Source organism: Methylobacter sp. (assembly GCF_030680395.1).
Classification (GTDB): Bacteria; Pseudomonadota; Gammaproteobacteria; order Methylococcales; family Methylomonadaceae; genus Methylobacter_A.
This window is the reverse complement of the sequence record NZ_JAUXVR010000003.1, coordinates 1-50348: the sequence shown is the minus strand read 5'-3', so window position 1 is coordinate 50348 and position 50348 is coordinate 1. Positions and strand designations below refer to the sequence as shown.

The 50348-nt window shown below is 46.7% G+C and carries 48 protein-coding genes and 2 pseudogenes; 18 read left to right on the top strand and 32 right to left on the bottom strand.

Annotation, left to right across the window (positions count from 1 at the left end):
- Nucleotides 1-1125: IS4 family transposase (locus tag Q8L79_RS00490; protein ID WP_305267065.1), on the top strand; the 1125-nt coding region annotated here is incomplete at its 5' end.
- A 174-nt stretch (nt 1126-1299) separates the two neighbouring features.
- Here Q8L79_RS00490 and Q8L79_RS00485 read toward each other — a convergent pair.
- The 10 genes and pseudogenes from Q8L79_RS00485 to Q8L79_RS00440 form a co-directional block, all read right to left on the bottom strand.
- Entirely contained in the window at nt 1300-1524 is a 225-nt protein-coding gene (locus Q8L79_RS00485) for a hypothetical protein (protein ID WP_305267064.1), read from the bottom strand.
- Nucleotides 1525-1610: 86 nt separating this feature from the next.
- Nucleotides 1611-1808, bottom strand: a pseudogene (locus Q8L79_RS00480) (IS3 family transposase); the annotation flags it as partial.
- A 71-nt stretch (nt 1809-1879) separates the two neighbouring features.
- Nucleotides 1880-2002: pseudogene (locus tag Q8L79_RS00475) on the bottom strand (ATP-binding protein); the annotation flags it as partial.
- Nucleotides 1975-2250, bottom strand: coding sequence for an IS3 family transposase (locus Q8L79_RS00470; protein ID WP_305267066.1), 276 nt, complete (start codon nt 2248-2250; stop codon nt 1975-1977). The gene Q8L79_RS00470 and the pseudogene Q8L79_RS00475, both read right to left, overlap by 28 nt.
- 59 nt (nt 2251-2309) lie before the next feature.
- Complete coding sequence (locus tag Q8L79_RS00465) at nt 2310-2612, bottom strand: transposase (protein WP_305267063.1); 303 nt, start codon at nt 2610-2612, stop codon at nt 2310-2312.
- A gap of 304 nt (nt 2613-2916) precedes the next feature.
- Nucleotides 2917-3333: a hypothetical protein gene (locus Q8L79_RS00460; protein WP_305267062.1), complete on the bottom strand. Its 417-nt coding sequence runs from the start codon at nt 3331-3333 to the stop codon at nt 2917-2919.
- A gap of 100 nt (nt 3334-3433) precedes the next feature.
- A complete protein-coding gene (locus Q8L79_RS00455) occupies nt 3434-3730 on the bottom strand; it encodes an excalibur calcium-binding domain-containing protein (protein WP_305267061.1) in 297 nt (98 codons plus the stop codon).
- A gap of 138 nt (nt 3731-3868) precedes the next feature.
- The gene (locus tag Q8L79_RS00450) at nt 3869-4549 is read right to left on the bottom strand and encodes a hypothetical protein (RefSeq protein ID WP_305267059.1); all 681 of its coding nucleotides are present in this window, start codon (nt 4547-4549) and stop codon (nt 3869-3871) included.
- Between the two features lie 89 nt (nt 4550-4638).
- Nucleotides 4639-5025, bottom strand: a complete 387-nt coding sequence (locus Q8L79_RS00445; protein ID WP_305267057.1) for a hypothetical protein — start codon at nt 5023-5025, stop codon at nt 4639-4641.
- A gap of 125 nt (nt 5026-5150) precedes the next feature.
- On the bottom strand, nt 5151-5420 hold the full coding sequence (locus Q8L79_RS00440; protein WP_305267055.1) for a DUF1488 domain-containing protein: 270 nt from the start codon (nt 5418-5420) through the stop codon (nt 5151-5153).
- A gap of 1101 nt (nt 5421-6521) precedes the next feature.
- On the opposite strand from Q8L79_RS00440, the gene Q8L79_RS00435 reads away from it, so the two are divergent.
- A complete protein-coding gene (locus tag Q8L79_RS00435; RefSeq protein ID WP_305267053.1) occupies nt 6522-7496 on the top strand; it encodes an integron integrase in 975 nt (324 codons plus the stop codon).
- A 50-nt stretch (nt 7497-7546) separates the two neighbouring features.
- Here the strand turns inward: Q8L79_RS00435 and Q8L79_RS00430 are convergent, their stop codons facing one another.
- From Q8L79_RS00430 to Q8L79_RS00375, 12 genes are all read right to left on the bottom strand, one after another.
- Entirely contained in the window at nt 7547-7771 is a 225-nt protein-coding gene (locus Q8L79_RS00430) for a FeoC-like transcriptional regulator (protein WP_305267051.1), read from the bottom strand.
- Entirely contained in the window at nt 7758-10130 is a 2373-nt protein-coding gene (gene feoB, locus Q8L79_RS00425) for a Fe(2+) transporter permease subunit FeoB (RefSeq protein WP_305267049.1), read from the bottom strand. Before feoB ends, Q8L79_RS00430 begins: the two co-directional genes overlap by 14 nt.
- On the bottom strand, nt 10130-10363 hold the full coding sequence (locus tag Q8L79_RS00420) for a FeoA family protein (protein WP_027150383.1): 234 nt from the start codon (nt 10361-10363) through the stop codon (nt 10130-10132). Before Q8L79_RS00420 ends, feoB begins: the two co-directional genes overlap by 1 nt.
- Before the next feature lie 418 nt (nt 10364-10781).
- Nucleotides 10782-11162, bottom strand: a complete 381-nt coding sequence (locus tag Q8L79_RS00415; RefSeq protein ID WP_305267047.1) for a hypothetical protein — start codon at nt 11160-11162, stop codon at nt 10782-10784.
- A 2-nt stretch (nt 11163-11164) separates the two neighbouring features.
- Nucleotides 11165-13705: a cytochrome c oxidase subunit I gene (gene ctaD / locus Q8L79_RS00410; protein WP_305267046.1), complete on the bottom strand. Its 2541-nt coding sequence runs from the start codon at nt 13703-13705 to the stop codon at nt 11165-11167.
- The gene (locus Q8L79_RS00405) at nt 13705-14760 is read right to left on the bottom strand and encodes a sodium:calcium antiporter (protein ID WP_305267045.1); all 1056 of its coding nucleotides are present in this window, start codon (nt 14758-14760) and stop codon (nt 13705-13707) included. The genes ctaD and Q8L79_RS00405 overlap by 1 nt, the downstream gene beginning before the upstream one ends.
- Nucleotides 14761-14765: 5 nt before the next feature.
- The gene (locus tag Q8L79_RS00400) at nt 14766-15749 is read right to left on the bottom strand and encodes a c-type cytochrome (protein WP_305267044.1); all 984 of its coding nucleotides are present in this window, start codon (nt 15747-15749) and stop codon (nt 14766-14768) included.
- The gene (locus Q8L79_RS00395; RefSeq protein WP_305267042.1) at nt 15746-16897 is read right to left on the bottom strand and encodes a c-type cytochrome; all 1152 of its coding nucleotides are present in this window, start codon (nt 16895-16897) and stop codon (nt 15746-15748) included. Before Q8L79_RS00395 ends, Q8L79_RS00400 begins: the two co-directional genes overlap by 4 nt.
- The gene (locus Q8L79_RS00390) at nt 16882-17544 is read right to left on the bottom strand and encodes a cytochrome c oxidase assembly protein (RefSeq protein ID WP_305267040.1); all 663 of its coding nucleotides are present in this window, start codon (nt 17542-17544) and stop codon (nt 16882-16884) included. Before Q8L79_RS00390 ends, Q8L79_RS00395 begins: the two co-directional genes overlap by 16 nt.
- Before the next feature lie 645 nt (nt 17545-18189).
- Nucleotides 18190-18690: an MgtC/SapB family protein gene (locus Q8L79_RS00385; protein WP_305267038.1), complete on the bottom strand. Its 501-nt coding sequence runs from the start codon at nt 18688-18690 to the stop codon at nt 18190-18192.
- A gap of 302 nt (nt 18691-18992) precedes the next feature.
- Complete coding sequence (locus Q8L79_RS00380) at nt 18993-19307, bottom strand: H-NS histone family protein (RefSeq protein ID WP_305267036.1); 315 nt, start codon at nt 19305-19307, stop codon at nt 18993-18995.
- Between the two features lie 83 nt (nt 19308-19390).
- Nucleotides 19391-20155 (bottom strand): DUF2914 domain-containing protein, encoded by a 765-nt coding sequence (locus tag Q8L79_RS00375; protein WP_305267034.1) that lies wholly within the window; start codon nt 20153-20155, stop codon nt 19391-19393.
- A gap of 155 nt (nt 20156-20310) precedes the next feature.
- On the opposite strand from Q8L79_RS00375, the gene Q8L79_RS00370 reads away from it, so the two are divergent.
- The 8 genes from Q8L79_RS00370 to Q8L79_RS00335 all read left to right on the top strand — a co-directional run bounded on the left by Q8L79_RS00370 (nt 20311) and on the right by Q8L79_RS00335 (nt 29881).
- A complete protein-coding gene (locus Q8L79_RS00370) occupies nt 20311-23139 on the top strand; it encodes a 2-oxoglutarate dehydrogenase E1 component (RefSeq protein WP_305267032.1) in 2829 nt (942 codons plus the stop codon).
- Between the two features lies 1 nt (nt 23140).
- Nucleotides 23141-24397 (top strand): 2-oxoglutarate dehydrogenase complex dihydrolipoyllysine-residue succinyltransferase, encoded by a 1257-nt coding sequence (odhB, locus tag Q8L79_RS00365; protein ID WP_305267030.1) that lies wholly within the window; start codon nt 23141-23143, stop codon nt 24395-24397.
- A 4-nt stretch (nt 24398-24401) separates the two neighbouring features.
- The gene (gene lpdA / locus Q8L79_RS00360) at nt 24402-25859 is read left to right on the top strand and encodes a dihydrolipoyl dehydrogenase (protein ID WP_305267029.1); all 1458 of its coding nucleotides are present in this window, start codon (nt 24402-24404) and stop codon (nt 25857-25859) included.
- A gap of 423 nt (nt 25860-26282) precedes the next feature.
- Nucleotides 26283-27227, top strand: coding sequence for a 30S ribosomal protein S6--L-glutamate ligase (gene rimK / locus Q8L79_RS00355; protein ID WP_305267028.1), 945 nt, complete (start codon nt 26283-26285; stop codon nt 27225-27227).
- A gap of 60 nt (nt 27228-27287) precedes the next feature.
- Nucleotides 27288-27458: a rubredoxin gene (locus Q8L79_RS00350; protein ID WP_305267026.1), complete on the top strand. Its 171-nt coding sequence runs from the start codon at nt 27288-27290 to the stop codon at nt 27456-27458.
- 30 nt (nt 27459-27488) lie between these two features.
- On the top strand, nt 27489-28223 hold the full coding sequence (locus Q8L79_RS00345) for a hypothetical protein (RefSeq protein WP_305267024.1): 735 nt from the start codon (nt 27489-27491) through the stop codon (nt 28221-28223).
- A gap of 53 nt (nt 28224-28276) precedes the next feature.
- Complete coding sequence (locus tag Q8L79_RS00340) at nt 28277-29452, top strand: NnrS family protein (RefSeq protein ID WP_305267022.1); 1176 nt, start codon at nt 28277-28279, stop codon at nt 29450-29452.
- Nucleotides 29453-29881, top strand: a complete 429-nt coding sequence (locus Q8L79_RS00335; RefSeq protein ID WP_305267020.1) for a DUF2721 domain-containing protein — start codon at nt 29453-29455, stop codon at nt 29879-29881.
- A 5-nt stretch (nt 29882-29886) separates the two neighbouring features.
- Here Q8L79_RS00335 and lpxK read toward each other — a convergent pair whose 3' ends face one another.
- The 6 genes from lpxK to prmB all read right to left on the bottom strand — a co-directional run bounded on the left by lpxK (nt 29887) and on the right by prmB (nt 35333).
- Complete coding sequence (gene lpxK / locus Q8L79_RS00330; protein WP_305267018.1) at nt 29887-30891, bottom strand: tetraacyldisaccharide 4'-kinase; 1005 nt, start codon at nt 30889-30891, stop codon at nt 29887-29889.
- Nucleotides 30892-30893: 2 nt separating this feature from the next.
- The gene (locus Q8L79_RS00325; RefSeq protein ID WP_305267017.1) at nt 30894-31325 is read right to left on the bottom strand and encodes a biopolymer transporter ExbD; all 432 of its coding nucleotides are present in this window, start codon (nt 31323-31325) and stop codon (nt 30894-30896) included.
- The gene (locus tag Q8L79_RS00320) at nt 31325-31939 is read right to left on the bottom strand and encodes a MotA/TolQ/ExbB proton channel family protein (RefSeq protein ID WP_305267015.1); all 615 of its coding nucleotides are present in this window, start codon (nt 31937-31939) and stop codon (nt 31325-31327) included. The genes Q8L79_RS00325 and Q8L79_RS00320 overlap by 1 nt, the downstream gene beginning before the upstream one ends.
- Nucleotides 31940-31989: 50 nt before the next feature.
- Nucleotides 31990-33165, bottom strand: a complete 1176-nt coding sequence (locus Q8L79_RS00315; protein ID WP_305267014.1) for an MFS transporter — start codon at nt 33163-33165, stop codon at nt 31990-31992.
- Between the two features lie 144 nt (nt 33166-33309).
- Nucleotides 33310-34398 carry a chorismate synthase gene (gene aroC / locus Q8L79_RS00310; protein ID WP_305267012.1) on the bottom strand — a complete coding sequence of 363 codons (1089 nt, stop codon included), beginning with the start codon at nt 34396-34398 and terminating at the stop codon, nt 33310-33312.
- Between the two features lie 2 nt (nt 34399-34400).
- Nucleotides 34401-35333 (bottom strand): 50S ribosomal protein L3 N(5)-glutamine methyltransferase, encoded by a 933-nt coding sequence (gene prmB / locus Q8L79_RS00305; protein WP_305267009.1) that lies wholly within the window; start codon nt 35331-35333, stop codon nt 34401-34403.
- A 96-nt stretch (nt 35334-35429) separates the two neighbouring features.
- Between prmB and Q8L79_RS00300 the strand changes: the two genes are divergently transcribed.
- Nucleotides 35430-36311, top strand: a complete 882-nt coding sequence (locus tag Q8L79_RS00300) for an HDOD domain-containing protein (protein ID WP_305267008.1) — start codon at nt 35430-35432, stop codon at nt 36309-36311.
- A gap of 11 nt (nt 36312-36322) precedes the next feature.
- On the top strand, nt 36323-38071 hold the full coding sequence (locus tag Q8L79_RS00295) for a flagellar hook-length control protein FliK (protein ID WP_305267006.1): 1749 nt from the start codon (nt 36323-36325) through the stop codon (nt 38069-38071).
- 213 nt (nt 38072-38284) lie between these two features.
- Here Q8L79_RS00295 and Q8L79_RS00290 read toward each other — a convergent pair whose 3' ends face one another.
- The 3 genes from Q8L79_RS00290 to Q8L79_RS00280 form a co-directional block, all read right to left on the bottom strand.
- Nucleotides 38285-38575: an STAS-like domain-containing protein gene (locus Q8L79_RS00290; protein ID WP_305267005.1), complete on the bottom strand. Its 291-nt coding sequence runs from the start codon at nt 38573-38575 to the stop codon at nt 38285-38287.
- Nucleotides 38569-39558 carry a hypothetical protein gene (locus Q8L79_RS00285; RefSeq protein WP_305267004.1) on the bottom strand — a complete coding sequence of 330 codons (990 nt, stop codon included), beginning with the start codon at nt 39556-39558 and terminating at the stop codon, nt 38569-38571. Before Q8L79_RS00285 ends, Q8L79_RS00290 begins: the two co-directional genes overlap by 7 nt.
- Nucleotides 39559-39743: 185 nt before the next feature.
- Entirely contained in the window at nt 39744-41324 is a 1581-nt protein-coding gene (locus Q8L79_RS00280) for a peptide chain release factor 3 (protein ID WP_370869841.1), read from the bottom strand.
- A gap of 562 nt (nt 41325-41886) precedes the next feature.
- On the opposite strand from Q8L79_RS00280, the gene Q8L79_RS00275 reads away from it, so the two are divergent.
- Nucleotides 41887-42168 carry a PilZ domain-containing protein gene (locus Q8L79_RS00275; RefSeq protein ID WP_305267001.1) on the top strand — a complete coding sequence of 94 codons (282 nt, stop codon included), beginning with the start codon at nt 41887-41889 and terminating at the stop codon, nt 42166-42168.
- A gap of 55 nt (nt 42169-42223) precedes the next feature.
- On the opposite strand, the gene Q8L79_RS00270 is transcribed toward Q8L79_RS00275, so the two are convergent.
- A complete protein-coding gene (locus Q8L79_RS00270) occupies nt 42224-43165 on the bottom strand; it encodes a malate dehydrogenase (RefSeq protein ID WP_305266999.1) in 942 nt (313 codons plus the stop codon).
- Between the two features lie 533 nt (nt 43166-43698).
- Between Q8L79_RS00270 and Q8L79_RS00265 the strand changes: the two genes are divergently transcribed.
- From Q8L79_RS00265 to Q8L79_RS00245, 5 genes are all read left to right on the top strand, one after another.
- Nucleotides 43699-44538 (top strand): winged helix family transcriptional regulator, encoded by an 840-nt coding sequence (locus Q8L79_RS00265; RefSeq protein ID WP_305266998.1) that lies wholly within the window; start codon nt 43699-43701, stop codon nt 44536-44538.
- A 72-nt stretch (nt 44539-44610) separates the two neighbouring features.
- Nucleotides 44611-45552 (top strand): histone deacetylase family protein, encoded by a 942-nt coding sequence (locus Q8L79_RS00260; protein WP_305266997.1) that lies wholly within the window; start codon nt 44611-44613, stop codon nt 45550-45552.
- Nucleotides 45553-45948: 396 nt separating this feature from the next.
- Nucleotides 45949-47592: an HD family phosphohydrolase gene (locus Q8L79_RS00255; RefSeq protein ID WP_305266995.1), complete on the top strand. Its 1644-nt coding sequence runs from the start codon at nt 45949-45951 to the stop codon at nt 47590-47592.
- A 215-nt stretch (nt 47593-47807) separates the two neighbouring features.
- A complete protein-coding gene (locus Q8L79_RS00250) occupies nt 47808-49973 on the top strand; it encodes a CHASE2 domain-containing protein (protein WP_305266993.1) in 2166 nt (721 codons plus the stop codon).
- Nucleotides 49974-50072: 99 nt separating this feature from the next.
- On the top strand, nt 50073-50348 hold a 276-nt coding region (locus Q8L79_RS00245; protein WP_305266992.1), incomplete at its 3' end, for a hypothetical protein.

Genomic DNA, 50348 nt, shown 5'->3' with positions numbered 1-50348 from the left:
TTAATGATTGCGGTCGGAGCCGGCTTGACCGGCGCATCCGTGTCGATTACGACACTGGGTCGGGCGATTTCCGGGCCTACGTTTATCAAACATAAAATCAAGCGCTTGGATCGCTTAGTTGGGAATCGTCACCTAAAATCTGACCGCATCGCTTTATATGGCGCCATGGCCCGGTTTTTGTTGAAATCTCTTCCTTTGCCCCTGATTATTATTGACTGGTCGCCGTTAACTGACGATCAAAGCCAACAGCTCCTTCGCGCCTCGCTCCCCGTAGGTGGGCGTGCTATTACTTTGTATGAGGAAGTCCATCCTTGTAACAAATTAGGTAACTGTCACATACAACATCAATTTCTGGCGCACTTAAAACAACTATTCCCGCCATACGTCACGCCTATTGTGGTAGCCGACTCCGGGTTTCGCACGCCTTTTTTTCGCGAGGTGGAACACTTGCACTGGCATTGGCTGGGACGGATTCGCAATCGGGATTTCATCGCTTTTACAGAGCGTTCCGATGACGGGTTTGCAGCTAAGTTACTCTACGCTAAAGCCACCCGCAAACCCAAGTTGCTTGGCTTGGCACATTGGGTGCGCCGCAATCCGTTGTCAGGACAACTGGTAACTTTTTTCCGTACAGCCCAAGGCCGCAAGCACCTGACAGTTCAAAAGCAACCAGCCAAATCCAAGCACAGCCGTCAGCAGGCCAAACGTGAGAAAGAGCCGTGGTTACTGGTTGTATCTCCGTCCTTGGAGGCCTACTCGGCGATCCGAATTGTGGACTATTACCGAACTCGAATGCAAATCGAGGAAGGCTTTCGCGATACCAAGAGCCATCATTACGGATTGGATTTAACACGCGAAAGCAGGATTCAAGCCGAACGCAGGGCTAATCTTTTGCTGATCGCAGCGCTTATCATCTTTGCACTTTGGCTGGTTGGCCTCAGCCTAAAGGGCACCGCTACTGAACGACAGATCAAGGTTAATAGCGGTACAAAACGTTCGCCGTTTTCGCTAATTTTTTTCGGAAAAATCGCCTGTCGTTATGTTGTGTTTGAATTGCCCGATGATTATCTAAAACTGGCGCAGGTGCTGTTAGTCGGCTATTTTGAAAAATTGGAGAAAGGATAAATCGTGGGGATACCTCAGAATCTGACCCCATTGATTATGGTAGTTGCAATGAGCATTAGAACTGCTCCGATGAGTTGAAGCATAACGACCCCCTATTTTGGCGAGGCATAACGTAAAGTTGAGGGGCGCCGCGCTTTTGCGGCGTCCCGCTCGAACGCAGGGTTAGCCACGTGCTCACTTCGCAACCTGATTATGGAAGTTGTAAAGAAAGTCTGTTTCACCGCTGTAGTACCTGAGCGACGCATTGAGGTCACTGAAGATTCCAAAATATTTACGACCGTCAATTTTTGTGCAGTAAATGTTCACGCGCTTGGTCTTACCGATTTCCGCGCTCACACCGCCGGAATACTCTGCTCTTTTTGTTGCATCATCACCGCTGTACGGACCATTAATATCCACGCCATAAGTTCTTAGCAGAAAGTCAGTTGGTATTTAGAGCTGAAGCCATCCCCGATTGATGTGTCAACACTTTTCCGGACACAAAGTTAGGCAGACTTTAGCTGCATTTCGTAGTCCACTGGCGACAAATAGTTATTGGCTGAATGAAGTCGTTCACGGTTATAAAACACCTCGATATATTCAAATATATCCTGTTTAGCCTCAGCTCTAGTTTGATAGCACTGATGATGAACCTGTTCTGTTTTCAGGGTATGAAAGAAGCTTTCTGAGACGGCATTATCCCAGCTGTCCGGCGTCAACTATCCTGTCCGGGTGACGACAATTACCTTGGCCGGTTTTAGTGAAAAATTTTTGATTATTGTTTTAAGTTCTGTTTTTTTCGATAACTGTCTCCTTCTAATTCAATAATGGTTGCATGATGAATAATGCGATCTATAGCCGCAACGGTCATCATGGTGTCTGGAAAGATCTGATCCCAGTACCCCCTGCGTCAGAATAGTTGTCGCCGAACACCAAACCCGCGACTTCCATTAACCGGCCAATACGACGACGACTGACCTGCCGATCCCGCTTGATTAAGGCTTCCTTGAGCCGACGCGTTCCATAGTTTTTTCGACTCTTTTTGAACAGGGTCTTAATAACCTCAACCAGCTCGGCATCGTCTTTTTCAATGGCTGTCTGAGGACGCTCTAGCCAAGCATAGTAAGCGCTACGAGAAAGACTCATGAACCGACACATCGATTTAACCGAAAATTGGCTCTCATGTTGTTTGATCCAGGCGTACTTCACCGTTGCTCCTTGGCAAAGTACGCCGCTGCTTTTTTTAACAGATCACGTTCCTCTATTAACCGGGCGTTTTCCTTCTTTAGCCGCTTCAATTCTTCATATAGATGCTCATCGGTTCGCACGACTTTGTTGGGCTCCTTTGGCTGACTATATTTGTTGATCCAGGTATGTAGCGTATTGGGATTAACACCTAAGTCCCTGGCTGTCTGGGTGATAGGCTGATTTGAACCTATCGCCAGTTTCACGGAGGATTCTCTAAATTCGGCGCTATATATTTTTATTTTTTGTTTTTCTTGATCCATTTTTGACACTCTCTCTAATTTCAGATTATTTTAGATTGTGTGTCCGGTTTAGTGTAGCCACTTTAGTTCTGAGCTGGCAACATACTCTGTTGTTTCCGATGTATCAGACAGTAGTTCTTGTTGGTGGTGGGTTCGGTATTTTTGGTTGCCATACCAGCCGAACCCTAAAACAAGGAGTATTACAATAATTCTATTCATGCGCAGCTCTGGTTGATATTGGCTCTAACGTAGAGCTAACCGGGCGCGGCCCGGAAAGCTGAATAAACAAAACCTCACTGTAACCGCGCTCCGGTTGAGCGCCATGTTAGAGCACATATTTTCCGCCCAAGTCTGCAATGAGAGAATAGATACTCTGACGGAGACTTGGTAAGAAGCTTTGATCGATATTGAACCCTCCCGACAGGACTGTAGGTATGCCATCGGGTCTTTCGCTTTCGAGCGCATAGGTGCCGACAATACCGCCGAGTGACTGCATTGCCAAGTTAATCTGGATATCTGGCTCAGCACTAGCAAGGACTGCGGTGCTTGATTTCCCTACCGACTCGTACATGGCACCAATCTCGTTTGCGAAACGCTCAAGATCACCCAATTGAAGCCAAGCTTCAAAGTCACCACTAAAGCCATTGGTTCCGACCAGCACTTGGACGCGGACCCAATCTTCATCGTCCACCATTCGTCTTGGACGTAGTTCAATCTGCAGGCCTTGGGCATGGAGTTTCATGTGCTCTAACTGTAGAGCTAACCGGGCGCGGCACGGAAAGCTGAAAAACAAAACCGCATTATAGCCGCGCTCCGGTTGAGCGCCATGTTAGAGCTGGCCATTATTGACACCATTGCCGCTCGCAAGGAATACCATCGTTGTTACCGTCCATTTTAGTGCCAAGACAGTTGTTTATAAAAAATGTTGCTTCCTCGCACGAAGTCATTTGAGAACAATGGGTTCTACCATCACACTTGAACTGAGAACTGTTTGATGGGACATCAGGTTCTGAACTGGCAACATACTCCGTTGTTGTTTCCGATGTATCAGATAGCAGTTCCTGTTGGTGGGTTCGGTATTTTTGGTTGCCATACCAGCCCAACCCTAAAACAACAAGTATTACAATAATTCTATTCATGCGCCGCTCTGGTTGATATTAGCTCTAACGCTACGGTAAGGGGCGCGCCGCTCACTGGGCTCTAGCGAAGCCACCGAACCTTGATAAAAAACGAACTTCAAAACCGCCAACGGGCGGCGCGTCCCTTTGACCGAACTGTTAGGCTAAATTAAAGCCTTTTTTACACGCTGCTATCACTGCTTCGTAATGTACTTGGTGTTTAATAGAAATTTGTGCTGGATGATAAGTATCAATAAAAACAATAGAGTCGTGTTTTGTATAATGGGCATGTTCAATATCTTTCTTTATGTTTTCATCAGTTATACCTAAGTCAGCGTTTAATAAGTACATATTAAATCCACAACAAATAATGACATGTGGTTTGAATACTCTGATTTGCTCAAGTATTAGATGCTTTGATTTTTTGTACGCATCAGCAATCATAGACCCATTAGCTCGGGCTCCCCCTGGAATTTTCTTCAAATTGATATACGCAATAGATTCAAGTACACGGTTTTCAATTTTGTCCACTTTCGGAAGTGACTCCCATTCGGTAAAACCATTCAACATTCCATACGACACACGCAACGGTAAAGAGAAAGTTCTTTTCCATTGGCGATAACCTTTAAAATTACCATTAGATAAGAATTCTCGGAGATCCCAACCCCCTTCATCTTTTTCATCGTTAGGCTCTTTCAAAATCCATAACACCCTATATGGGGCTGATATGTAAGTTTTGAGATTTACAATTCCATCACGAACTGGCTTGTTTCCTAAGGCATCCGGTTGCATATCAGTAAAAAGTTTTTCTATTTCTAATATGTCTACTTCGTTAATCATGGTTTGAATTCTCTTAATGGATGTGGATAGTGCAATACATTACTTAAAGATAACCGAGCGCCCCCCCCGTGTGATTACAATATCTACCCTTAGTTATTTTCATCAAATAAGTTATCCAGTTCATTTTTTGATGTGGCGTAGTGAAAATCACTTTTCCACAAGGCCATGCTCTGTTCAAATTCGAAGAATTTTGAAATTAACAACCGATTTTCGATAGCCATTAGACTTTTATCGAGATACACCAGTGGCCTATTTTCCTTCTTCAAGAATAGCACTCTACCTCTCGGAATTTCCTGATATTCAACACCAGCGAGACACGGAAATTCCCGCAACCACTGACGATTTATGTCCCAGACATCAACATGATTTTCATGGCTGTCAATGATTCCTGGAACGCCCTCTATTCCAGCCTCTACACTCCCAGCTTTACCGATGACAGTGCGGTTGTGTACCCAAAAAACGCCAATTTTTGCCATGTGGATTCAATTTTAGAGTGCAATAGATGGAACAGCCTAACGTAGAGCTAACCGGGCGCGGCACGGGAAGCTAAAAAACAAAACCGCAATATTACCGCGCTCCGGTTGAGCGCCATGTTATGTGGCTATACATCCTGTGACCGGATTAGGTACTCACCGTGAGCATCAACCTGTCCTTTGTTAATGAGCTTTCTAGCGACATCCTCTATAACGAATTGGTTGTCAGAAAATGCTTGATCGACTGTTTTCGATTGGTCTGCTCCGTAGTGGTCTTCGAGTGCTTCTCTTGAGATGTGGCATGGAGTTTTCTTTCCATCTACTGTGGCCTCGAACGACATACTGTCTTGTTCCGGGTTCCACGTATATTTTCCGGTAAAGTTGATTGTTTTCGGCATCTTTATATTCCTCTTGTGTAAATAATCTGACAGGCACATAACGTAGAAATAAAGGGGCGCGGTGCTTTGGATGAAGATTAAGCATAGATTATGTCCGCGTTCCCGTTGATTGTTATGTTAGACACTTTTTAACGACTAACGCGAAATAATATGGCGTTAGAAATCGAATTAATTAGGACTGGGCAACATGTTGCCATGCTGCCCAGGACTTAAATCAGGTGAGTGGCATTACCGAAAACCAAAGAATCAGGATTTGCGCAATCTTGATTAATTTGTCAACAGTAATTTTCACCTTTAGCGTTAGCTCTATCATTGGGTTTGTACCAAATTTAGAGCGAATGCCGAGTACCCAGCACTCGCAAATAATGGAGTGTTGGTTGGTGGCTACGAGGTCTTTTCATGGTTTACGTCCAAGAACGACTTGCCCCTCTTGACCACCTTCCACAGAGTAGCTAGCTCTGCGAGGTTTCCCGTACGGCACTCCGGCCAGAGTGTTTTGTTTGTGGCGATGAACCCACATTCATCTAGCCGCACGGATTACCAATTCTTTGTGTCTAACGTAGAGCTAACCGGGCGCGGCCCGGAAAGCTGAAAAAAACAAAACCGCATTATAACCGCGCTCCGGTTGAGCGCCGGGTTAGGGAGATGGGCGGACATTGTTACAAGCGGCGGCGTTGTAGTTGTATGACATTAGATTGCATACGTCTTGGATATACGTAGATTTCGTTTGGTATGCACCCCAGATGGTGTCGCCCTGATACAGAACCACAAAGATCAATAGGCAATAGAAACCCACGCGGAGCAATTTCCATTGTGATGATAGAAACGCTGCTTTCTGCCACCACCACCAAGATAGCCCCAGCAGTAACAGGTGTGCCGCTAATTGTAGCCAATCGGAGAGCGTCAGTTGTTTGAGAATAAGCGAGTACAAGATTTCTCCTTGGAATGAGGTGATGGATGGTGGAGCAATGTAATCTCCCTAACGTTAAGTAGACACCTTTTTAGGTGTATATTAAATTTAAATTGCCGGTGTATAATGCCGCTTCGGCAATCCGTTAGGCTGGATTCTATAGTAATTACATTATTGATAGCAACCTTTTTATGCCAAATACAAATACACCTCCTAAACTGCTTGACCAAGTGCGTGACCGCATTCGGGTCAAGCACTACAGCATCCGTACAGAAACGCAATATGTGCAATGGGTCAAACGGTTTATTTTGTTTCATAACAAACGTCATCCCCAAGAAATGGGGGCTGAGCAGGTGGAGGCGTTTTTAACGCATTTGGCGGTGGATGGACAGGTATCGGCTTCGACGCAGAATCAAGCTTTATCGGCGCTACTGTTTTTGTATAAGGAGGTGTTGGCGATAGATTTGCCGTGGCTGAACAATGTGGTGCGGGCTAAGCAACCACAGCGCTTGCCGGTAGTGCTTACGCGCTCTGAGGTGCAGGAGGTGCTGGCGCGGATTAAAGGTATGTATGGGCTGATGGCGAATATGCTGTACGGAACAGGGATGCGCTTGATGGAATGCGTGCGCTTGCGGGTTAAGGATGTGGATTTTGAACGGGGCGAGATTTTAATCCGTGACGGCAAGGGCGGTAAGGACAGGGTAACGATGTTGCCGTCTTCGGTGGTGACAGGATTGCAATCGCATTTGGAACAGCGGCGGACATTGTTTGATGACGACAAACGTATCGGTAAGACGGATGTTTTTTTGCCGGACGCGTTGGCGCGAAAATATCCGAATGCGGCAACAGAATGGTGCTGGCAGTATATTTTTCCTTCCCGCAGCTATTCGGTCGACCCACGCAGCGGCGCGGATCGCCGCCATCATATTGACGAGAAATTATTGCAAAGGGCGATGAAAAAAGCGGTGCAAGCTGCGGGGATTGCTAAACCGGCCACACCGCATACCTTGCGGCATTCATTTGCGACACATCTGCTGGAAGCGGGTTATGACATCCGCATGGTGCAGGAATTGTTGGGGCATAGCGATGTCTCCACAACAATGATTTATACCCATGTATTGAATAAAGGCGGCAGGGGCGTGTTGAGCCCATTGGATCAACTATAGACTCGGCGTTTTGGTAACCGTTAAGCGAATATAGAGTATTTCATGTGGTTTTACTCATCAACCCATTCATAAATCTCAGTCAAAGCCGTATCGCACTTGCAGCAACTGGTGCCGCAAGAAGCCGTCATAGGCAGTTTACGCACCTTGCCTTTGCTGATCCATTTGTCCAGCATGCCCCGCAAGGCATCGGCATCCATGTCGAAATGAATAATTAAATCCGCTAAGGCAATGCGGTGTTGTTCCTTTAAATAAGTTCTCAAATCAGACAGGATCACTTAAAGACTCCCTGCTTTGTTTTACGGCGGTTGCATCGGCATTTTTGCCGAGTAACCACAGTCCGAACAATACGGCCAAAAACGCAAAGATTAGTCCGGTTATCCAAACCAAAGAATAGTCGGGATGCCGGCTATAGGTCATCGATTGATAAAAAATCGTTGCGGTCATGTAGGCAATGCCGGTTGTCCAGAACACCACAAACAGTGTCCAGTTCATGTTGGTTTCCCGGTAGATTGCAGCGGTTGCCGCAACGCAGGGAGCGTACAGCAAAATAAACAACAAATAGGCGAAAGCCCCGGCTTTGCCGTCAAAACTTTGCTGCATGGCGGCAAAGGTACCGGCATTGACTTCCTGCTCGCTGGCTGCCGCGGTCACATCATCGACGGTGCCGATATTCAGGCCCAATGGGTCTAACAAATTGTCTGCAACGTCTTGCAGGTTTTTAGGCACGGTTAAACAGGCGTCAATTAAAGCCTGTTCAAGATTGAACGGCGCTTTTTCGACGCTTGCGTCTGTCACCGCAAGCTGGCTGTATAAGGCATCCAGCGTTCCGACCACCGCTTCTTTGGCTAAAACGCCGGTAAAAATACCTACCGTTGCAGGCCAGTTGTCTTTTTCTATGCCCATCGGTTTAAACGCCGGTGTCAGGCCGCGGCCAATCTCGCTTAATACCGATTTATTGCTGTTTTCCTGTCCAAAGGTGCCATCCGTACCCAGTGCATTAAGAAAGTTCAGCACTAATACCATCGGCACGATGACTTTACCTGCATTGAACAAGAACGACTTGAGCCGGTCCCAAGTTCTGATAAAAACGCCGCGCACGGTCGGCATGTGATAGGCGGGCAGTTCCATAATAAAGGGGGCCGATTCGCCTTTAAACAGGGTATGGCGCATGATCAAGCCGGTCAATACTGCGATTGCAATGCCCAATAAATACAAACCGAACACCAGATTCTGGCCGCCGACCGGAAAAAATGCGGCGGCAAATAAGGCGTAAACCGGCAATCTGGCGCCGCAGGACATGAACGGATTCATCAGATTGGTCAATATCCTGTCGCGCTGACTTTCCAGTGTGCGCGTCGCCATAATCGCCGGAACATTGCAGCCGAAACCGACGATCATCGGCACGAAGGATTTGCCCGGCAAACCGATCATGCGCATGAACCTGTCCATCACGAAAGCCGCCCTGGACATGTAGCCGGAGTCTTCCAACGCCGACAGGAACATAAACAAAAAGCCGACAATAGGAATAAAGGTCGCGACGACCTGAATGCCGCCGCCTACGCCATTGGTGATTAATACAATCAGCCATTGCGGCCAATTCAGGTCAGTAAGCATTAAACTTAGGCCATCGATCAATAAAGCGCCCACGGATTGATCGAAAAAATCGACGAAAGCGCTACCGATATTGATGGTAAACATGAACATCGCATACATGACTAACAGGAAAATCGGGATGCCCAAAAAGCGATTCAATACGATGTTGTCTATTTTGTCGGTCGTATGGCGACCCACTTCGGTTAGTTTGCAGACGGCGCCATTGGTTAATTCGTTGACGAATCCATAGCGGGCATCTGCCGCAAGAATGTCTATTTCATCATCCGTTTCCGCTTCTACCCTGCGCTGTAATTGGGCAGCTGTCTGTAGGGGCGAATTAATTCGCCCTTGGGCGACTGAAGTCTCGCCTACAAATTGTTTGGCCAGCGTATCGTCTTCAAGCAAGCGAACGGCCAGCCAGCGCAGGTCGCAATGATGTTGTTGTGCGGTCTCAAGCAATAACGGTGAAATGTCATTAATGGCTTGCTCCAGCGCGGGGGTATAGCTGATTTTTACTGAAGGTATCGGCTTGGTGATAGCGGCACTGTTAATTGCGGCCTTTAATGTGCCGAGACCGCCCTTGACTGAGGCGGTAATCGGGATAACCGGACAGCCTAAAAACTGCTCAAGAAAAGCAACATCAATTTTGATGCCGCGTTGCTTGACGGCATCCATCATATTGAGCACTAAAATCATTGGCACCCGCATCTCGATCAGTTGCGAGGTCAGATACAAATTTCGTTCCAAATTAGAAGCATCGACAATGTTAATAATTAAATCGGCCTGCTTGGAGGCGACATAATCACGGGCGACTTTTTCGTCCAGGGAAACCTGATCATCCGCAGCTTCTAAAGAATAGGTGCCGGGTAGATCGACTAATTCGATCAGTTTATGATCGAAGCCGTATTCACCGGTTTTTTTCTCGACCGTAACGCCGGGCCAATTACCGACATGCTGTCTGGCGCCGGTCAGCGCATTAAATAATGTCGTCTTGCCACAATTTGGATTACCAACAACGCCAACCGTAAAATCAGTTTTCATCAGAGTTTCTCTATCAACAATATTGCCGCTTCATCCTTACGCAGGGTTAATGAAAATCCACGCAGTTTAATTTCAACCGGGTCTCCCATCGGTGCAAAACGGGTAACGCTAAACTCGGTCCCAGGCGTCAAGCCCATAGCCAGCAAGCGTTTGCGATAAGCCTTACCCGACTGTTCAAAGCCGACTATCTTTCCTAAATCACCCACAGCCAAGTTTTTTAAGCTTATCGTCATAAATTAACCATTGAAATAAAGTGCATTAAAAATCAACCGCTCCAAAAGTTATCAACAATCATTCTCATTAAGATAACTATATCATAATAATACGTGATTCCCGTATTTTTAAATGGGTGTTTTTATAGGCGGGAAAAAAGAGCGGCGCGTAAGGCAATTGCACCTTGTTTTTAAACTTAAAGGCGCCGGGGAGAGGAATATTGCACTAATGGCAATTAAATTTTTTATGAATACGCCGTGTAACACGGCGGTTTAAAAAATGTTAACGCGGGATGAGTAAAAACCGAAAATGGGGAATAAGCTTCGTTTGATTGTTGCTTGATCTACGAAAAAACGATATTGGCAAGAAAATGTGCAGGGTATCAGGCCTGCGCACCCAAGATTTCAGATAAAATCAGCGCGAATCTCTTCCAGTGCTTTATACGACTGAAGCGCATGCAGGCAGAAAAAACAAAGCGATCCCCGACCATAAAACGCCGAAAAAAGATAATAACGCCAGCAAGCGCATAATTCCCGAGAAAAACTCTTTCGTGCTTTCCTGCCTGACCTGCTTTCTATCCAGACGTTGCAAAATATCGGGCTTGAGGATTAACAACAATAACGCCAGCAGCGCCACAACGGTTATAACAATAACAGAGATCTCTACCCAAAAGTCGGCGCGGTTTCCGAGCGTGACGCAGGCAATATGTTGAACCCCGTACACAACGGCAAAATGCAATACCCAAATAAAAGGACCGGCTAGAGAGAGCAGCGCTATGCCTATAAACTTTTCAGAAAATACTTGCTTTGATGTCGTCATAATTAAATCATTCTCGGGAAGCCGTGAATTATCAAAAGACCGGCAAGTGCTTGAATCACTGTGTAATAAGCCAGCAAATTGGTATTTTCCAAGCTGGCAAAACGTACTTGGTCGAGCTTGCCGGTAAAATGCCGCGCGATCACAAACAGCGACATAATCAGCACGGCAAAAACCAGCTCGCCGTCTAAAACACCGGCCATATAGACTAATGCACCATAGCTTGATTCTGTAGGGCGAAGGCCCGTTTGCCACTGGCACCAAAGCTCCAGGTACACTGCAAACACGCTCAATAGCGCGCCGAGCAATACCAATAGCGGTGTCAATAAACTTTTTTCACCCGGTTCAGGGAGCGTTCCCTTTGCCACAGCAAAAAATGCAGCGCTGGCAATAAACAACAATCCACTAACAACAGGCCACTGCAAGCTGGGCAAATCAGCAGCATCGGCGGGCCAGACTCCGGGCGACACTGTCCAGGTGTAAAGATAAGAAAACAAATAAGCGAAATAAAGCGAACCTGCAACGAGCATCAGGATAACCATTGCCCACCAGCCGTGACCGACCGGGCCGGTGACATAAACCGGAAGCTTAAGCCCTGCCCCAATATCGATCGGGCCTTTGGCAGGACCTTTATCCAGTTCCCACGCCCAGACCAGGAAGCAGACAATAGCCAGTACGCCGCAAACAAGCGCCGGCACAACCACCTTGATAGTCAGCAAAAGAAAACAGGCGGCGATAAAGACGGCGGCGAAAAAATGCATCCAGCCAGGCCCCAGCATTTGAATGACATATTGCGGCTTGGCTTCAATGGCGGAGGTGACAATAGTCTCGCGTCCGCCGGTAGGCGCATTGGGCAAATAATGTTCACCCGCCTCGACCTGCTCAGACAGATTGGGCTGATCCCATAGTGGTTCGCGGCTGGTTACATAGGGAATGGAGCGGGTGGAGTACACATCCGTAGGCAGCCATTCAAGGGTTCCTGCTTTCCAGGGGTTGCTCATGCCGTGCTGCCCAACCCGAAAATTGCGCATCAGGTCTATGATAAAAACCAGAACTCCGGCGCCGATGATATAAGCGCCCACCGTTGATACAAAATTATAAGGCCCCCATCCCGACGCCTCCGAATACGTCCATACACGGCGCGGCATACCGATTAGACCGGTAATATGCATGTGAAAAAAAGTCACATTAAAACCGATAAATATCAGCCAGAAAGACCATTTTCCGAGCCGCTCGGACAGCATTCGCGTACTGACCATGGGGGCCCAATAATAAAAGGTGGCGAACAGCGGAAAAACCATGCCGCCGACCAATACATAATGCAGATGGGCAACGATAAAGTAGGTATCGTGTGCCTGCCAGTCGAACGGCACCATCGCGACCATTACGCCGGTCAGCCCGCCGACCGTAAAAATAAACAGCATGCCCAGCACGAACAACGAAGGTGTGTTCAACTGAAACCGGCCTTTGGCCGAGGCGATGGTAGCGATCCAGGCAAAAACCTGGATACCGGACGGCACGGCTACGGCCATGCTCGTCGCAGAAAAAAAGGCCAGACTGAGGGAGGGAATGCCGGTAGCGAACATATGGTGCACCCACAAGCCGAAACTGAAAAAGCCGGTGGCAATCAGCGCGACGACAATCAGTTTGTAACCTACCAGCGGTGTGCGCGCCATGGTTGGCACGATCATCGAGACCAGCCCGGCCGCAGGCAGGAAGATAATATACACTTCCGGATGGCCGAAAAACCAGAACAAATGTTGCCATAATAAGGGATCGCCACCGCCTGCGGCAGTAAAAAACGGCCAGCCGAAAGAGCGTTCGATCTCCAAATACATCGTTGCCAGAATCACCGCCGGAAACGCCACCACAATCATGCCTGCGAAAACCAACATGGACCAACCGAAAATAGGCAGCTTATCCAGCGACATCCCCGGCGGCCGGGTCCGTAAAATGCCGACAATAATCTCAATCGCCCCGGCGATGGCCGATATTTCAATAAAGCCTATGCCTAAAAGCCAGAAATCGGCGTTATCGCCTGGAGAATATTCTGTCAATGTTAGAGGTGGATACATAAACCAGCCGCCTTTGGGCGCCAGGTCATAAAAGATAGTACTGAAAAATACCCCCCCGCCAATGATGTACGCCCAGATAGCAAACGCGCTCAATCGCGGAAAAGGCAAATCCCTGGCAGCCAACATTTGCGGCAGCAGTAACACTCCCAAAGCCTCCATGGCCGGCACCGCGAACAGGAACATCATGGTGGTGCCGTGTACCGTAAAAAGCTGGTTGTATAAATCCTGGCTGACCAGATGATTCTCCGGTACGGCAAGTTGCGTACGCATCACTAAAGCGACCAAACCGGCGAGAACAAAAAAAACAAAGGCGGCGCCAAGATAAAGCAAGCCCACCGTTGTGTTGTTGACCGCTGTGAACCACCGCCATCCCGTCGGTTGCGCCCAAATGCGCAGCAGTTGTTCCTCTTCACCTTCGGGCCTCGGTAAAGAATTAGGTAGAGCGGCTTCTTGTTCGGTTATTTTTTTCACTAACTCCCCCTCATCGAATAAAGCAAAATCATGCCGCCTGTATAAACGATAAGAACCGCCGCTGAGTCCACGCCCATACGCCAAATTGTCCGGTCGGCGCGTTCTATCAGCCCCATTAAAAAAAATCCGGTGACGGCTAAACCCAGCAGCGTACCGATTGCGGAAAAATCGCCGATGTTAGATAACACCGGTTCTCCGGGAGCTATCATGTCAACGCCGAATATCAGTGCCACGTTGAAAGGATTGGTGCCCAAAATCCCGGATATGGCCATGGTATAGAGGCCTCGGCGTACACTGGCAAACACCATACTCGCTTCCGGCAACGATGTTGCGGCTGACATCAAGGCAAATCCGACAAATGACTCCCCTAATCTGCTTTGCCGGGCAATGGCATCTCCGACAGTCGCCAAGGTATAACCCGCAAACAGGATGACCAGAGCACTGATGACTATTTTCGAGATCAGCCAAACCGAACTGTCGCCTTCAAGAGACCGCGCGTTCTTTCCTCTCTCGCTACTGCCAAACTCCATATCGTCGGGATTGTTGATAACCCACGGTAGGCGCTGCTCGGCTTTACTGATTTTGATAAAACTGTATGCGGAAGCCGCGAATATTCCCCACGACCAAACCCCGGCACCTAAAAAAGGAACGTCGCCGACGATAATCGCCATGGCGACAAAAGTTAACAGGCAAATATTAAAGGCTCCTTGCAGCATGACTATAGGATTAGGAACCACTGAAGTCAAAGCCCGTTCGCCGAAAAAAAAGTCGGCGACAGCCAGTACCGCCACCTGCATTGCAATACCGCCGAGCATATTGTTGACGGCCAGCGGAGCATGATTGGCGTGAGCCGCAGTAAAACTGGTCGCAATTTCCGGTAGTGAAGTAAGTCCTGCGAGCAGCAACAACCCGAGCAGCGCATGACTAAAATTAAAGCGCTCAGCCAGTTCATCGGCGTAGACAGTGATTTTGGTGCCTGCGATCCAAACAGCACAAGCCGCCGCTGCAAAGATCAACAGGTTAACAGCCAGACTACTTCCATCAATATTAAGCATCGCGCTTACTCCAGGCTGTTCAGGTAAACCGATAAGGACTGAAGCTCGCTTTCAGAAAAAATATCGAAAGGCGGCATCAAATTTTCCGGTTTAATTGTTTGGTGCTGACTAATCCATTTGGCAAAGCCTTCCGTCGTGTTCGGCAAAATACCGGCGCCGAGCGACAGCCTGCTGCCGGCATGAGTCAAATCCGGCCCTATCCTTCCATCCGCCTGAGTGCCGCGAACCGTATGACAGCCGCCGCATCCGCTGGATAAAAACAGCTGTTCGCCTTGATTATCAATCGCTGGTTTCGCGTTCGCCCGCTCCTTGGCGAGCCAGGCGTCATAATCGGAAGGCGTCATCGCCACGGTATAAAATGACATCAGCGCATGGGCGCCGCCGCAATATTCCGCGCATTGCCCAGTCACAATGCCGGGCTTATCGGCCATAAAATGCAGGGTATTGATCCGCCCCGGAATCATGTCGACCTTGCCCGCATAAGCGGGTATCCAGAAGCTGTGAATCACATCCGCCGTCGATAACTCGATTTTAATAGGGCGTCCTGTAGGAATTCGCAGCTCATTGGCGCTTTCCGTAGTCTGTCCATCGTCGTGCCGATAGATAATCCGCCACCACCATTGCTCGCCTACCACCGAAATATGCACCGGATTTTCGGCCTGCACCAACGTTCCCCCGGCTTTCAAAACCAAAAAACCGTAAATCAGCAGTGCGGTTAAGGTAACTACCGGAAAAACAATCCCGCCCAGAATAATGCTTTTTTTACCGGTGAGTTTGTGACGCCAATTGGCAGGACCGGCTATTGAAATCAACGTCAATACGCATATTAAAGCTGTTATCAAAGCGGCTCCAATAAACATGATCCAGATCAGCAGTGTAATGCGCGATGAAACCGGCCCCAGACCGGAAAATGCCGATTGCCCGCCATCACAGCCCGCTATAACCAGCAAAGCCACAGCGCAAAACATTTTTTTGATGGCATGGCTCATTGTCGCAAGCCCTCCCCTGCTTTGTGCCCAACTTGTTCCGCCGATGGCTGACTCGCGAAGAATACCGCTGCGGCTTCTGCCTGTTGCTCGGTCAAACGTTTTGCAATGGTGGTCATAATCGCGCCGTGCGGCGTTTTTGTGCGGCCGCCTCTCTGCAAAAGCTGCAATTGCTGCCTGAGGTACTGCTCAGATTGACCGTCCAGACGAGGATAATCCGGACGTTTATTAGCGCCATGACACGACAGGCAAGCCGGAATCTTGCGCGATCGGTCGCCCTGTTCAGCCAGTTGGCGACCCGGCTCAAGTTTTGGCGTAGATGGATTCCGGGCGGGGTTGCCAAGAGAAACCGTAAGGGATGCGTAATAGTCCGCCAACAGATTAATATGTTCATCATCGAGTTCGGCGGCAATAGGTTCCATAAAACCGCTTTGTCGCAGATCGCTGTGATATTCCCGTAATGCCCTTTTTAGATAAGCTTTGTTCTGGCCGCCAATGCGGGGCACATAGGGGCTCATCGGCGGTGCATCGTCGGTATCATGGCAGCGGTTACACGCGGTGAGGTTAATCTTGGTCTTACCCTCACTGACAATCTCTCTAATTGAATAGTTTTGAGCTTCGCTATGGCCTCTCGCATACTGCCGATAATCCCCTGCCTCCATTAACGGCAGCACTTCCAAAAAGGCAACCACCGCCCAAACTTCATCATCACGATCCTGACCGCTCCAAGCCGGCATGCCAGTGAATTGAATACCATGACGCACAATCCAAAACAGTTGTTCGCGCGTCCACATTGGCGCATGAGTCTTCAGGTCTGGAGGCGGCGGCAGCATCTGATCATAAACGGGATTCAACGCTTGCCCCGGCGTCCTGTGACAGGTGGCACACCCTCCTTGAAAGTGTGCAGCCCCAAGCGGCACCAACTCGGCAAGATCAAGCACCGGCGCGTCAATAGTCATACTGTTGACAATGACCGAACGCCGCTTGCCCAGTGCAAAAAACCAATCCAGCCAATCCGGGTGCCCTGCGCTCGCCGCCACGCTGTAAATGCCGGAATATGCAATGGTTAGAACAAGCACAATCCCCGCGACAAAAAGCCCGAAAGCCCAAGGCAGAAGTTTACGCAAACGGCTTCTTACCGGCTCTGCCATGAGCTGTTTTCCGGTGCAACATCATTTTGCGAATCACACAGCGTCTGAAACCATCGGGAAATCAGCACAACTGCGGCGAGCACATAAGTAATGGGACAAACAGTAACCATCAGCAGTCCGGCCAACTGCTGGTCGGCGAGCTCAATAGTCATGGGCATATTAACGGCCGTCATGCCGTAAAGCACACGCGGCGCAAATATCAGTAATACGGCAATTAAACAAAACAGCTTGCCGGTCAACAACAGGGCAATGACCGCCCGCCATAAATATTCGCCGGTCTGATTAAATATTATGAGCCAAAACCATAAGGCGGAGAAAAGTAGGGTTACCTGCATCAGCAAGGCACCGGCATGCCCTTCCATCGCCAGGCCGATACCTGGCGGCGAATGCCATGCAAACAACAGAGCCGCTTGCAGGATGATAGCCGCGAACAGTGTTGAAACGCTAGCGGGTTTGGCGGACGAATAACGCAACTTTAGAAGCAAACTTGCTAAAACAGGTGCTGCGACGGTCATCAGCGCGATATGTATAATCATATGCCGCGAAAAAACACCTGCAATCTCGACATAGCAAAACGCCAACAATGCCAGCACGGCCAAGGCCGCCAATTCCATAAAGGCAAGTGATCTTAATAGATTAGTTTGCATTTGCAGTTTCTCCTGGCCGCACCCCAAGTGACATCTGCGGCAAAAGACTCTTGCCCATGCCGTGAGCACTCGAAAATATGTGACGTATATACAAGGTTGAATAGAGAATATGTCCGGCAGTTCCTTGCTGTCTGTACGGTATCGCACTGAACCTTAAACTCATCATGATGTAAAAAGCTTCGTTCTATCCCAAGGGCGTCGCTGGTATGGAAAGAAACCGTATCCGGGATGCAAGCGATCGTCAAAAACGTCAGTAAGTGTTGATTGATGGAAAGCTATAAGTAGTCAGTGCGCGATGAGCCCCGACAAAATCTCTGGACGCATTTTCTTGCCATGGGCGTGGGTCTTGGCTGATGAGTCGTTCGCCCACGGGGGATTATCAAAATCAGGCGATGGTATTTAACCATTATGATAAGCGGCGTTCCGGATGCTCGACGGCGAAAGCCTCGGCGCGGATTGGGAGAGTGCCATGGCAGGCAGGTGGCTGATCTTCAAACATACCCTGGAGCAAGATCGAAAACTACTGCGGGATAGAACCGCTACCAGGTTTAAGTCGAAGACTCCAGTAATTGCTTCACAAGTCCAGGGATTTGTTTGGCACTATACGACGCTTATAAGCGCTGGCTTATCCAATACCATTGGACTTCAGACGTCATTACTCGGGTCTTTGTCTTTGGCCTTTTGTTTTTTCTCGCGCTGATATTCAATTTGGCCAATGACCGCGAGAATGATCCATGTCAATACGACGCTCAATGCCGCCGTTCCCCAGCGCCCCATCCCTACAGCCACGCCGACAGCTGCGGTCAGCCAGATGCCTGCCGCTGTCGTTAGTCCTGTAATCTCACGTTCTTCACTCAACTTGAGAATGGCGCCGCCTCCGATAAAGCCGATGCCGGTAGCAAGCCCTTGAATCACGCGCGACAAATCGCTCGAAGACATCCCGAATTCTAAGGAAGTAACCACGAAGAGGGCCGAACCCAAAGCAACCAGCATATGCGTTCGCAATCCCGCAGGCTTGCCCAGGCGCTCACGCTGGATTCCTATTACTGCGCCTAACAGCGCAGCAGCTATCAACCGGATGGCTCCACGAACCATCTGCGGCGTGTCCGGTAGTCCGACGATGAGTTCTTTTAGAAAGTCATCCATTGTTAATCCTTTATTGTTCGATAAGGACTCAGTTTATTTCAGCACTTTAACGTGAAGCAAGGCTGCCGAACGTCGCAAACTGTTTCCTGCGAATCAATCGGTCATGACATCCTTAATTTGGCAATTGAACAGGCTGTTCAAATCATGAAAGCCCACCCTGAATCAGTTTATGATTCTATATGAGATCAAGCGTCAGATAATTTTTAACGACGGTTTACACGGAAATTTTTACGCCCTTGATGAAACGCATCGAGCCGGAGCTCTGCGGTTCATCGTGCGTATTGTTGGATAGATCGTAAGCCTTATACTTCAAACTCGGAGCGCTCATGTCCGGCGCTCAACAATTCCTGCATCCATTTTGGCGCCACTCCGCGACCTGTCCATGTTTTATTATGGTCATCAGGATGACGATATTTGATAGCAACTTTTGCGCCCTTACGAACAGACTTTTTCTCAGGCTCATGAATTTCCACAATGACATCAATAGAGGCTGCCAATTCTTTAATCTGCGCTATAACTTCTTTGCGTTTATTAGCCTGTTTATTTTTTAATGCTTTTTCTGCATTCTCAATAACAGCTTGCAATTCATGTTCAGAAAGATTTTGATATTCGGTCATTTTAATTCCTTAAGATTAGAAAACGTTATATTAACTATATCATTAATTTAATTATAAATATATTAGATATATAGCGTATAAAGTTATTCAACCTTAAAAAACTTTTCATTTAATAATTGGCCGTGCTCATCAATCAGTCTTACCGACCATTTACCATTTTCAGAGACAGTCAATAACTTGCGGCTTGATGTGCGCCAGGTATCGCCCGATATAATCAACTCCTGCTTGGAAACAATCACATCATTTTTCAGCCATTCGTGATAGACCTTGCTACCCTTCATTGATTTTAATTCAGTAAAATAATAGATCCAGGCCGGCTTTTTTCTGCTAACGTTTACAGCTCGGGCTATTTCTCCTACAGGTTCTTTATTATTAATATCGTAAGTTAACACTGCTCTTGTTACATGATGATTAACCTTTGAATACCCGATATCCTTAATAACTTTTTCAGTGGACTGCTTTTTTACAGCTGTCTTAACCGTAATGTCGGAAGCGGGTTTATTTTTCTTAGTGGCTTCTTTTGTCGGCTTAATTGGCAGGTTAGTTTTTGTAACCGCCTGCTTGGAACTATCCGGTTTTTTTATCTCGATTTCCTTAATTTCAACCTGCGGTGTTACCTTTTTTTCTATAGTATCAGCTACCACTACAGCAGTATTATCTGAATCGTTTTTTTGCGGATCATTATTAATAACATAAAATAACGCCGCTAAAATAAAAACCAGCACGCCGGCGGCAAGCAATATCCTTTTAACATTCCATTCTGTTATCATTTTTGGTTCAAATTTCTCTGTCGCTTTTCCAGATACCGGGTATTTAACTTTAATTACAATATTTCTGTTGTCTGTCATAAAATTATATCGACCATATTTTTAGATGAAAATAATTGATTGTCTTTCTTGGCTCAGCATCGCATATTTTAGTCAGCGAATGCGTTAAACCTTGGTAACATACTACTTAAGAGTTCAGACAAAGACAAAATCCTTACAGAATAAATTGGACATTCATGATGAGTAAGCTGCTTAAACTTTTTCAAGATTCTTCTTCTCTCTATGGTAGCAACGCCGGCTTTGTTGAGAACTTATATGAACGGTTTCTCGAGGACCCTGACTCGGTTGAATCCAGCTGGCAAAAAAGATTCAACGAAATTCACAACGGCGCTGATTTTGAGACACCCCACAGCCCTGTCGTAGAACGCTTTGCGCAGCTTGCGCTTAAATCTCAAGGTAGATTAGCCAAATTACAAGGATTTACCGAAGAAAGCGTCAAAAAGCAATCGGCAGTTGCCCGGCTTATTAATCATTACCGGGTCCGCGGCCATCAGATTGCAGCCAATAACCCATTGGGCAGAACCTTGCCGCCGCCTCCCGATATGGATCCCGCTTATTACGGTCTCTCCGAGCCTGATATGGATACCTTGTTCGATACCGGTGCGCTTTATGGTGGCGATCGACTGCCTTTACGCGACATTATTGCCAATCTGCAAGAAATTTACTGCGGCAGCATCGGCTCTGAATACATGCACATAGTCGATACCCATATCAGGCGCTGGATAATAAACCGTTTGGAAAGCTCTAAAGCCAACTTGGAGCTGGAACCTGAAAAAAAACTCTGGACGCTTAAGCTATTGACTGCGGCGGAAGGCATAGAAAGCCATTTACATAATCGGTTTGTCGGTCAAAAACGTTTTTCTCTGGAAGGCGGCGAATCGCTGATCCCGATTCTGGATGAATTAACTCAAGGATTTGGCGAAAAAGGCGTTAATGAGATTGTGATCGGCATGGCTCACCGAGGCCGGTTAAATGTGCTGGTCAATATTTTAGGCAAAAGCCCGGCCAGCCTGTTTAATGAGTTTGCCGGTACATCGCCGCTTTCGCCGGGTGTCGGTACCGGCGATGTGAAATATCACATGGGCTTTTCGTCCGACATCAGTACGCCCGGCGGTCCGGTGCATATAACGCTGGCATTCAACCCGTCGCATCTGGAGATCATCAACCCGGTTGTCGAAGGTTCGGTTAAAGCCCGTCAGGACCGAGCAGGAATAAACGGCAAAAATACGGTAATCCCCATTTTAATCCACGGCGATGCGGCCTTTTCCGGACAAGGCATCGTCATGGAAACCTTGAACATGTCGCAAACCCGCGCTTTTTATACCGGCGGAACCGTCCATATCGTCATCAACAATCAAATCGGTTTTACCACCAGTAACCCGCTGGACGCGCGCTCCACGCTTTATTGCACCGATGTGGCCAGCATGATCCAGGCGCCGGTTTTTCATGTCAACGGCGATGATCCTGACGCCGTTATCTTTGTAACCAAACTGGCAATGGACTACCGGATGACTTTTAATAAAGATGTAGTCATCGACCTTATTTGCTATCGCAGGCTTGGACATAATGAAGCCGATGAGCCTTCGACGACCCAACCCTTGATGTATAAAAAAATCCGCAAACTTAAGTCTACGCGGAAACTTTACGCCGAAAAACTGATTAAAACCGGGCTTATCACTGTTGAACAAGCGACAGAGTTGGAACAAAATTACCAAAAACTGCTGGAAGCCGGTGAAGTTGTTTCCAGACCGATCCTGTCCGATGGTCCCTATCCGTACACCAATCAATGGAACAAATTTCTGGGCAGCGACTGGAAAGCACCCTGCAACACCTCGGTTTCCATGGATCGTCTGCGCTTTTGCAGCGATAGAATGCAGCGGCTGCCGACCGGTTTTGAAATGCACCCCAGAGTCGCCAAAGTCATGGATAACCGCCGTAAAATGGCGGCCGGAGCAATGCCGCTGGACTGGGGTTTTGCCGAAAACATGGCCTACGCGACGCTATTGATGGAAAAGCATAATGTTCGCTTGACCGGGCAGGATGTCGGTCGCGGCACCTTTGTACATCGCCATGCTGTTTTGCATAATCAACTCCATAATAAAACCTATACGCCGCTTAAACACCTGGACAAAGATCAGGGCAATACGCAGATTTTCGACTCCCTGCTGTCCGAAGCAGGCGTGTTAGGTTTTGAATACGGCTACAGCACGACGATGCCGAACACTCTGGTTATCTGGGAAGCGCAATTCGGCGACTTTGCCAATGGCGCGCAAGTGGTTATCGACCAATTTATCAGTTCCGGCGAAACCAAATGGGGGCGCATGTGCAATCTGGTGATGCTGTTGCCGCACGGCTTTGAAGGCCAAGGGCCGGAACACTCCTCCGCCCGATTGGAACGCTATCTGCAACTGTGCGCCGAACATAATATACAGGTTTGCAGTCCGACTACGCCGGCGCAAATATTTCATTTGTTGCGCCGCCAAATGCTGCGTTCGTATCGGAAACCGTTGATAGTTATGAGTCCCAAGAGTTTGCTGCGCCATAAGCTTGCGATTTCCACACTGGAAGATTTAACCGACGGTCAATTCCTGCCCGTCATCGGCGAGCAGGACGACATCAATCCCAAAAAAGTGACCCGCCTGGTCATGTGTGCAGGCAAAGTCTATTACGATCTGCTGGAAGCACGGCGCCAGGATGACCTTAAGCACGTCGCTATTGCCCGCATAGAACAGCTCTACCCTTTTCCCGATGAATTATTTAAAGCGGAAGTCGGCAGATACCCGCAGCTTAAAGAGTTCATCTGGTGTCAGGAAGAACCCCAAAATCAAGGTGCCTGGTATCAATCCCGACATCACTTTTCCGACAACATCGGTTCCCGGATCAGCATGACCTATGCCGGTCGAGAAGCATCGGCAGCGCCTGCTGTCGGCAATTTCCGTGTCCATATAGAACAACAAAAAGCAGTCGTTCAATCGGCCCTTTACGGCAAACTTTCAGGAAAATAACATGAGCATTGAAATCATCGTTCCCAACCTACCCGAATCCGTTTCAGATGCAACGCTGATCACTTGGCATAAGCAGCCCGGCGACACTGTTATTAAAAACGAAAACCTCGTCGATCTTGAAACAGACAAAGTTGTACTGGAAGTTCCTGCGCCGGAATCCGGCATCCTTGGCAAAATCCTCAAGGAAGACGGTTCCATTGTTGTCGGTGGAGATGTACTGGCTTTGCTGGAACCTCAAGCCGTAGAAGAAGGCCCAAAAACAGCGGCGACCAGCCCTGAACCTGAGGATGAGGAAGAATCGGGTATTCCGCTAAGCCCATCGGTACGCCGGTTAATTGCTGAAAATACGCTGGACCCTTCCGTTATCAAAGGTTCCGGAAAAGACGGCCGCCTGACTAAAACCGATGTGCTTGACTACCTGCATAAAAAAACCCTGCAAGAAGCTCAGCTGATAGTTCCGGCCGCCAAAGCCGAGCCGGAAGCCCCCAAAGAAGCTGAAAAAACCGTTGCGCCTTATGCGCCAAAGGTAGAAGCCGAAAGCAGGGGGATTTCAAATCTACGGCCGGAACAGCGCGTCCCGATGACCCGGCTAAGAGCCAAAGTTGCCGAACGCCTGTTACAGGCGCAGCAAAATGCGGCGATGCTGACTACCTTTAATGAGGTCAACATGCAAAACGTGATTGATCTTCGCAACCAATACAAAGAACGCTTTGAAAAAAAGCACCACGTCAAACTGGGCTTTATGTCGTTCTTTGTTAAGGCTTCTATTGAGGCTTTAAAGCGCTTTCCGGCCATTAACGCCTCGATAGACGATAACGACATTATCTATCACGGCTACTATGACATCGGCATCGCGGTCAGCACCGAGCGCGGCCTGATCGTGCCGGTATTGCGCGATGCCGATCAACTCGATTTTGCCGGCATCGAACAAAGCATCGTCGATTTCGGCGCAAAGACCCGATCCGGCACCTTGACTTATGATGACTTAAAAGGCGGTACGTTTACTATTACCAACGGCGGCATTTTCGGTTCGATGTTGTCCACACCGATACTCAATCCGCCGCAGTGCGCTATCTTGGGCATGCATGCCATTAAAGAGCGGCCTGTGGTTGAAAACGGACAGATTGTTATCAGGCCGATCATGTATCTGGCTTTATCGTATGATCATCGATTGGTTGACGGTCGCGAGGCCGTGCAATTTTTAGTCACTATCAAAGAATGCCTGGAAGCGCCCGCTCACCTATTGCTTAACATATAAGACTATGTCAAAAAAACAAGCAAAATCGTTTGACGTAATCGTTATCGGTGCAGGACCTGCCGGTTATTCCAGCGCTATCAGATGCGCCGAGCTAGGCTTAAGAACCGCCTGTGTCGATAACTGGCATGATGAAAAAGGCCGGAGCAATCTGGGAGGCACTTATCTCAACGCCGGTTGTGTTGCGTCCATCGCCCTGCTGGAATCAGCGAAAATTTATCAATCGATCACCCACAACCTGAAAGAACACGGCATCCAGGTCGAAGGTGTCTCTGTGGATATCGCGCAGATGATGCAGCGTAAAAACAATATTATTGACGCACTCAGCCGGCAAATCGCCGACTCATTTGCTCATTACAAAATCGACTGCATTCGGGCAGAGGCCAAGCTGCTCAATGAACGGCTGGTGGAAATCACGCCGACCGATCATTCCGCTGTATCGATAATCGAAGCCAAACATATTATCCTGGCCGCCGGCTCCTCCCCAATCGATTTACCCTGCGCACCGATTGATAATGAATTTATTATTGATTCTACTATGGCTTTGAATCTTAATGCGGTACCCAAGAGATTAGCTATTATCGGTGCGGGCATTATAGGACTTGAACTAGCAGGCATTTGGAACAGACTCGGCGCTGAAACCATTCTGCTGGAAGCGCAGGAATCGTTTTTAAGCATGGCCGACCAGCAAATTGCACGCGAGGCCTATCGTATCTACACTGAACAGGGACTGGAACTGCGCCTGGGTGCGCGGGTTATTTCTGCCAAAAAAGGCAGTAAAAAAGCCAGTCTTGAGCGTAGCCGAAAGGTCACCGTAGAATATCAGGATAGCGAAGGCACTCATGCCCTGCGTGTCGATAAGCTGATTGTTGCATCCGGTCGAAAACCCAATACTGAAAATCTGGCTGCCGCTGAAGCCAATTTACTGCTCGATGAAAACGGTTATGTCCACGTTGATGAGAACTGCCGCACCACCCTGCCCGGCGTTTATGCAATAGGCGACCTGACCTTGCTTGGCCCCATGATTGCCCATAAAGGCATAGAAGAAGGCCTGTTTGTTGCCGAACAAGTCGCGGGGCTTCACCATCCTGTCAATTACGACCTCCTGCCCAGCGTTGCTTTTACCGATCCTGAAATTGCCTGGGTAGGTCAAACCGAACAAGCCTTAAGGGCCATGGGCGAACCCATCAAAATCGGCACCTTTCCGTTAAAAGCCACTGCTCGCGCCCAAGCTGTAGGTCAAGCAGAGGGCATGGTTAAAATTATCGCACACGCCGAAACCGATGCCCTGCTCGGCATTCATATTATTGGCACACAAGCCTCCGAAATGATTGCCGAAGCCGTGCTGGCTATGGAGTTTTCCGCCAGTAGCGAAGACTTGGCCAGAACCATACACGCCCACCCTACCCTTGCCAAAGCCCTGCATGGCGCAGCACTTAGCCTTAAAAACAAAAGCAAACCTTAGCTCATCAAGCCGATACTGACGGCGACCATCCGGCGTTTTGACTGTTTGCTCTGCCAGCCCTCTGCAATAGCAAACCCAAGCCCGGTCCCTTGTGGCTATACCGTTCAGAATCGCCCAACTGATGAAATTCGTGATGATGGCCTGGGGCAACGTGTCCAGGACCTCCAACACGGCTTGGTCGCCGCCCTTGCGGCATAACACATTGTCATTCTTAAATTTAGCTCATAAGTGCAATCGATGACTGGATACGGCCTTTACCTTGTTTCGTCAGTATGTCCAATACTGCATTGATTATTCCCCTCTGTTTTTAAAGAGATTTTAATATACCCATCCGCTCTACGCCCCATTTCTGAAGCATCCTGCTTTATTTCGTGTCAAAATATGCCTTTACCTTAAATGTATAAATCGAGAACTTAAGTCTTTATGAAAATAGCTATTTTGTCCCGTAACCCCAAACTGTATTCGACCTCTCGATTGGTTAAAGCCGCAGAAGCACGGGGTCATAAGGTACGGGTTTTGGATGTATTGCGTTGCTATATGAATATTACCTCGCATAATCCTTCTATCCATTATCGGGGCGAAGACTTAACGGGATTCGATGCCGTTATTCCCAGAATTGGCGCTTCAGTCACTTTCTACGGGACTGCGGTATTGAGGCAGTTTGAAATGATGAATGTTTTTCCTTTGAATGAGTCTGTGGCCATATCACGGTCGCGCGATAAATTAAGGTCAACTCAGTTACTTGCCAGAAAAGGTATTGGCCTGCCGGTGACCGGTTTTGCTAATAATCCTGACGACATTGAGGATTTAATTGCTCAAGTCGGCGGCGCGCCGCTGGTGATTAAATTACTGGAAGGCACGCAAGGTATCGGTGTGGTCCTGGCAGAAACCCACAATGCCGCAGAGAGTGTTATTCAGGCTTTTATGGGACTCAAAGCCAATATCATGGTGCAGGAATTTATTAAGGAAGCCGGTGGCAGTGATATTCGCTGCTTTGTAGTAGACGGTAAAGTCGTTGCCGCGATGAAACGCCAGGCAACGGCAGGTGAGTTTCGTTCAAATTTACACCGCGGCGGCTCTGCAACTTTGGTGCGTTTAACGCCTGAAGAACGTTCTACTGCGGTGCGTGCTGCAAAAATCATGGGACTGAACGTGTGTGGGGTCGATATGCTGCGATCTAACCACGGTCCTGTCATTATGGAGGTTAACTCATCGCCCGGATTGCAAGGTATCGAAGTTGCCAGCGGCAAGGATATTGCGGATTTAATCATTCAATTTATTGAAAAACGTTTTGAGACGCTGGAAATTTCAAAAGACAAATCTCCTACCAATAGCAGCACAAGAACCCGTACTCGCGGTAAAGGTTAACTGTGCAACCGGTTTTCAACACGCGTAGACTACCCTTTCAATTATCTTAAGAGACAGAATATGTCGGATTTTAAAAAGTATCATTGTTTGGAATGCGAGCATATCTATGATGAAGCCAAAGGCGACCCTGACAGCGGTATTGCACCGGGCACCCGCTGGGCCGATATTCCCGATAGCTGGGATTGTCCGATATGCGGCGCGCCGAAAAGTTTTTTTAAGTTGCTGGAATAATCGAGCACTTTTGGACCATGGGCATCAAAAATGAAACATAGTCGTGCTTTTTACAATGCCTACATAGTTCCAGGTAAGAGCAGTGAGCAAGGAGCAATAGCTTTACCCCTCGACATACCCGCTAACAAAACCGCCAAGGCACTCATTTTAGCGCTGCTGTTTTTTTGTCCCTTTAACATATTCGCTGCCGATACCTGGAGCTATCATCAGAAAAGCGACCCATTAAGCAATCGAACCTATAGCTTTGCCCAGTCGCCTTTGCCGGCCCGCGGTCTTTACGACAATCTCAGACTGGAGATCGTTTGTAAGGACAATGCCTTGCAAGTGGTCATTGATGCCGATAAGTTGATCGCCTCGCAGGGTAGCGCCTTTGATTTTGAATATCAGATCGACAAAAATCCCCCTGTTACGATTCAAATGAAAACCTTTAAAGATTCAAAGCGAAAAGGCTATACGGAAGACTATGCCAAACGCATCGTCGATGACATATTGACCGGACAGTCCGTTTTTATCCGCGTTCATACCATGATACGCAAGATCCTGTCCGCCGCAATACCCTTAGAAAATGCCGGCGACCCCATTAAACACGTCGTTACCGATTGCGGCCTTAGCGTATCCGATAACGCAGCAAATGAATCCGCCTATAGCCTGGCCGAATTTGAACAGGACTTTGCCAAACTGCCTCCAGAGCAGCAACAGCAAGTATTGCATAAAATAAAAAAAATCATCCTGGAAACACAAAGGGCTCTTTCAAGAGAGAAATGAGTATAATTAACGGCATTCTCGAACGCTGAGCTGAACTGGCTGGAAACATAGCAATGAAATCACAACCTATTTTTGATTACCCTCTTTTTGCACTTGGATTTAGAGCCTTTTTTGCCTTGGCAGGCCTCGCAGCACTGATTCTGATTGTGTTTTGGAATGCCATATTCAACGGCACATTAACGTCGGAACATTATTATCCCAATAACTACTGGCATGCACACGAAATGCTGTTGGGTTATGCCGTAGCCGTCATTGCAGGTTTTTTATTGACGGCAGTTAAAAACTGGACAGGAAAACCGACTGTGACTGGCGACCAATTGGCAAGCCTGTGCCTGTTATGGCTTTATGGACGTATCCTGCCGTTTTATGCAGGCGTGCTGCCTGATGCCTTGATTGCACTGGTGGATTTTTCATTTTTACCCGTCTTGACTTATCAAGTCAGCAAGCCAATCATTCAGGCAAAACAGTTTAAAAATCTATTTTTTATCGGGTTGTTACTGCTGTTGGCCTTGGGTAATGGCTTGATCCATGCTGAAATGTTGGGTCTGCAAGAAAACACTGCAACAATAGGAATCCAACTGGTCGTTGCAACAATTATCATCTTAATACTGATTATCGCCGGGCGCGTTTTTCCTTTTTTTACCGAACGCGGCATACCGGGAACGCTGATTATCAGAAGCCCGTTACTGGATAGCTTGTCTGTAGCATCAGCCGTCATCGTATTTGCCCTGCAAATAGCCGGCATTTCAGGAACCTTGCTGGCCTTGGCGGCGCTTGCTGCTGTTATCGTGAATATCGCCAGACTAGCCGGCTGGTATGTGCAACGCGTCATGTACGTACCGATGTTATGGGTGCTTTATGCCGGTTACGGGTGGGTCATTCTGGGTTTTATGCTGACTGTGTTATCGGCCTATTCTGTAGTAATGCCTTCGTTGGCGCTGCATGCTTTTACGCTGGGAGGCATCGGCGTATTAACACTGGGCATGATGGCGAGGGTATCGCTAGGCCATACCGGCCGTGCGCTGAAGGCTTCCAATGCGATAGCTATCGCGTTTGTGCTGATTAATGTCGCCGCATTGTTTCGGGTTTTATTACCGATAGCGATGCCGGGCTGGTACGAAAATTTAATCTATGTATCGACACTTTGCTGGCTGGCGGCATTCTCCTTATTCGTCTTTGTTTATGCCCCCATATTAACCAGCGCAAGAATTGACGGCCAGGACGGCTAAGTGTTGTCCAAACTGGATGGCATTGTTGAACTGATAACCAGTTCCCTGGTTTTATTTTCCAGTATCGGTATTTTCGTACTGACCTTAAACGCCCGTTATACCCATGCTATCGGACGTGTCAGAGACATTTACACTGAGCTAAAAACCAGCAACGAAGCAGAAAAGCTGGAAAAGGAACTCAATGCGATGGTGTACCGCTGTCAAGTACTCAAGTGGAGTTTCGGCCTGCTTTTATGTAGTGCGATAAGCAGCGGCGTATTTATGCTGGGGTCAATAACGTTACGTTTTACCGATCAAATCAGCACTGAAATTCTGATTCTATTTGTGGTGTTCAGCGTGTTATTTATATTCAGCTCAATGGTTTGCCTGTTTATCGATGTGCTGGCTTCTTTAAGAGCAACCATGATTCATATTGAAAGAGCCAAGTAAGCGTTTTATTTCGCCGTTTTTGTTTTTTCTCGTAACAGGTTTAATAATTGCTCCGAAAAACCAGTTTCAGGAATAGCTTTTACGGGAATATACCAATGTTGGCTGGTTGCAAACGTCATACATTTTACCGCGTCTTTCTCGGTCATCAAGACCGGCTCGGAACCTGGAAACAAGATGTCGCCAAGCTGGAATTTATAGTGATCCGGGAAGCTATGGCTTTTACAGGTCAAACCGGCTGACTCAAGCAGTTTAAAAAACCGGTCGGGATTGCCTATGCCGGCCAAAGCATGACAGCCGGTGCCGATAAATTCCTGCAATGACTTTTGCTCTCCGGTGGTTAAATTAACCGCAGTGTTTCCAGTGATTTGCATCGAAAACTCGTTATCTTCCGTTTTCTCTCCGTTCACCACGATAAAATCGACGCTCTGTAATCTTTCTATGGGTTCGCGCAAGGGACCTGCCGGTAGACAGTAGCTGTTACCAAAACGCCTTTCGCCGTCAATTACGGCAATTTCAATATCCCTGTTCAGCGCGTAATGCTGCAAACCATCGTCGGATAGAATGACATTACAGTCCGACTTTTCAAGCAGCAGCTTCGCGGCATCCACCCGCAACGGGCTTACGGCCATTGGACAGGCGGTTTGCTTGGCGATCAACATGGCTTCATCGCCGACATGTTCCGCTGTGCTGTTTGCATCGACCCATTGCGGCCATGATTCGGCTTGTCCGCCGTAGCCTCTGCTGATAATGCCGGGCTTAAAACCCTCGCTTTTAAGCAACTCGGCCAGCCAGATAATCAACGGCGTTTTGCCTGTGCCGCCCACGGTAATATTGCCTATCACGATAACCGGAACCGGCAGAGTGTGTTTTTTTAACACGCCGACACGGTACAGGAATTTTCTGAATTTAACGAAATCGCTGAATAAAAAACCCAACGGCATAAGCCACACGCCAATAAACGGGTCTTTATACCAGATATCCACCAGCCATCGGGATAAGGTTTTTTTCATAATTATTCGGCAGGATGCAGGGTTGCAAAGGTGATGCGACTGAATCCCACTTGACCGGCAATATCCAGCGCCGTCATGACCGCTTTGTTAGGCGTTTTGTCATCGGCATTGATAATAAAAGGGACATCCTTTGAATTTACCGCAAGTGCACTCAGTTCCTGTTTTAAGCCCGCCCTGCTTTGGTCGATTAATTGATGAGGCAAGCCGTCATCGCCGACCAAGGCGTAAATGCCGTTTGCATCAATCACCAGTGAGACTGTTTTGGGATGCTCCTCAGCTGCTGACCCTTCCGCCTCAGGAAGCTTGATATTAACTTCCGTTTGCCGGTTAAACGTGGTCGTCACCATGAAAAAAATCAGCAGTAAAAAAACAACATCTATCATCGGCGTTATCGATATGTCGATTTTCTCCTTTTTTTTGCGTTGAAAATTCATCACGCCTCCTCGCGGTTTCCATGCAAAACATCGATCAGTTTTACGGCTTCCTCTTCCATGCTGACCACGTATTCATCGACCAATCTTTCAAAATAACGATGAAAAATCAAACTGGGAATGGCAACCGTCAATCCCGCCGCCGTAGTAATCAGAGCTACCGAAATACCGCCTGCCAGAACGCCGGGATTACCAACGCCATGCTCCATTAACGATGAAAAAACATCAATCATGCCGAACACGGTTCCAAGCAAGCCCAGCAACGGAGTTATTAATGCGATAGTACCCAAGGTGTTAAGAAAACGTTCTAAATCATGCACGACCGACCGGCCCGCTTCTTCGACGCATTCTTTCATGAATTTTCTGCCGTGATGGCTGTTGGCAAGACCTGCCGCCAAAATACAACCGAGAGGGGAGCTGTTTTTCAAATGGCGCAAGGTGACATCATCCAACTTCTTTTCACGGGATAATCGCCATACCTGAGGCACCAGATCCGGCGGTAAAATCCTCTTTCTTCGTAATGACCAGAAACGCTCAACAACGATGCCCATGGCGCCGATTGAACACAGTATGATTGGCAGCATCAGCCAGCCGCCGTTTTTTATGATTTCAAACACATTATTTCCCAAATATTTGCAGACCGAGTTAGCACAACCTGTGCCCCATTTTAACCTAATACAGCCTTATCCTGAGAACTTTCCCGTCCAACCCAGATATAGGCAATAATAAAAGCAATACTACAAAATACTGCCGCCATTGAATAGACGAACTCCGCACCCAACGACTCCCAATAATAACCGCTATAGTAGCTGCCCAGCATTCCGCCCAGACCAAAACCTAAACTGGCGTAGAGCGCTTGGCCTTTACCCTGATGCCGGTCGCCAAAATACTGATGGACTAAGTGAATAGCGGCGACATGCACGCCTGCAAACGTTGCCGCATGTAATAGTTGGGCAAAGACCAATACCCAAAAATAGTCGATGCACCAGCCAATGATCAACCAGCGAATGATCGACAACAGACTGCTGGTCAATAAAATTGACCGCAGGGAAAAGCGTTTCAACACACGGCGCATGTAAATAAATAAAACGATCTCGGCAAAAACACCCAGCGCCCAAAGAAATCCGGTCAGACTTGCCGAGTACTGATAATGTTTCAGATAGATCGAATAAAAAACGTAATACGGTGCATGGGCGAACTGCAGCAACATACTAGCCAGCAGAAACGCGACGACTTCCGGTCTTTTTATGATTTGCAGGATACCGATACCGTCAGTCTCGTGATGGGGCGCCTGAGTCGCCGGCGTCATCAAGCTGACCAGCCATATCAACGTCATCCATGCGGTAACCACTGCCGGGATCATGTCGGTCGACAGGTAATCCAATAACCGGCCTACACCCAGCACCGCAACAATAAAACCGATAGATCCCCACAGTCTTATCCGGCTGTAGCGATGCTCCTGGTGTTTTAAATGATATAAGGTTACCGCTTCGAATTGCGGCAACGTGGAGTTCCAAAAAATGCCAAAGGCAATCGTTAGCCAGGCAAACCAGGAATAACCGTGAATAATTATAAAACCGGCAAAGAGTAAAGCGGTTAAAAAAGAAGTTATGCGGATGATGCGTAAGTTTTTCCCGGTATGATCGGCAACCCAGCCGCATAGCATCGGCGCAACAATTCTTGTGCCGCCTAGCAGCGCAAAAAGTTCGCCGATTTGAACAGGATTAAATCCGCTTTCTTTTAAATAGAGGCTCCAGTAAGGGAGAAAAGTCCCTACTGTGGCGAAATAAAAGAAGTAAAAGCCTGACAGTCGCCAGTATGGGATAGGCATTGAATTATTCATCTTCGCTAGTTCCCACGCGTTGCGTGGGAATGTCTGGTGGACGGCGTTGCGTTCCATGCTTTTGCCATCTACGTTTCGAATATTATGCGTTACTAGTGACGCAACCGTGGGAACGAGGAAGTGCTTCCTGTCTTTTCCGGTAGATTAGCGCAAAACAGGCAATCCCGATTGCACGTTGATGTTTTGCGCCCGATGACGCAGCAAATGATCCATGATAACTATCGCCATCATCGCTTCGGCAATCGGCGTTGCGCGTATGCCTACGCAGGGATCGTGACGGCCTTCGGTGACCACATTAATAGCCTCGCCTTGCAGGTTGATGCTTCTGCCCGGCAGGCGCAGGCTGGAGGTTGGTTTTAAAGCGATACTGGCAGTGATATGTTGGCCGCTGGAAATGCCGCCCAAAATACCGCCGGCATGATTGCTTAAAAAACCGTCCGGAGTGATTTCATCGCGAAACTTTGTACCTTTGCTGTTGACGCAATCGAAACCGTCGCCAATTTCTACGCCTTTTACCGCATTAATGCTCATCAAAGCATGAGCCAAGTCAGCATCAAGACGGTCAAAAACAGGCTCGCCCAACCCCGGCGGGACGTTGGTTGCGACCACCTCTATTCTAGCTCCGATGGATTCGCCTTCCTTGCGTAGCGCATCCATATAAGCTTCCATTTCAGCCACTTTATCGGCATCCGGGCAGAAAAAAGGATTGCTGTCGATAATCGCCCAGTCGACTTTCTCGATTTTTATCGGCCCCAGTTGCGATAGATAACCGCGTATTTCTATGCCCGCCTGTTCCTTGAGGTATTTTTTGGCAATGCCGCCCGCCGCAACACGCATGGCCGTTTCGCGAGCGGATGAGCGCCCCCCTCCGCGATAATCCCGGATACCGTATTTATGCTGATAGGTATAGTCCGCATGACCGGGCCTGAAGGTATCGGCGATCTTGGAATAATCTTTGGAGCGTTGATCGGTATTTTCAATCAACAGTCCAATCGACGTACCGGTGGTTTTGCCTTCAAATACGCCGGACAGGATTTTGACTTCATCGGCTTCACGCCGTTGGGTGGTGTGTCGTGAAGTGCCGGGCTTTCTGCGATCCAGATCTTCTTGTAAATCGGCTTCGGTCAAGGCCATTCCCGGAGGACAGCCATCAACGATACAACCTATGGCAGGGCCGTGACTTTCGCCAAATGAAGTAACGGTAAATAATTTTCCTATTGAGTTTCCAGACATATCTAATCTAAAGCCGTTAAAAATAATTCGTTATATTGACTAACCTGTTCAGCCGTCAGCAAAAACACGCCATCGCCGCCACGCTCAAAATTCAGCCAGTAAAAAGGCACATCGGGGAAAGCGTTTTGCAACGTTTCGGCGCTGCTGCCCACTTCCACAACCAGAATCCCCTGCTCCGCCAGATATTGATCGGCATCGACCAGAATACGTAAAACAATATCCAGCCCTGAGTGTCCGCCTTTAAAGCCCATATCAGGCTCGGCGCGAAATTCTGCGGGCAACTGCTCCCATTCTTCAAGGCACACGTAAGGCGGGTTGCTGACGATGATGTCATAACGAGTGCCGGGCAGTTCTTTAAACAAATCCGACTGGTAAAGCGTCACCGCGTCGGCCAGTTGATGCTTGGCGACATTCAACTCGGCCACGGCCAGCGCATCCGCCGATAGATCCACCGCATCGACATCGGCATCGGCAAAGGCATAAGCGCAGGCTATGGCGATGCAGGCGCTGCCGGTACACAAATCCAGAATGCGGCCGACCTGCTCTTCATTCACCCAAGGCGCAAAACGCTGTTCGATTAATTCGGCAATCGGCGATCTCGGCACCAACACCCGCTCGTCAACATAAAATGACAGCCCCGCAAAAATGGCTTCATGCGTTAAGTAAGCGGCCGGTACGCGTTCGTTGATGCGTCTGTCGATCATATCGATTACAGCCTGGCGTTCAGTCAGCGTTAAAACGCTTTGCAGATACGCATCGGCCAGATTATAGGGCTGATGAAGGGTATGCAAAACCAGAGCTGCCGCTTCATCCAGTGCAGTTGTAGTGCCATGACCGAAACTCACTTCGGCCTCGGTAAATCGGCTGGCGGCCCAGCGAATATAGTCACGAATAGTTGATAAAGTTGTTAAAACTTCAGATGGCGTTGTTTTCATTGCTGTACAAAGTAAGATAGCTGCACTACGGTTCGACGAATAGATAGATTTTAAACTAAACTTTGCGAGCTTGTTTGAATATTAAATAGACATAACATGAGCCAAACCACTAACAACCTTAGCAATATCAGCGCAAGTTTGGCTAAAAACAAACTTTTAACGGACTGTTATCGGCATATGCAATCCGATGATCTGATGCTGCCGACCATCCCGGATGTGGCTTTTAAAATTCGCCGCGCCATTAACGATGATAAATCCAGCACCTCCTCAATAGCCCGCATAGTCCAAATTGATCCGTCAATTACCGCCAAACTGATACAAATCGCCAACAGCCCTTTGTATATGAGTCGAAAAAAGATTGAAAGCTGCCCCGAAGCGTTGACCCGATTGGGATTAAAAACGGCCCAGGACATTATTACTGCGTTTGCGATGAAATCGGTATTTAACGCCAAGTCCCCCGTTATTCGTCAGAAAATGGCGGAATTATGGACGCACAGCAGTTACATTGCCTCCATCAGCGCCGTTTTCGCCCATAAAATTCCAGGCTTTGATCCGGACCGGGCCATGCTGGCCGGACTGATCCATGATATTGGCATCGTCCCCATTTTGACTTATGCCGATAACCATCCCGATATTCTTGCTAATCCAAAAGACCTTGTAGAAACGGTAAAGGAACTAAGAGCAGACATTGGCGTGCAAATTATTCGTCACTGGGATTTTCCTGAGGATTTTGAGGATGTGGTGATTAATGCCGAAAATTGGTTTCGCAACAACAAGAATCCAGCCAATTACGCAGACATTGTAATGATCTCGCAATTGCACAGTTTTATCGGCAAAGTTGATATAAAAAAAATACCCAAAATAGATGACCTGCCTGCTTATAAAAAACTGGCCGGACATTTGAATGCAAACGACAGCATTAATATATTGGACACTGCCAAAGATGAGATCGAGCATATTCAAAAAATGTTGGCTTAAGATATTATTCAATGGATATTAACTCGCCAATAAACACTCAGTCCCTGTCAGCCTCTAACAGGCTGTTGGAAAACACTTTAAGCCTGAAAGTCGGTCAACAACTTGACGTAAAAGTGATTAACGCCGATATACAAGCGGCTAAAAACGCTATTGCCTTATCATTGGGCGGCAAGAGCGTCACCGTACAAAGCAACCAGCCTATTACCCTAAACTCTGGGCAGGACTTAAAAATCCAGGTCACCCAGGTCGCTCCAGTGATTGAATTTAAAGTTCTTGAGCCGTTACCCGAACTAAAAAACCCAGCCATTGAATTGCGCTTAAAGTTAATACCGACTGCCAGGGATGGCGGGAGTGCCGCAAGCGGCAGGGAACCGATGCGTCCAACCGCCAAGGATGCTGGAAACGTCGCAACCGGTCGACTGACAGTCACTGAGAAACAGGATAACGCCGCCTCCCCATCGTCCGTAAAGCAGCTTTTGGACGCAAAGATAATCAGTATTATCGGCAATAAAATTCAGCTACAGATTTTCAATCCATCGACAGCGAATACCGGCAATAAACAAGTTACTGTTATCACTATTGATCGAACTCAACTGACCAATGCACCGTCGGATTTAAAAACCGGGCAAAGCCTGAATCTGGAAATCATAAAAGCTGGAACCACGCCGGAATTTAAAATTAGCCCTGCCGCCAATAACATTCCTGAAGCAAAAATAGCCGAATTTACAAAGCAGTTTCTACCGCGACATGAAGCTTCGCCCATCTTTTTAAATCAGTTAATAAAGGATTTGCCGCAGCTAATGAAGAACGAAAGCGTTCCTCAAGTTTTGAAGGATATTGCCGCAAAAATAGTTCAGAATCTGCCGCCAAAAGAGCAGTTGATTACTAGCCAGGGCCTTAAGCTGGCAATTACCAATTCGGGGCTGTTTCTCGAAGCCAAACTGCCGGCTCAAGCCGAATTAATTAAAGAACTACCCCAGCTGATAAAAAATGAAAGCGTACCTCAATCATTGCAACGCATAGCCGCTGAAATATTACAGAATTTGACGCAAAAAGAACCCTTGCTTAACGGACCGGGTGCTAATCCGAAGCCTGTTCATGGAGCCGAGTTGCTACCTTCAAAGTTAAATCCGGATGATGGCATCAATGTAGTGCCCAAAGCAGGCGCTTTAGCCGATACCGGACTGGTTGCCGAGGATTTTAAAGCCAATTTGCTTAAATTCATTCAAGCTTTAAAGCAGGAAATTACCCATCAAGGCGAACAGCCATTAAATCAAGTCGATCTCGACCTGCTCAAGAATCTGCAACATAAAACCGAAAACACCGTTGCCAAACTGGTATTGGATCAATTGATGTCCCTGCCCAAGGAAGACAACCCAAAACAGCTATGGATTATCGATATTCCTTTTATTGACCGGCAACAGGCGGAATCGGTTCGGATTGAAGTGCAGCAGGACAAGGAAAACAAACAGCAATCCGGCAACGGCGACTGGTCGGTTAATATCACCATTACGCCGCCGGGACTGGGTACCATTCATTGCATCGTTTCCTACCGGAACGATGTTATCAATACCTTTTTCAAAAGCCAAAACATGCAAACAACTGAACTCATCAAACACAACCTTGATTACCTGAAAAACCAGCTTGAAGAATCAGGATTAAAAACGGGGCACATGGACGCCCACGACGGCGCTCAAAAAACGCAAGCGGCGCATCCGCATCAACTGACAGGGAAAAAACTGTTTGATGATAATGCGTAGGTAGGTTGGTTAACGGTTTTATCGTTAACCAACATCGTAACCCAAAAAGTTGATTGTCAAATAGCAGACAACTCAACTGCCATCATAGCTGCGAGTCAGCTACGGCAGATTTCGACCCATTGTGGTCATTGGGTGGGCAATGCTTTTTTACCCACCGTTTAGAGGGATAGCTATAATACCGCGTGAACACAAAACGTGTGCCCGCCCTACTGGCTAAGTCTTTTGATTCTTGACAACAAAATCGAAGCGACTTTTTATTAGCTCGTTAATGCGTTTTGTAGAATCAGTAATACGCAAATATGTCCTTATTTTTTCGAAAGTTAATTCTTCAAGTAATCTTATAAATGCTGCATTTATAAAAGCCGAAGGTACGGAACTAATTCCTTCAAAGGAGATAGTTACGGGTCTATCGTGCTTTATTTCGAATAATATTTTTTTGAAAATTACCTCCCCATCTTCATAAGTTGATGCGTTTGGTACATAATCTAAAATACGAATTACCATTCAAATACCTCCTCTTTTGTGTCTTCGGTAAATTGCTTAAGAGTATCTGTACGTAACCCAACTTTTACAAGCGTTCCAGGATAAGCAATATCATGTTGAGTTTGAGTTGCAATAATTTCTGGACTGAAAATCTTTCCTTTATTTTTATTTGCAAAAACACGAGCCTTTCCAGAGATAATTAAAACAGTGCCACTATTACGCAGAGTGATATATTTCATTAAATTTGGGAGTCCAGCGCCGCGATTTCTAACATTACTTTGTGTAGTGAAACCTTCTTCACATGCTTTACACAAAGCGTCAGAGTCAAAGCTTATGCTCGGCACTTTTGTTTTGACTAACTTAGGAATACCAACTCCAAAATCTGATATTACTATTTGAATTTCATTTCTATTTTTAGCGTACTGTGCGAAAACATAACCCACCTTTTCGCCCGAATGATCTCGAATATTATGAAATATTTCTTCAATTGCTGATCGAAGTGTTGATAAAGAATCTTCGGGCAGGTTAACTTCTCGCTCAACCCATGGAATTAAATCGAAATACAGGTATCCCATTGCATCATCGCTAGAAACTAGCTGGGGATTTTTGTAACAATAATGTTTCTGATTCGACTTGATTCTTTTTTGTGGATATTTTCTCTTAGGTTGGTATTTTTCTTTAAGATGGTGCTTAAAGAACCCATTCTGATCAAGAAATAAGTTAGCTTCACTTTGTATTTCAAAACCTTCAAAGATCACATCAACATTGATTTTATCAAAATGATCAATAAGATTACTTAAAACTACTACGCCAACAGGCTCAATAGATACCAATGTAGAAAAATTAAAATAAATTTTTTTGCATTTTGTTTTGCGTTGTTCATTAATTGTATCGTCAATAAACCTAAGCATTGTATTTTCATTGAAAGAGGCTGGTAACTCAGGTCTTACTTTCTCAAGTCTGACTTTCTCTTTGCGACGAAAGATTTTTTTTATCCATGTCATAATAAAGTTATTCGTCCATTGGTTGTTGATTAATCATTCAGTGCCCGAAATCCAGTAATTCTGAATGTCGCAAATTGGCCGAACTACGTCATTCGCGAAAGCCCAAGTTCTCCCTACCAGTTGAATATATTTTGAACCGTAAAGCCGATCGGGTCTGAATTCGTGCAACCCGGACCCGATCAATTCTACAATTCCCGCGTCGCGCTGAATTTAATATCCGGCCAGCGCTCTTCGGTCAGTTGCAGGTTGACTCGGCTATTAGCAACGTAAACCAGGTAACCGCCGCCGTCTTCGGCCAGGTTATCAAAAGCTTTGTTCCTGAACTCTTCCAGCTTGGCCGGTTTGTCTGAACTTACCCAACGCACGGCTGAGATGGGGATGGCGTCATAAACGCATTCAACGTTGTATTCGCTTTTAAGCCTGAACGCAGTGACGTCAAACTGCAAGACACCGACCGCGCCCAGAATTAGGTCGTTGTTTTTTAACGGTCTGAACAGCTGAGTCGCGCCTTCTTCGGTCAACTGCACTAGTCCTTTTTGCAGAGCTTTGGCTCTTAACGGGTCTTTTAACACCACGCGGCGGAATAACTCCGGCGCAAAATAAGGAATGCCGCCGTATTTAAGCGTTTCGCCCTGGGTAAAGGTATCGCCAACCTGGATGGTGCCGTGGTTATGCAGGCCGATGATGTCGCCGGGATACGCTTCTTCGACGCTTTTTCGGGTGTCGGCCTGGAAGGTAATGGCGTTGGCAACCTGAATGTTTTTTCCGATACGCACATGATGAACCTTCATGCCCTTGTCGAATTTACCGGAACACACTCTTAAAAAGGCAATCCGGTCTCTGTGAGACGGGTCCATGTTGGCCTGAACTTTAAACACAAAGCCGGTAAACGCCGGCTCATCCGGCAACACCGTGCGCTGCTCTGCCTCTCTGGGTCTGGGTGCCGGCGCATATTCAGCGAACGCATCCAGCAATTCAATGATCCCGAAATTGTTGATGGCTGAGCCGAAAAAAACCGGCGTTAGCTTGCCCGCCAAATAGTCTTCAAGATCGAATTCATGGCTGGCGCCCTTGACCAAATCAATTTCCTCCCTGAGTTCTTCGGCCTGATCGTCCAGCAGCTCATCCAGCTTTGGATTATTCAAGCCTTTGATGATTTCAGCTTGGGCAATCTTGCCGCCATGTTGGGCGCTGAACAGGTGTATTTCATCTTTATACAGATGATAAACACCCTTAAAGCGTTTGCCCATGCCGATAGGCCAGGTCATCGGCGCACATTTGATGTTCAGGATATTCTCGACCTCGTCCATCAATTCGATAGGTTCGCGCCCTTCCCTGTCCAGTTTGTTGATAAAGGTCAGAATCGGCGTGGTACGCAGGCGGCACACTTCCATCAGGTTGATGGTGCGGTCTTCAACACCTTTGGCAACGTCGATTACCATCAGTGCCGAATCGACCGCGGTCAAGGTGCGGTAGGTATCCTCGGAAAAATCCTCATGGCCTGGGGTATCGAGCAGGTTAATAATGCAGTCTTTATGCTCGAACTGCATCACCGAGGTGGTTACCGAAATGCCCCGCTCCTTTTCCATTTCCATCCAGTCGGAAGTCGCATGACGCGCCGCTTTTCGGCCTTTCACCGAACCTGCCAGCTGAATCGCGCCTCCGAACAGCAATAGTTTTTCGGTGATGGTGGTTTTTCCCGCGTCAGGATGGGAGATGATAGCAAAAGTTCTACGACGCTTGGTTTCAGAGCTTATTTCAGTAATCGACATGTTTTATGCAAAAAATAGGTACGCACACGGTACACAACAAAAAGACTACCCATTTGTTAATGGGGGACGAATGGACGATTGAAGGCTTTTATCAATAGTATAAAACCCTGTTGGTGAGCGGCATTATCGGTAAATCTAACTAAACGTGGGCAAGGCGTTTTAAAAATACCGAGATCGCTTCAACTGACTGATTTTACCTAATTCACATAAAATAAGTAAGCCTCAGACTCATTCAGTACTGAATGAGTCTGCTTGAGCATCTTCCGGCAGGTCTAGCAGCTTCACCTGCTAGGTAACAGTGCTTATTGATTGAGTCCCTCGTATTTTCTATCCTATAGACACGTGTACCGCCCCATCCGTTTTTACAGCCGATGTCTTTTCGATTGGTTGCGATATCAATTTAACTATATAAACTTTAAATAATATAATGGTAACTAAACATCTATTATCCGCAGAAATTTTGAAATAGGTTCCTTCCTGCATAATTGCAAAGGCATACCGATTCCCTATATTAATCTGCCACCATGCCCAACAAATCATCCACATGGAACAAGATATGAATCATAGCAAAGAAAATCGATTAGCCGGCCGATATCCTACATTTTGTACCGTTGAACTTGATTCAGGTACGGGCGTAACACGCAATCTGAGTACTATTGGGGTTTGTTTTACTACGGATAATGCGGTCGAGCCGAATTCAATGCTGCGATGCTTCATTCTCAAGCAAAAAATGGGCAAAAACATGACCCGTCTTCGCTGTGAAGGCAGGGTGGTGCGCGCAAATAAATCAGCAGATGGCTGGGAGGTCGCCCTTAACTTCACGACATTAGAATGGTAATTGTAGGGCTTATTTGATGGACTCAGTACGTCACTTGCAATAAAAGCCGCATTGATCAAATATCGATGCGGCTGTCATCTACCAAGTCGGGTATCAATGAAACAATAGCATTTTTGATAGCAGTGGCCGCAGTTCGCAGGACTTGCTGTTCGCTGTCGTCCAACTCAGGGTGTAAATGACGGATAATGCCGCTGCGTCCTACTACCACCGGGATGCTAAAGCAGTTATCTTGAATGCCCATCCAGTCGTCAAACCGCGTAACGAGCGGCATGGTGCGGTATTCGTCGAAAACCACAGCCTCAATAACCATGCATGTCGCAGTGGCGATAGCGTGATTTGTATAACCTTTGAGACGATAAACCTCAAAACCGGCCTCGGTAACCTGTGCAAATAACTGTCGGTGAATTGGCGTGTCGCCGATGCTCTCCCCTCCCGCTTCTGCACTGCTCAATATAGGTAATTGATTGGAACCGTGCTCACCCAGAATATAGGCTCGAAGATCGTCAGGATGAATATGTTCTTCCTGTGAAAGTAAGGCACGAAATCGGGCGGAATCCACCAGCGTCCCAACGCCTATCACCCGATTGGAGGCAAAACCGGATAATTTACACGCAGCATAAGTCATTACATCGACCGGATTGGTGACGATAACAAACACGGCGTTGGGATTATTGACAGCCAGTATTGGAATCAATTCCCTGAACAGCAGTGTATTTTTCTCGCCCAATTGCAGACGAGAAGTCAAAACCTGCCCATCAGGCGCAACCGATGCGGTGATTACAACAATATCGGCATCCTTTACCTGCTCATTGGTACAGCTCTCAATACGCATAGGCCTTGAGCAAAAAGCCAACGTGTGTTGCAAATCCAGAGCATCGCCCCGGGCTTTTTCATAAGTACGCCCGGCAATCACCAGATGATCACAAATCTGTTTTATTACCAAGGCATAAGCAAGAGTCGAGCCGACACGACCGGTTCCGATGATGGCAATTTTCATAAGTTAGGTGACTATCCGTTTTTTAATAAGACATTAAGTTGATTGTAACGAGTTGTGACAGCTTTATTTTAGATAACACCAGCAATAATATTTTTGTCGATTTTTTTGATTGCTCGTCACAACCATTGAAAACGCCACTCAGTTTCAAGTCTATATTGATATGGCTAACCCTAACAAAGCAACTGCATAAACAAAATACGTAAAAATACATACCAATCGTCGAAAGTTTAGCCGGTAATAACATGGTTTTTAAACAGCCGATTAGAAATCAATATGGCTGATCCAAACCGCCATTAATTATCAAATAATTCTGGATTAAAATAAGCGAATTCTTGGATACGTGCTATTACTAATGGAGCTAAGTATCCTTGTGTATTAACTCGTGATTGTGATAATGTTAATTATAACTTGCTAATTTATTGTAACTTTTAAATATTTAAGACTTTTATTTTATCGTTTGCAAATAAATTATTTTGTTGTTGCCCTCCAGGCCCAGTGTCTGTTCACTTTAATGGATTTTACGAGGACTCATAATGAATACAGATTTTCGGATTGGACTGATTAGCGATGATCCCTATCATCTGGGGTTATTGAAAGGGTATTGTCATGCAAATCGTTATAAGGTTTTTGAATCCACTGCCGACAAGGAATCTATTAATAAAATGATTCAGATGCAGCCAAATATAGTTATTCTTACTGCGGGACCGACACAAGATCAAGCTCAAAAAATTAACTTCGACTTGATCCGTGACATGAGTATTAATCATCAAATTCCAGTATGTTATTTACGTGACGTTAATAACGCTTCCAATGTAGCAAAAGAAGCAATTCGCTGGGTAGATACAACTTTAGATACGCCTCTTGATGTCAATCAACTGAAAGATTATCTGCATAACAAATTCAAGCTCCGTCATCGATTTACTCAAGAAAAAAGAAATTATGAAAGGCGAGCCGCTAATGATCGCAGACTGCTGTGGCTTCAGCAGCAAAATGCGGCTATCTGCAACAATCAGCCGTCTAATAATCTGGCCAATAATGACAACTGCTTTACGGTAGAACCTTTTCAAATCGATCAACGTTCCAAATCCGTCCTGTTTAACGGGAAGTTATTGAATCTGACCCGTAAAGAATTTGAACTTTTTGAGTTATTGGCGAAAGATATTGATCGCGTATTTATGACCCATGAAATTATCAACCATCTCTGGCCTGAAAATAACCGGGCAACCAAATCGGATCTTTATCAGTACATGCATCTATTAAGAAAAAAGATTGAAGACGACCCTAACAACCCGCAATGGATTTTGACTGTAAAAGGTTTTGGATACAAACTGAATGTGGCTGTACCTGTTAAAATAAGCTCGCCAGGCATTTAGCGAATCACCTTATTAATTGCGGCAACTCCCGATAATATCGTTTTTTACTATCAGACTCTAAAGTGAAACTTTGTGAAGACATTTTATTATAGTCACCCTGATTTTCTTTTTCATGAAACAGGTGTTGGACACCCTGAATGCGCTGACCGACTCAGGAGTATAGAAAAAGCATTGGCCGCACCGGAGTTCTCAGGTTTAATCCGCCAATCACCGCCACTCGGTACAGAAGAGCAAATTCGACTGGTTCATCCCCAATTTCATATTGATGCCATTCTTGAAGCTATTCCCACACAAGGCGAGCACTATCTGGATCATGATACAGTGCTGTCGCCTGGATCAAGACAAGCCGCTTTTCGCGCGGTTGGCGCTGTTTGCGATGCAGTTGATAAAGTCTTGACCGGCAAAGCCGACAATGCATTCTGCGCCATACGTCCACCGGGTCATCATGCAGAACCCCAGCTGGCAATGGGATTTTGCCTATTTAATAATATAGCGATTGCGGCTAATTATGCGCGTCAACATTTCCAGCTAGAACGTATCGCCATTGTTGACTTTGATGTCCATCATGGTAACGGCACACAGGCGGCTTTTTACAATCAGCCTAATGTGCTTTATGCATCCAGCCATGAAATGCCGCATTACCCCGGCACCGGACATCCTGCAGAAACCGGTGTCGGCAATATTATCAATGTGCCGCTGGCTGCGGGTGATTCCGGCATTGAATTCCGGCAAAAATACAACAACCTTATTTTGCCCGCACTGAAAAAGTTCAAACCTGATTTATTGCTGATTTCAGCCGGTTTCGATGCCCATAAGGATGATCCGTTAGCCTCCATCATGCTGGTTGAAGATGATTTCAAATGGATTACTCAGGAGTTAATGAGCATTGCTGACAGTTGTTGCAAGGGCCGGATTATTTCAGCCTTAGAAGGAGGCTATAATCTTAACGCGTTAGCTGCCAGTGTTGCTATTCATGTTAAGACATTAATGACTGGCTTCAATGATATTGAATAGCCGATATTTTTAACAAATTAAGTCATTAAACTCTTATGTTAATTCCAGATATGTTCAACTCGATAGCGACCCAATAAGTCCCATTGTCCCTGCACAACAGCAGTTAGATCAATCCAAGTTTGTAGCGAAAAATTTATTTATATTTTTGGCATAACTTGCCTGGCATCAAGTATTAATTCCCAATATCTTCCGCAAATTACTTAACTTCCGTTCTCCTGTAAAAGCGTCGTAAAACGCTTGCCTATTTGACGCAGCATTAAAGGCCAGCCGTCGTTAATTCATTAAATTTAATCAGCTTATCAACTTAAAGCAGATAATCGACAATCTATTTTTGCGTCGTCAACTTACATGGACTATAGTTAAATAAATACTTTCTAAAATCGCAGTACTTAGTACATGACTACGCAAAAAAATATCCCCCCGTTTAAAAAAACCGCCTCTATTGATAACGAACTTTCTGCCGATTTACAAAAAATCATCAGTCAAGTTGAAAAGTTAACTGACATCGGTATTGCGCTTTCCTCTGAAAAAGATACTGCGCAATTATTGGAAAAAATTTTGCTGGGAGCAAAATCCATTACCAACTCAGATGGAGGAACAATATACCGGGTTGATGGTAACGCCATTAGAATAGAAATCATCCGTTCCGATAGTCTTGGTATTTTTTTAGGAGGAGGAGGAAATCCCATTAGTATTCCGAATATTCCCCTGTATGGAGAAAATGGGGAACCCAACCTCAAGAATGTCGTCTGTTATTCGTATCACAACAATAAAACCATCAACATTGACGATGCCTACGATGCCGTTAATTTCGATTTTGCCGGTACCAAGGCATTCGATAAAAAAAATAATTATCGCTCAAAATCTTTCCTTTCCATTCCCCTGACCAATCACCAAGGTGAGATCATCGGCATCCTGCAACTGATTAATGCCATTGATCCTGAAACCAAAGAAATCATCAAGTTCGATTCAGTCTCTCAACGTTTTGCCGAAGCCTTGGCTTCACAAGCGGCAACCGTATTAACAAAACAACAGCTTATTACCGACCTGGAAAACATGTTTGAGTCACTGGTCAAATTAATAGCGACTGCGGTTGATGAAAAATCGCCTTATACCGGCGGACATTGTCGTCGCGTCCCGGAGTTGACCTTAATGCTGGCAGAAGCGGCAAGCGATACTACCCATGGCTATTTGCAGGATTTTAAACTTAGCGACGCAGATCATTACGAACTCACTATCGCAAGTTGGTTACACGACTGCGGCAAGATCATCACGCCCGAATATGTCATTGACAAGGCAACAAAGCTGGAAGCTATTTTTGACCGTATTCATTTGGTGGAAGCCCGCTTTGAAGTATTAAAACGCGATCAGGAGATCGCTCTGCTTAAACAGCAAATTGCTGAATTGCAAAACAAGAAAGCGCCGTCCCCCGAACCGGAACAAACTTACCAAGCCAATATTGCCCAACTGGACGATGACTTGGCATTTATCCGCCGCTGCAATACCGGAGGAGAAGCAATGTTGGATGAAGACATTGTCCGTCTTAAATCGTTACAAAAGCTTACATGGTCACCCAACAATGACAGCGTCCCGTTATTAAGCGATGAAGAGGTTTACAATTTGAGTATATTCCGAGGCACGTTGACCTCGGAGGAACGAAAAATCATCAATAATCATATTAACGTTACTATTGCCATGCTGGAAGCCATTAAATTCCCCAAACACTTACAAAACGTCGTCGAATATGCCGGCGGCCATCATGAACGCATGGACGGCAAAGGGTACCCAAAAGGACTTAACCGAGAACAAATGTCCATTCCGGCACGGGTAATGGCCATAGCCGATGTCTTTGAAGCATTAACAGCAAAAGACCGGCCTTACAAATCAGGAAAAAAACTTTCTGACGCTTTGTTTATCTTAAAGAAAATGAAAGAAGAAAAGCATATTGACCCCGATCTGTATGATGCATTTATTGAACATAAAATCTATAAAAAATATGCTGAAAAGTTTCTGGATGCTTACCAAATTGACGTTGATTAAATAGATAAGAAAAAATATTACCGCAGTGAAGGCAACGTTATACGCAAAGGAACGCCAACAAAACTTTGCGAAACTCTATATGGCTTGGCGGTTAAATATTTCCCATTCCCCACGCCTCACTCATCCTGATCAACTTGGCTTCTTTGATGAAATTCAGTAATAAATGGCTTAAATTTTATCGTTTTCTGGCATGTGCTTTAATCACGCTGTTATTCATGGCTCACACTGCACACTGGCTACATATTCCAACCCTGCAGCGCATGGAAAATATTTTATATGACTTGCGCTTGCGGACAACGGTTCTCAACTCCGTCGATCCACGCATTGTCATTATCGATATAGATGAGGAAAGCCTTGCCAAAGAAGGCCGCTGGCCCTGGCGCAGGGATAAACTGGCCTATTTGGTCGATATGCTGTTTGATTATTACAACGTCAAGTTACTGGGTTTCGACGTGGTCTTTTCCGAGCCTGATACCAGCGCGGGAGTTGAATTGCTGGAAAAAATGGCATCCGGCCCTTTGCAAAAGAATGCCGATTTTTTATCGACTCTGGAAACGATGCGTCCGCAACTGTCTTACGATGACATGTTTGCCAAAAGTATCGAAAACAGGCCTGTAGTTTTGGGTTATTTCGCCAGCCATATAACCGAAAAAACTCCGGAAGTGGGCATATTGCCAGCGTCCTTGGCGGCAGCAGATGGCTTACCTTTCAGTCCTTTATTGTTCAACGGACAAAGCTATGCCGCTAACCTGCCTAAACTGCAAACAGCGGCTATGGCAGGTGGTTTTTTTAACAATCCCAACGTCGATGAAGATGGTGTTTATCGAAGACTGCCACTGTTAATCAATTATAATCATCAGCTTTATGAAGCATTGTCGCTGGCATTATTCAGAGCCTTGTTGGGCATGCCGGAGGTTAAATTTATTACCGGCGAGGGTTATGGCAAAAATAATATCGATAGCCATCTGGAAGGCCTGGACATTGAAAGCTTTCATATTCCGGTCGATCAGAGCAGCACCCTTTTGGTGCCCTATCGCGGCAGACAGGGCAGTTTTCCCTATATTTCAGCTACCGATGTGCTTAATGGTGTAGCCGACGTAGAGAAATTGAAAGACAAAATTGTTATTGTCGGCACGTCGGCGGCGGGATTGCTCGATTTACGGGTAACTCCGGTACAAAACGTCTATGCAGGCGTTGAGGTACATGCCAATATTCTCAGCGGATTACTCGATCAAACCATTAAATCCAGACCCAGTTATATCCTGGCGGTTGAATTGGGTGAGTTACTATGGGTCTGCCTGCTGGCTATCTTTGTATTTCCCCGCTTACCCGTATTTTTATCCGCGCTTATATTCGGTGTATTGCTTATTGCCGGAATAGCATTCAATTTTTACTGTTGGGCGATGTGGAACATCGATACTGTACTGGCAAGCCCCATCACCTTATTGACTTTACTGTACGGCATCCAGATATTTTTCGGTTTTTTCTTTGAAAGCCGCAAGAAAAAACAAATGGGCAACATGTTCGGCCAATATATTCCGCCCGAATTAGTCGAACAAATGAGCCAATCGGATGAAGAATTTTCATTAAAAGGCGAAAGCCGGGAAATGACCGTATTATTTTCCGATGTCAGGGGCTTTACCACCATCTCTGAAGGCATGGAACCTCAGGAACTGTGTGAACTGATTAACGATATCTTAACACCGGTAACCCGCGTCATACATGAACACAAAGGTACTATCGACAAATATATCGGCGATGCCATCATGGCGTTTTGGGGCGCTCCGATGCATAACCCGCAACATGCCACCTACGCAGTAAGAGCCGGTCTTGCAATCTTGCAAGCTTTAACGACCATTCAAAAAGATTTTAAAGCCAAAGGCTGGCCGGAAGTTGACATTGGCATAGGCCTTAATACCGGCAAAATGAGTGTAGGCAATATGGGATCGCAATTTCGCATTGCCTACACAATCATGGGCGATGCAGTCAATTTAGGCTCACGCTTGGAAGGACTCACCAAACAATATGGGGTAAAAATGATTGTCAGTGAAAGCACCCTTATGGCGGCTCCGGAGTTCACCTATCGGGAACTGGACAAAGTACGCGTCAAGGGCAAGCACAAACCTATTACCATTTATGAACCGTTGGGCGTAACAGAGGATATCAGTGCCGGGCAATTGCAGATTCTCGACTTATTGAACCAGGGCCTGCACAGTTATCGACAACAACAATGGGTAGCCGCACAAATCGTTTTCGAGCAATTAGCTGAGCAGTATCCACATGATAAGTTGTACCCAATTTATCTTGACCGGATAGCCTACTATCTTGAATCGCCGCCTGAAAGCGACTGGGATGGCGCGTTTACCCACACCAGTAAGTAACATTTTGACAATTGGCTCGCATTTTTCACTGATAACCTTAAGGAATTGGGTTAGCCGCCGATATAATGTAATCAAATAATTACAATTAAAGTGCGCTTTATGACCATGAAAACCTATCGGAAAAAACAGTCCGCGCACCGGCAGTCATTGTTTGGCGCAAACCAGCCGCTGCGTCGCGCACTTCATCTGGCTGTTTTAACGATACTCTACCCTTCTTTTTCTTATGCCAACCCCGACGGCGCGCAAATCATAAGCGGGCAAGTCAGCATTGATACCGCCACGCCGGGCGTGACCGTCGTCACCAACAGCCCCAATGCGATTATCAACTGGCAAAACTTCAGCATCGCTCAAAACGAACTCACCCGGTTCATTCAG

Coding starts and splice junctions, on each gene's coding strand:
- Q8L79_RS00470 (WP_305267066.1), bottom strand. CDS start 2,250: ATGAGTCTTTCTCGTAGCGCTTACTATGCTTGGCTAGAGCGTCCTCAG.
- Q8L79_RS00465 (WP_305267063.1), bottom strand. CDS start 2,612: ATGGATCAAGAAAAACAAAAAATAAAAATATATAGCGCCGAATTTAGA.
- Q8L79_RS00460 (WP_305267062.1), bottom strand. CDS start 3,333: ATGAAACTCCATGCCCAAGGCCTGCAGATTGAACTACGTCCAAGACGA.
- Q8L79_RS00455 (WP_305267061.1), bottom strand. CDS start 3,730: ATGAATAGAATTATTGTAATACTTGTTGTTTTAGGGTTGGGCTGGTAT.
- Q8L79_RS00450 (WP_305267059.1), bottom strand. CDS start 4,549: ATGATTAACGAAGTAGACATATTAGAAATAGAAAAACTTTTTACTGAT.
- Q8L79_RS00445 (WP_305267057.1), bottom strand. CDS start 5,025: ATGGCAAAAATTGGCGTTTTTTGGGTACACAACCGCACTGTCATCGGT.
- Q8L79_RS00440 (WP_305267055.1), bottom strand. CDS start 5,420: ATGCCGAAAACAATCAACTTTACCGGAAAATATACGTGGAACCCGGAA.
- Q8L79_RS00435 (WP_305267053.1), top strand. CDS start 6,522: ATGCCAAATACAAATACACCTCCTAAACTGCTTGACCAAGTGCGTGAC.
- feoB (WP_305267049.1), bottom strand. CDS start 10,130: ATGAAAACTGATTTTACGGTTGGCGTTGTTGGTAATCCAAATTGTGGC.
- Q8L79_RS00420 (WP_027150383.1), bottom strand. CDS start 10,363: ATGACGATAAGCTTAAAAAACTTGGCTGTGGGTGATTTAGGAAAGATA.
- Q8L79_RS00415 (WP_305267047.1), bottom strand. CDS start 11,162: ATGACGACATCAAAGCAAGTATTTTCTGAAAAGTTTATAGGCATAGCG.
- Q8L79_RS00405 (WP_305267045.1), bottom strand. CDS start 14,760: ATGCTTAATATTGATGGAAGTAGTCTGGCTGTTAACCTGTTGATCTTT.
- Q8L79_RS00400 (WP_305267044.1), bottom strand. CDS start 15,749: ATGAGCCATGCCATCAAAAAAATGTTTTGCGCTGTGGCTTTGCTGGTT.
- Q8L79_RS00395 (WP_305267042.1), bottom strand. CDS start 16,897: ATGGCAGAGCCGGTAAGAAGCCGTTTGCGTAAACTTCTGCCTTGGGCT.
- Q8L79_RS00390 (WP_305267040.1), bottom strand. CDS start 17,544: ATGCAAACTAATCTATTAAGATCACTTGCCTTTATGGAATTGGCGGCC.
- Q8L79_RS00385 (WP_305267038.1), bottom strand. CDS start 18,690: ATGGATGACTTTCTAAAAGAACTCATCGTCGGACTACCGGACACGCCG.
- Q8L79_RS00380 (WP_305267036.1), bottom strand. CDS start 19,307: ATGACCGAATATCAAAATCTTTCTGAACATGAATTGCAAGCTGTTATT.
- Q8L79_RS00375 (WP_305267034.1), bottom strand. CDS start 20,155: ATGACAGACAACAGAAATATTGTAATTAAAGTTAAATACCCGGTATCT.
- Q8L79_RS00370 (WP_305267032.1), top strand. CDS start 20,311: ATGATGAGTAAGCTGCTTAAACTTTTTCAAGATTCTTCTTCTCTCTAT.
- odhB (WP_305267030.1), top strand. CDS start 23,141: ATGAGCATTGAAATCATCGTTCCCAACCTACCCGAATCCGTTTCAGAT.
- lpdA (WP_305267029.1), top strand. CDS start 24,402: ATGTCAAAAAAACAAGCAAAATCGTTTGACGTAATCGTTATCGGTGCA.
- rimK (WP_305267028.1), top strand. CDS start 26,283: ATGAAAATAGCTATTTTGTCCCGTAACCCCAAACTGTATTCGACCTCT.
- Q8L79_RS00350 (WP_305267026.1), top strand. CDS start 27,288: ATGTCGGATTTTAAAAAGTATCATTGTTTGGAATGCGAGCATATCTAT.
- Q8L79_RS00345 (WP_305267024.1), top strand. CDS start 27,489: ATGAAACATAGTCGTGCTTTTTACAATGCCTACATAGTTCCAGGTAAG.
- Q8L79_RS00340 (WP_305267022.1), top strand. CDS start 28,277: ATGAAATCACAACCTATTTTTGATTACCCTCTTTTTGCACTTGGATTT.
- lpxK (WP_305267018.1), bottom strand. CDS start 30,891: ATGAAAAAAACCTTATCCCGATGGCTGGTGGATATCTGGTATAAAGAC.
- Q8L79_RS00325 (WP_305267017.1), bottom strand. CDS start 31,325: ATGAATTTTCAACGCAAAAAAAAGGAGAAAATCGACATATCGATAACG.
- Q8L79_RS00315 (WP_305267014.1), bottom strand. CDS start 33,165: ATGAATAATTCAATGCCTATCCCATACTGGCGACTGTCAGGCTTTTAC.
- aroC (WP_305267012.1), bottom strand. CDS start 34,398: ATGTCTGGAAACTCAATAGGAAAATTATTTACCGTTACTTCATTTGGC.
- prmB (WP_305267009.1), bottom strand. CDS start 35,333: ATGAAAACAACGCCATCTGAAGTTTTAACAACTTTATCAACTATTCGT.
- Q8L79_RS00300 (WP_305267008.1), top strand. CDS start 35,430: ATGAGCCAAACCACTAACAACCTTAGCAATATCAGCGCAAGTTTGGCT.
- Q8L79_RS00295 (WP_305267006.1), top strand. CDS start 36,323: ATGGATATTAACTCGCCAATAAACACTCAGTCCCTGTCAGCCTCTAAC.
- Q8L79_RS00290 (WP_305267005.1), bottom strand. CDS start 38,575: ATGGTAATTCGTATTTTAGATTATGTACCAAACGCATCAACTTATGAA.
- Q8L79_RS00285 (WP_305267004.1), bottom strand. CDS start 39,558: ATGACATGGATAAAAAAAATCTTTCGTCGCAAAGAGAAAGTCAGACTT.
- Q8L79_RS00275 (WP_305267001.1), top strand. CDS start 41,887: ATGAATCATAGCAAAGAAAATCGATTAGCCGGCCGATATCCTACATTT.
- Q8L79_RS00270 (WP_305266999.1), bottom strand. CDS start 43,165: ATGAAAATTGCCATCATCGGAACCGGTCGTGTCGGCTCGACTCTTGCT.
- Q8L79_RS00265 (WP_305266998.1), top strand. CDS start 43,699: ATGAATACAGATTTTCGGATTGGACTGATTAGCGATGATCCCTATCAT.
- Q8L79_RS00255 (WP_305266995.1), top strand. CDS start 45,949: ATGACTACGCAAAAAAATATCCCCCCGTTTAAAAAAACCGCCTCTATT.
- Q8L79_RS00250 (WP_305266993.1), top strand. CDS start 47,808: ATGGCTCACACTGCACACTGGCTACATATTCCAACCCTGCAGCGCATG.